The 57,671-nt window shown below is 59.6% G+C and carries 46 protein-coding genes and 1 pseudogene (1 of these 47 only partly in view); 42 read left to right on the top strand and 5 right to left on the bottom strand.

Annotated features, from left to right (window positions below; all coding sequences use genetic code 11):
* The 9 genes from argS to HMPREF2884_RS07645 form a co-directional block, all read left to right on the top strand.
* On the top strand, window positions 1-1,078 hold the 3' portion of the coding sequence (gene argS / locus HMPREF2884_RS07685; RefSeq protein WP_070616557.1) for an arginine--tRNA ligase. 587 nt of this gene lie to the left of the window's left edge; 1,078 of the gene's 1,665 nt are visible here — the last part of the coding sequence; the start codon falls outside the window, past its left edge; it ends in the stop codon at window positions 1,076-1,078.
* 83 nt (window positions 1,079-1,161) lie between these two features.
* Entirely contained in the window at window positions 1,162-2,682 is a 1,521-nt protein-coding gene (gene lysA, locus HMPREF2884_RS07680; protein WP_070616555.1) for a diaminopimelate decarboxylase, read from the top strand.
* A gap of 303 nt (window positions 2,683-2,985) precedes the next feature.
* Complete coding sequence (locus HMPREF2884_RS07675) at window positions 2,986-4,275, top strand: homoserine dehydrogenase (protein WP_070616553.1); 1,290 nt, start codon at window positions 2,986-2,988, stop codon at window positions 4,273-4,275.
* Between the two features lie 157 nt (window positions 4,276-4,432).
* Window positions 4,433-5,533, top strand: coding sequence for a threonine synthase (gene thrC, locus HMPREF2884_RS07670; RefSeq protein WP_070616551.1), 1,101 nt, complete (start codon window positions 4,433-4,435; stop codon window positions 5,531-5,533).
* A 122-nt stretch (window positions 5,534-5,655) separates the two neighbouring features.
* Window positions 5,656-6,624: a homoserine kinase gene (gene thrB, locus HMPREF2884_RS07665; protein WP_060823648.1), complete on the top strand. Its 969-nt coding sequence runs from the start codon at window positions 5,656-5,658 to the stop codon at window positions 6,622-6,624.
* A gap of 513 nt (window positions 6,625-7,137) precedes the next feature.
* Window positions 7,138-9,273 (top strand): transcription termination factor Rho, encoded by a 2,136-nt coding sequence (gene rho, locus HMPREF2884_RS07660; RefSeq protein WP_070616549.1) that lies wholly within the window; start codon window positions 7,138-7,140, stop codon window positions 9,271-9,273.
* Window positions 9,274-9,416: 143 nt separating this feature from the next.
* Window positions 9,417-10,499 carry a peptide chain release factor 1 gene (gene prfA, locus HMPREF2884_RS07655; protein WP_005507792.1) on the top strand — a complete coding sequence of 361 codons (1,083 nt, stop codon included), beginning with the start codon at window positions 9,417-9,419 and terminating at the stop codon, window positions 10,497-10,499.
* A 134-nt stretch (window positions 10,500-10,633) separates the two neighbouring features.
* On the top strand, window positions 10,634-11,542 hold the full coding sequence (gene prmC, locus HMPREF2884_RS07650) for a peptide chain release factor N(5)-glutamine methyltransferase (RefSeq protein ID WP_070616547.1): 909 nt from the start codon (window positions 10,634-10,636) through the stop codon (window positions 11,540-11,542).
* A 169-nt stretch (window positions 11,543-11,711) separates the two neighbouring features.
* A complete protein-coding gene (locus HMPREF2884_RS07645; RefSeq protein WP_070616545.1) occupies window positions 11,712-12,920 on the top strand; it encodes an L-threonylcarbamoyladenylate synthase in 1,209 nt (402 codons plus the stop codon).
* 155 nt (window positions 12,921-13,075) lie between these two features.
* On the opposite strand, the gene HMPREF2884_RS07640 is transcribed toward HMPREF2884_RS07645, so the two are convergent.
* On the bottom strand, window positions 13,076-14,077 hold the full coding sequence (locus tag HMPREF2884_RS07640) for an NAD-dependent epimerase/dehydratase family protein (protein WP_070616543.1): 1,002 nt from the start codon (window positions 14,075-14,077) through the stop codon (window positions 13,076-13,078).
* A gap of 429 nt (window positions 14,078-14,506) precedes the next feature.
* Here HMPREF2884_RS07640 and HMPREF2884_RS07635 point away from each other — a divergent pair, with 429 nt between their 5' ends.
* The 13 genes from HMPREF2884_RS07635 to HMPREF2884_RS07575 all read left to right on the top strand — a co-directional run bounded on the left by HMPREF2884_RS07635 (window position 14,507) and on the right by HMPREF2884_RS07575 (window position 28,115).
* Window positions 14,507-16,474: a glycosyltransferase family 2 protein gene (locus tag HMPREF2884_RS07635; RefSeq protein WP_070616541.1), complete on the top strand. Its 1,968-nt coding sequence runs from the start codon at window positions 14,507-14,509 to the stop codon at window positions 16,472-16,474.
* The gene (locus tag HMPREF2884_RS07630; protein ID WP_070616540.1) at window positions 16,474-18,432 is read left to right on the top strand and encodes a polysaccharide biosynthesis protein; all 1,959 of its coding nucleotides are present in this window, start codon (window positions 16,474-16,476) and stop codon (window positions 18,430-18,432) included. The genes HMPREF2884_RS07635 and HMPREF2884_RS07630 overlap by 1 nt, the downstream gene beginning before the upstream one ends.
* A 253-nt stretch (window positions 18,433-18,685) precedes the next feature.
* Window positions 18,686-19,972 carry an MraY family glycosyltransferase gene (locus tag HMPREF2884_RS07625; protein ID WP_070616537.1) on the top strand — a complete coding sequence of 429 codons (1,287 nt, stop codon included), beginning with the start codon at window positions 18,686-18,688 and terminating at the stop codon, window positions 19,970-19,972.
* Window positions 19,972-20,544: a hypothetical protein gene (locus tag HMPREF2884_RS07620; RefSeq protein WP_070616535.1), complete on the top strand. Its 573-nt coding sequence runs from the start codon at window positions 19,972-19,974 to the stop codon at window positions 20,542-20,544. Before HMPREF2884_RS07625 ends, HMPREF2884_RS07620 begins: the two co-directional genes overlap by 1 nt.
* Window positions 20,545-20,572: 28 nt before the next feature.
* Entirely contained in the window at window positions 20,573-20,833 is a 261-nt protein-coding gene (locus tag HMPREF2884_RS07615; RefSeq protein WP_005506464.1) for a hypothetical protein, read from the top strand.
* Between the two features lie 112 nt (window positions 20,834-20,945).
* A complete protein-coding gene (atpB, locus tag HMPREF2884_RS07610) occupies window positions 20,946-21,737 on the top strand; it encodes a F0F1 ATP synthase subunit A (protein WP_005507804.1) in 792 nt (263 codons plus the stop codon).
* Between the two features lie 143 nt (window positions 21,738-21,880).
* Entirely contained in the window at window positions 21,881-22,084 is a 204-nt protein-coding gene (gene atpE, locus HMPREF2884_RS07605) for an ATP synthase F0 subunit C (protein ID WP_005506461.1), read from the top strand.
* A 51-nt stretch (window positions 22,085-22,135) separates the two neighbouring features.
* Complete coding sequence (locus HMPREF2884_RS07600; RefSeq protein ID WP_005506460.1) at window positions 22,136-22,693, top strand: F0F1 ATP synthase subunit B; 558 nt, start codon at window positions 22,136-22,138, stop codon at window positions 22,691-22,693.
* Window positions 22,693-23,505 (top strand): F0F1 ATP synthase subunit delta, encoded by an 813-nt coding sequence (locus HMPREF2884_RS07595; protein ID WP_070616533.1) that lies wholly within the window; start codon window positions 22,693-22,695, stop codon window positions 23,503-23,505. The genes HMPREF2884_RS07600 and HMPREF2884_RS07595 overlap by 1 nt, the downstream gene beginning before the upstream one ends.
* Window positions 23,506-23,692: 187 nt before the next feature.
* On the top strand, window positions 23,693-25,318 hold the full coding sequence (gene atpA / locus HMPREF2884_RS07590; protein ID WP_070616531.1) for a F0F1 ATP synthase subunit alpha: 1,626 nt from the start codon (window positions 23,693-23,695) through the stop codon (window positions 25,316-25,318).
* Window positions 25,319-25,393: 75 nt separating this feature from the next.
* Window positions 25,394-26,335 carry a F0F1 ATP synthase subunit gamma gene (locus HMPREF2884_RS07585; RefSeq protein WP_070506648.1) on the top strand — a complete coding sequence of 314 codons (942 nt, stop codon included), beginning with the start codon at window positions 25,394-25,396 and terminating at the stop codon, window positions 26,333-26,335.
* A gap of 56 nt (window positions 26,336-26,391) precedes the next feature.
* Complete coding sequence (gene atpD / locus HMPREF2884_RS07580) at window positions 26,392-27,855, top strand: F0F1 ATP synthase subunit beta (protein ID WP_005507810.1); 1,464 nt, start codon at window positions 26,392-26,394, stop codon at window positions 27,853-27,855.
* Between the two features lie 2 nt (window positions 27,856-27,857).
* Complete coding sequence (locus HMPREF2884_RS07575) at window positions 27,858-28,115, top strand: F0F1 ATP synthase subunit epsilon (RefSeq protein ID WP_070616529.1); 258 nt, start codon at window positions 27,858-27,860, stop codon at window positions 28,113-28,115.
* A 245-nt stretch (window positions 28,116-28,360) separates the two neighbouring features.
* On the opposite strand, the gene nucS is transcribed toward HMPREF2884_RS07575, so the two are convergent.
* On the bottom strand, window positions 28,361-29,074 hold the full coding sequence (gene nucS / locus HMPREF2884_RS07570; RefSeq protein WP_005506450.1) for an endonuclease NucS: 714 nt from the start codon (window positions 29,072-29,074) through the stop codon (window positions 28,361-28,363).
* A gap of 228 nt (window positions 29,075-29,302) precedes the next feature.
* Between nucS and HMPREF2884_RS09035 the strand changes: the two genes are divergently transcribed.
* Entirely contained in the window at window positions 29,303-29,629 is a 327-nt protein-coding gene (locus tag HMPREF2884_RS09035) for an ATP/GTP-binding protein (protein WP_083303621.1), read from the top strand.
* Between the two features lie 66 nt (window positions 29,630-29,695).
* Complete coding sequence (locus tag HMPREF2884_RS07565) at window positions 29,696-30,514, top strand: alpha/beta hydrolase (protein WP_070616527.1); 819 nt, start codon at window positions 29,696-29,698, stop codon at window positions 30,512-30,514.
* A gap of 184 nt (window positions 30,515-30,698) precedes the next feature.
* Here the strand turns inward: HMPREF2884_RS07565 and HMPREF2884_RS07560 are convergent, their stop codons facing one another.
* Entirely contained in the window at window positions 30,699-31,985 is a 1,287-nt protein-coding gene (locus HMPREF2884_RS07560; protein WP_070616526.1) for an AI-2E family transporter, read from the bottom strand.
* Window positions 31,986-32,279: 294 nt separating this feature from the next.
* Between HMPREF2884_RS07560 and HMPREF2884_RS07555 the strand changes: the two genes are divergently transcribed.
* From HMPREF2884_RS07555 to HMPREF2884_RS07525, 7 genes are all read left to right on the top strand, one after another.
* A complete protein-coding gene (locus HMPREF2884_RS07555; RefSeq protein ID WP_070616524.1) occupies window positions 32,280-33,278 on the top strand; it encodes a co-chaperone YbbN in 999 nt (332 codons plus the stop codon).
* A 316-nt stretch (window positions 33,279-33,594) separates the two neighbouring features.
* Window positions 33,595-34,578 carry an ABC transporter ATP-binding protein gene (locus tag HMPREF2884_RS07550; protein WP_141753520.1) on the top strand — a complete coding sequence of 328 codons (984 nt, stop codon included), beginning with the start codon at window positions 33,595-33,597 and terminating at the stop codon, window positions 34,576-34,578.
* Window positions 34,554-36,230: a transporter gene (locus HMPREF2884_RS07545; RefSeq protein WP_070616522.1), complete on the top strand. Its 1,677-nt coding sequence runs from the start codon at window positions 34,554-34,556 to the stop codon at window positions 36,228-36,230. The genes HMPREF2884_RS07550 and HMPREF2884_RS07545 overlap by 25 nt, the downstream gene beginning before the upstream one ends.
* Before the next feature lie 295 nt (window positions 36,231-36,525).
* Entirely contained in the window at window positions 36,526-36,825 is a 300-nt protein-coding gene (locus HMPREF2884_RS07540) for a DUF3039 domain-containing protein (RefSeq protein WP_005506434.1), read from the top strand.
* Between the two features lie 278 nt (window positions 36,826-37,103).
* Window positions 37,104-38,891, top strand: a complete 1,788-nt coding sequence (locus HMPREF2884_RS07535; RefSeq protein ID WP_005507820.1) for a DEAD/DEAH box helicase — start codon at window positions 37,104-37,106, stop codon at window positions 38,889-38,891.
* Between the two features lie 316 nt (window positions 38,892-39,207).
* Window positions 39,208-40,653, top strand: a complete 1,446-nt coding sequence (locus tag HMPREF2884_RS07530; RefSeq protein WP_141753519.1) for a transcriptional initiation protein Tat — start codon at window positions 39,208-39,210, stop codon at window positions 40,651-40,653.
* Between the two features lie 450 nt (window positions 40,654-41,103).
* Window positions 41,104-42,498 (top strand): transcriptional initiation protein Tat, encoded by a 1,395-nt coding sequence (locus tag HMPREF2884_RS07525; RefSeq protein ID WP_070616518.1) that lies wholly within the window; start codon window positions 41,104-41,106, stop codon window positions 42,496-42,498.
* A 489-nt stretch (window positions 42,499-42,987) separates the two neighbouring features.
* Here the strand turns inward: HMPREF2884_RS07525 and HMPREF2884_RS07520 are convergent, their stop codons facing one another.
* Together HMPREF2884_RS07520 and HMPREF2884_RS07515 are read right to left on the bottom strand one after the other, a co-directional pair.
* A complete protein-coding gene (locus tag HMPREF2884_RS07520) occupies window positions 42,988-43,614 on the bottom strand; it encodes an isochorismatase family protein (protein ID WP_070616516.1) in 627 nt (208 codons plus the stop codon).
* A 73-nt stretch (window positions 43,615-43,687) separates the two neighbouring features.
* A complete protein-coding gene (locus HMPREF2884_RS07515) occupies window positions 43,688-44,986 on the bottom strand; it encodes a nicotinate phosphoribosyltransferase (RefSeq protein ID WP_049326937.1) in 1,299 nt (432 codons plus the stop codon).
* A 239-nt stretch (window positions 44,987-45,225) separates the two neighbouring features.
* Between HMPREF2884_RS07515 and clpS the strand changes: the two genes are divergently transcribed.
* The 11 genes and pseudogenes from clpS to HMPREF2884_RS07460 all read left to right on the top strand — a co-directional run.
* Window positions 45,226-45,546: an ATP-dependent Clp protease adapter ClpS gene (clpS, locus tag HMPREF2884_RS07510; RefSeq protein WP_005506424.1), complete on the top strand. Its 321-nt coding sequence runs from the start codon at window positions 45,226-45,228 to the stop codon at window positions 45,544-45,546.
* Entirely contained in the window at window positions 45,546-46,166 is a 621-nt protein-coding gene (locus HMPREF2884_RS07505) for a DUF2017 domain-containing protein (protein WP_070616514.1), read from the top strand. Before clpS ends, HMPREF2884_RS07505 begins: the two co-directional genes overlap by 1 nt.
* Before the next feature lie 153 nt (window positions 46,167-46,319).
* Complete coding sequence (gene murI / locus HMPREF2884_RS07500) at window positions 46,320-47,372, top strand: glutamate racemase (protein ID WP_005507827.1); 1,053 nt, start codon at window positions 46,320-46,322, stop codon at window positions 47,370-47,372.
* Entirely contained in the window at window positions 47,363-48,256 is an 894-nt protein-coding gene (locus tag HMPREF2884_RS07495; RefSeq protein ID WP_005507828.1) for an MBL fold metallo-hydrolase, read from the top strand. The genes murI and HMPREF2884_RS07495 overlap by 10 nt, the downstream gene beginning before the upstream one ends.
* A 121-nt stretch (window positions 48,257-48,377) precedes the next feature.
* Window positions 48,378-49,109 carry a ribonuclease PH gene (gene rph, locus HMPREF2884_RS07490; RefSeq protein WP_005506419.1) on the top strand — a complete coding sequence of 244 codons (732 nt, stop codon included), beginning with the start codon at window positions 48,378-48,380 and terminating at the stop codon, window positions 49,107-49,109.
* A gap of 38 nt (window positions 49,110-49,147) precedes the next feature.
* Window positions 49,148-49,804: a non-canonical purine NTP pyrophosphatase gene (locus HMPREF2884_RS07485; RefSeq protein ID WP_070616512.1), complete on the top strand. Its 657-nt coding sequence runs from the start codon at window positions 49,148-49,150 to the stop codon at window positions 49,802-49,804.
* A 306-nt stretch (window positions 49,805-50,110) separates the two neighbouring features.
* Window positions 50,111-51,340, top strand: coding sequence for an RDD family protein (locus tag HMPREF2884_RS07480; RefSeq protein ID WP_070616510.1), 1,230 nt, complete (start codon window positions 50,111-50,113; stop codon window positions 51,338-51,340).
* A gap of 223 nt (window positions 51,341-51,563) precedes the next feature.
* A complete protein-coding gene (locus HMPREF2884_RS07475; protein ID WP_070616507.1) occupies window positions 51,564-53,666 on the top strand; it encodes a DNA gyrase/topoisomerase IV subunit B in 2,103 nt (700 codons plus the stop codon).
* Between the two features lie 490 nt (window positions 53,667-54,156).
* Window positions 54,157-55,728, top strand: a complete 1,572-nt coding sequence (locus HMPREF2884_RS07470; RefSeq protein ID WP_005507833.1) for a cytochrome ubiquinol oxidase subunit I — start codon at window positions 54,157-54,159, stop codon at window positions 55,726-55,728.
* 21 nt (window positions 55,729-55,749) lie between these two features.
* Window positions 55,750-56,820 carry a cytochrome d ubiquinol oxidase subunit II gene (gene cydB / locus HMPREF2884_RS07465; RefSeq protein WP_070616505.1) on the top strand — a complete coding sequence of 357 codons (1,071 nt, stop codon included), beginning with the start codon at window positions 55,750-55,752 and terminating at the stop codon, window positions 56,818-56,820.
* A gap of 265 nt (window positions 56,821-57,085) precedes the next feature.
* A pseudogene (locus tag HMPREF2884_RS07460) lies at window positions 57,086-57,671 on the top strand (multidrug transporter); the annotation flags it as partial.

Genomic DNA, 57,671 nt, shown 5'->3' with positions numbered 1-57,671 from the left:
CTACGCTGGCGCGTACATTGTTGACATTAAGGACCAGATTCTGGCTCAGCGCCCCGACGCGCTTGAGGCTGAGAACCCCGAAGAGATTTTCCGCGAAATCGGTACTCACCTGATGTTCGATCAGATCAAGGAGTCCCTGGCGGCATTCGGTACTCACTTTGACGTGTTCTTCCACGAGAACTCCGTGTTCGAAGGCGGCAAGGTGGACGCCCTGCTTGAGACCATGCGCGAGAACGGCCAGCTCTTCGAGGCTGACGGTGCATGGTGGATGCGCACCACCGACTACGGCGACGACAAGGATCGCGTGGTCATTAAGTCTGACGGTAACCACGCCTACGTGGCGGGCGATATCGCCTACTACCAGGACAAGATGACCCGTGCAGTAAACCCCGCCGATGTGGCAATCTACATGCTCGGCGCTGACCACAACGGCTACGTGGGCCGTCTGAAGGCTATCGCCCAGATTCTTGGCTACCGCGCCGACCAGATTGAGGTCATGATTGGTCAGCTGGTGAACCTGGTCAAGGACGGCAAGCCCGTCCGCATGTCCAAGCGTGCCGGCACCGTGGTCACCCTCGAGGACCTGGTCGAGGCTGTTGGCGTTGACGCGGCTCGCTACGAGCTGACCCGCTACTCGGTGGACACCCCCATCGATATTGACCTGGGCCTGCTGACTTCCAAGAGCAACGAGAACCCGGTCTACTACGTGCAGTACGCTCACGCACGTACCGCCGCTGTGGCACGTAACGCTGCGGAGGCTGGCGTGAAGGTTGAGGACGGCGTGGACACCTCCCTGCTCGACTCGGCTGCTGACGGCGAGCTGCTGGCTGTACTCGGCCAGTTCCCCGCTGCTGTGCGTGATGCCGCGAAGTTCTACGAGCCGCACCGTGTGAACCGCTACCTGGAGCAGCTCGCTTCGGCGTACCACAGCTGGTACGGTGTCTCCCGCGTCACCCCCAAGGCGGATGAAGAGGTCACCGACCTGCACCGTACCCGCCTGCTGCTGAACAACGCGGCACAGCAGGTGCTGGCTAACGGCCTGAACCTGCTGGGTGTGAGCGCACCCGAGCGCATGTAATACTCTCGTTTCAACCCCCGACCCGGTGCTACCGGGGCGGGGGTTGAACGCATGCCCACAAAGATAGCTAAGAAAGAGACACGATGAGCGAAGCCCGCGCCCTCTACGCCCCCGAATGGCTCACCTACCCCGAGCACCCCGAAGCCCTGTCCCGCACCATCTGGACTGATTCCTTCACCCGCAATGAGCAGGGCGAGCTCTGCATTGACGGCGTGACCGTCAGCGACCTGGTTGCTGAGCACGAAACCCCGCAGTATGTCTTCTCCGAGACAACCTTCCGCGCCCGCGCCCGCGCCTACCGCACCGCTTTTGAGCAGGCTTTCGCCGCGCACGGTGCGAAGGTGAGCGTCTACTACGCCGGTAAGTCGTTCCTGTCCACCGCCGTGGCGCGCTGGGCTACCGAGGAGGGGCTGTGCCTGGATACCGCCTCCGGTGGTGAGCTGGCGTTGGCTCTGCGCGCACAGGTGCCCGGTGCGAACATCGCCCTGCACGGTAACAACAAGTCGGAGGCTGAGATTGCCCGCGCGATCCGCAACGGCCTGGGCCGCGTGGTGGCTGACTCGGTGGACGAGCTCAAGCTCATTGAGCGCGTGTACGCCGAGCTTGCCGCCGAGCGTGTGGCTGAGGGCGAGGAACCCTACGCCCCGGTTCCGGTGCTGATTCGCATCACCCCCGGTGTGCATGCCTCGACCCACGAGTCCATTGCGACCGCGCACGAGGATCAGAAGTTCGGCATGTCCCTGCAGCCCGGCACCGCCGCGCTCGCCGGTTTGGATGAGGAGGAGCTGGAGCACTGGGGTGTTGAATCTACCGATTCTTACGCGGCTCTGGCTGCCGCGATTTTGAACGCGACCGATTCTCTGGATTTCCGCGGTATTCACTGCCATATTGGTTCGCAGATTTTTGAGGCTGAGGGCTTCGAGCAAGCGGCTACTACCGCCCTGGAGTTCATGAACCGCCTCAACCGTGACCTGGGCGCGACCCTGCCGGAGCTGGACCTGGGTGGTGGCTACGGCATCGGCTACACCGAGGCGGATCACCCCCGCTCCATTACCGAGGTGACTGAGTCGATTGCCGCTTCCGTCGCGGCAACCTGCGAGCGCCTGGGCATGGCGATTCCGCACATGTCGTTCGAGCCGGGCCGTTCTATTTCCGGTCCTTCGGGTGCGACCCTGTACACGGTGGGCACCATTAAGAACGTGAGCATTGAGGATGAGAACGGCGAGATTCGCGTGCGCCGCTACGTTTCGGTGGACGGCGGTATGAGTGATAACGCCCGCCCGGTGCTGTACGAATCGGATTATTCGGTGACCCTGGCGAATCGTGCCCCGGCGGGGGAGCAGGTGCTCTCTCGCGTGGTGGGTAAGCACTGCGAGTCTGGCGATGTGGTGGTTCGTTACTGCTACCTGCCCGCTGACCTGCAGGCTGGCGATATTCTGGCGGTTCCGGCGACCGGCGCGTACTGCTATGTGCTGGGTTCGAACTATAACTTCTTGACTCGCCCGCCGGTGATTGCCACTGCTGAGGGTAAGCCTTCTCGCGTGATGATTCGTCGTCAGCGTGAGGAGGATATGTTGGCGCTGGATATGGGTTCGGATATCTAAGAACACTGTCTGAACATCATGAAAAACCGTGAAGTTCCCGTCTCTGCCATGGACGCCGTGAGGTGGCGGTTGCGGGTGGGGTCTTCACGGTTTTGTGCGTTCACAACATGACAGAAGATAAGGTTCACCTCATCACTGTGAGGGATACCTCATCTCAGAGAGTAAAAGTCGCAGCTTGAGGCTGCTGAGCCGTCCCCGGCTCTTGATAAAGTGGTTGTTGAGTGCGTGCTCTGCGCCGCATCCACACCGTAGCCCGAAGAGATACCGGGGCGAACCCGGAACAGACCGTAGAAAGAGACTATCGTGGCTGAAAAGATCAAAGTAGCACTGCTTGGTGCCGGTAATGTCGGTTCCCAGGCTGCTCGCATCCTGGTCGAGGATAACGCCGTCCTTGAAAAGCGCATTGGCGCCCCCGTGGAGTTGATCGGTATTGCTGTGCGCGATACTAATGCATCCCGCCACTGGAATGCGGATCCCTCGCTGTACACCACCGACGCTGAATCCCTGATTGATGCGGCGGATGTGGTCATCGAGCTGACCGGCGGTATTGAGCCGGCTCGCACCCGCATTCTGCGTGCCCTGAAGGCGGGCAAGTCCGTGGTCTCCGGCAACAAGGCGCTGCTGGCTAAGCACGGTGTGGAGCTGCAGGCTGCCGCTGATGAGTCCGGTGCTCAGCTCTCTTACGAGGCTGCTGTTGCGGGTGCTATCCCGATTCTGCGCCCCCTGCGTGACTCCCTGGCTGGTGACCGTGTGACCCGCGTTCTGGGCATCATGAACGGCACCACCAACTACATTCTTGATCAGATGGACACCACCGGCGCATCCTTCGCGGACGCACTGGCTGAGGCTCAGAAGCTCGGCTACGCGGAGGCTGACCCGACCGCTGACGTTGAGGGCCACGATGCCGCGTCGAAGGCTGCGATTGTTGCTTCGCTGGCGTTCCACTCTGACTTCACCATCGATGATGTGCACACTGAAGGCATTACCTCCATCACCGCTGATGATGTTGCGGCTGCGGATGCTGATGGTTACGTCATCAAGCTGCTGGCCATTTGTGAGCGCGAGGGTGCGGACGGCGCGAACATTCGCGTGAACCCGACCCTGATTCCGCGTCAGCACCCGCTGGCTGGTGTGCACGGTGCGTTCAACGCTGTGTTCGTTGAGGCGGAGAACGCTGGCGAGCTGATGTTCTACGGTCCCGGTGCGGGTGGCGCTCCGACTGCTTCGGCTGTTCTGGGTGACTTTGTGTCTTTGGCTCGTCGCCTGGTGCTGGGCGGTCCCGGTGTTCCGGAGACTTCTCACGCTCAGTTGCACGCAACTAGCCTGGACAACGTGATTTCTCGCTACTCGGTGGGTGTTCTGGTGGAGGACCGTCTGGGCGTTCTGGCGAATATTACCCGTATCCTTGCCGAGCATGGTATTTCTGTTGATTCTCTGCGTCAGTCCACCCCGAAGGAGGGCGCGGCTCAGATTCGTATGGTGACTCACTCGGCGAAGGATTCTGATCTGCGCCGTGCGATTGCTGTGATTGATGCTCTGGACACTGTGCGTGAGGTGAACTCGGTCATCCGCGTGGAGTCCGAGAAGCATTAAGGCTCAAAAGCATTATCTATGTGCGGCACGCGCCGCTCACTAAACGTGCGATGTTCGCTTGCGGGTGCATCGCTCACTAACTAACCCGCGTACCCGCTACCGCGCCCGACCTATGGGAGGTCCGGCGGGCGGGGCGCCAAGATTGAAGGAGAAGCCAATGGCACACGTGTGGCAGGGCGTTATCAATGAGTACCGTGACCGTCTGCCCTTCGCAGACGATGTGAAGGCTGTGACCCTGGGCGAGGGCGGTACCCCGCTGATTCACGCGCCGGCACTGTCTGCTGAGACCGGTAACACCGTTTACCTGAAGTTTGAGGGTATGAACCCGACCGGTTCGTTCAAGGACCGCGGTATGACCAGCGCGATGACCGCTGCTAAGCGTGACGGCGCGAAGGCTGTTGTGTGTGCTTCGACCGGCAACACTTCCGCTTCGGCTGCTGCGTACGCTCTGCAGGCTGGTATGCGCTGTGCAGTGCTGGTTCCGGACGGCAAGATTTCTATGGGTAAGCTGTCTCAGGCTATCGCTCACGGTGCTGACATCATTCAGATTGACGGCAACTTCGATAACTGCCTGGAGATTGCTCGCAAGCTCAGCGAGAATTACCCGGTGTTCCTGGTGAACTCGGTCAACCCTTACCGTATTGAGGGCCAGAAGACCGGTTCGTTTGAGGTTGTTGATACCCTGGGTGACGCTCCCGATTACCACCTGCTGCCGGTTGGCAACGCGGGTAACATCACCGCGTACTGGAAGGGCTACAAGGAGTACTCGGAGCCTTACACCAACCGTGACGGTAAGGTGCTGGAGCCGGTTGCGACCAAGCGTCCGATCATGTGGGGCTTCCAGGCTGCTGGTGCTGCACCGATCGTTGCTGGTCACCCGATTGAGGCTCCTGAGACCATTGCGACCGCGATCCGTATCGGTAACCCCGCGTCGTGGGAGAAGGCTGAAGCTGCTCGTGATGAGTCTGGCGGCGTGATTGAGGCTGTCACCGATGAGGAGATTCTGGAGGCGCACCGCTGGCTGTCTGCCCGCGAGGGTGTCTTCGTGGAGCCGGCTTCGGCTGCCGGTGTTGCGGGTCTGCTGAAGAAGCACCGCGCCGGTGAAGCTCCCGAGGGTAAGACCATTGTCATCACCGTGACCGGTCACGGTCTGAAGGACCCGCAGTGGGCTCTTGAGGCTGTGAACGGCGTGAAGGTTGAGCCGACTAAGGCTCCCTTCGACGTGGTTGCTGTGGCAGATATTCTCGATTTGCACTAGCCTATTCATACTACGTTGTGCACTCCGTCCCGATTTTTCGGGGCGGGGTGCACCTGCATGACAGCCCTTTTTGTATCTTTCACCTATTCACTCATTACGTCACCGATCGCGAGGTTCTTCTCATGTCTTCCCTGCATATTTCTGATATTCCGGTGGGCGCGTCCGTTAAGGTTCGCGTTCCCGCTACGAGCGCTAACCTGGGTCCCGGCTATGACAGCATGGGTTTGGGTCTTGGCTTCTATGATGAGCTGGTTGTTGAGCGTATTGAGTCCGGCCTGGAGTTTGAGCTCAGCGGTGAGGGTAGCGCGGATGTTCCTCGCGACGAGAGCCACCTGGTTTTGCAGGCGATGAAGGCTGGTTTCGCGGCGGCTGGTTTGGATGAGCTGCCCCCGGTGAAGCTGATTGCTGATAACAAGATTCCGCATTCTCGCGGTATGGGTTCTTCGGCGTCGGCTATTGTTGCGGGTGTGGCTGCGGCGAGCGGTCTGCTGCCGGAGGAGCACCGTCTGAGCCGTGAGCAGATGCTACAGGTCGCCTCCGATATGGAGGGCCATCCGGATAACGTGGCTCCGGCGATTTACGGCAACCTGTCGGTGTCCTGGGGTGAGATGGGCAACTGGAAGACCTTGATTATTCCGGTGCATCCTGATGTTCACCCTGTGGTGGCTGTGCCCGATTATGAGGTGTCGACGAAGCTTGCTCGTTCGCTGATTCCTGAGGAGATGCCCCACGTTGAGGCGGTGGCGAACTCCGCTCGTGCGGCGTTGCTGGTGCGCACTCTCTCTGATGCTCCCGAGTACCTGATGGATGCGACCGTGGATTACCTGCATCAGGGGTACCGCGTGACCGCGATGGAGCCGTCCGCTGTGCTGGTTGCGTACCTGCGCAGTCAGGGTTTTGCTGCGGTGATTTCTGGCGCTGGCCCTACTGTTTTGACCTTTGCGCACGGTGACGAGCAGGTGCGACAGGTTCAGGAGGCGATTGCCGAGTTTGAGGCGACTCACCCTTGTAGCGCTATTGTGGATTGCCGCTTGAACTGGCGGGTGCTTCCCCTTGAAATTGACACTGAAGGTGTTATAGTTACTCAGTAGGACGTTATTAGTTCGTCCTATGTTGAGGTTCGCCCGTCGTTCAATGTAGACCGTCGATACTATCCTTCGTAACGTACTTCCGTTTCCCCTGATGCCTCAGATGCTTTGTGTATCTGGGCGGGAGCCGGCAGAGTTCGGGGGAGTGCCTTTGGAGTTCACGTCTTTCTTTATTTCTGACGCATAGGGGAAGACTTTTCTGGAGGTTCGGTTTCGCGGCGGGTGCCCTTTCAAAGTGACCATTCCATCCTCTTCATCTCGTGTAGATGGTTCTTAGAGATGATGGTTTGGGCTTGCCCACATTTGTGATAGAGCGCCTTATCTTCCGTGTGTGCTCGCTGTGTCTGAATCAGCGGGTACGGTAAGAGACGCGAACCGCCTCCAGTGCGGTTCGAGGGAGTCGAAGGTGCGGACTGCTGTTTTCTTTCGGCAGTGTCTAAACCTTTGACCGCCCTATAGCGCCCGCCCGATCTTTATTCTGAAGATTTTCAGGGCTTATAACCAAAGGAATTGTAGTTGGCAAAGAATATTGTTGTCACCGATGAGTACGGTACGGCAGCTGCCGCACCGGAACTTGCAAACTTGAAGGTCGCGCAGCTGCGTGTCCTCGCCCAGCAGCTTGGTATCCGCGGCTATTTGAAGTTGAAGAAGGCTGAGCTGGTTCAGGCTCTTGAGGAGCATCAGCGTGGCGGCGCCGTAGCCGCTCCTGCTGAGCCCAAGGCTGAGACTCCCGCTGAGTCTGCCCAGACTCCCGATGCTGAGAAGGTTGAGGAGTCTAAGCCTCGCCGTACCCGCCGTACTCGCACCCAGAAGGATGCTGAGGCGAAGGTGGAGAAGGCTGAGAAGACCGAAAACGCTGAGGCTGCTGAGGCTCCCGCCGAGGGCGCTGAGAAGGCTGAAAAGTCTGAGAAGCGTACCCGTTCTTCCCGCCATGAGACTCCCGCTCAGAAGCGTGCGCGCGCTCGCCGCGCCGCTGAGGGCGAGGACGCATCGGCTGAGAAGTCCGAGAAGACTGAGAATAACGAGAAGCCGGAGAAGCGTACCCGCCGCACCCGCACCCGTAAGGAAGAGAAGCCCGCTGAGCTTCCTCCGCTGGACGTGCGTGCTGAGCTGGCTGCTGAGCGTATTGGCGAGCGTGCGGAGCAGGTTGACCTGCCCGGTAACTCTGCTGAGCTGAAGGCTACTACCGCTGACGGCACCGCGAGCCTGGACAGCCTGAACGCTGCCCTGGACATGACTTTTGGCACCCCTGACGGTGAGAAGAGCTCGAAGCGTACTCGTACCCGTGAGCGTCGCCGCGACCAGGATGGTGAGCGTACTGAGCGTCGTTCCAAGCGTGACCGCCAGGCGGAGCGTGCAGAGCGCAATGCTGAGCGTAAGGCTGCTGAGCGTGCAGAACGCGCAGAGCGTGCCGAGCGCACTGAGCGCCGTTCCAAGCGTGACCGTCAGGCTGAGCGTGCTGAGAAGCAGGCTCGCCGCCGCGAGGAGAACGAGCCTCGCCTGAGCGAAGACGATGTGCTGGCACCGATTTCCGGTGTTCTGGACATCCTCGATAACTACGCTTTCGTGCGTACCACCGGCTACCTGCCCGGCACCAACGACGTGTACGTCTCCCTGGCTCAGGTGAAGAAGTACAACCTGCGTAAGGGCGACCACGTGCTCGGCGCGATTCGCGTGCCGCGTGAGGGTGAGTCGAACAGCCGCCAGCGTTTCAACGCGCTGGTTCAGGTTGAGGCGATTAACGGTCAGAGCGTTGAGGAAGCAGCGAACCGCCGCGTGTTCTCGAAGCTGACCCCGCTGTACCCCAAGGAGCGTCTGCGCCTGGAGACCACCCCGAAGAAGCTGGGCACCCGCGTGGTTGACCTGGTGTCTCCGATTGGTAAGGGTCAGCGTGGTCTGATTGTGTCCCCGCCGAAGGCGGGTAAGACCCTCATGCTGCAGTCCATCGCGAACGCGATTACTGTGAACAACCCGGACGTGTACCTGATGATGGTCCTGGTGGATGAGCGTCCTGAAGAAGTGACCGATATGCAGCGCACCGTTAAGGGTGAGGTTATCGCCTCGACCTTCGACCGTCCCGCTGAGGATCACACCACTGTGGCTGAGCTGGCTATTGAGCGTGCGAAGCGTATGGTGGAGCTCGGCTACGATGTGGTCGTGCTGCTGGACTCCATGACCCGCCTGGGCCGCGCATACAACCTGGCTGCTCCCGCATCCGGTCGTATCCTGTCCGGTGGTGTGGATTCTGCCGCACTGTACCCGCCGAAGAAGTTCTTCGGCGCTGCCCGCAACATTGAAGAGGGCGGCTCGCTGACCATCCTGGCTACCGCGCTGGTTGAGACCGGCTCGAAGATGGACGAAGTGATCTTCGAAGAGTTCAAGGGCACCGGTAACATGGAGCTGCGCCTGTCCCGTCAGCTGGCGGATAAGCGTATCTTCCCGGCGGTTGATATTAATGCTTCTGGTACTCGCCGCGAGGAGAACCTGCTCTCCCCGGATGAGATCAAGATTATGTGGGGTCTGCGCCGTGCCCTGGCGGGTATGGAACCCGAGCAGGCTCTGGGTGTTCTGACCAACCAGCTGCGTAAGACTGAAAGCAACGTGGAGTTCCTTCTGACGGTTCAGAAGAACGGTCTGCGTCTGGTCGACTAAGGCTCGTATCTCACGCGCCCCACCTCCTCATTGTGGGTGGGGCGCGTGAGCCGTTCGTTTTGTGCATCCCCGTTGTGAGGGGTGTGAGATGTCTAGTGCCTGCCCGTGCGGCGTAAAGTGCGGGAGATGGAAGAGAGAACAGAATGTTTGAATCTATTCAGGTTCTGCTGGATGAGCACGCTGACCTGCAGAATCAGCTGGCTGACCCCGCCGTGCAGGCGAATCAGGGTAAGGCACGCCGTGTGGGCCGCCGCTACGCGGAGCTGACCGGTATTGTGACTGCGTACAACAAGTACACTTCGCTGAAGGATGACCTTGAGGCTGCTCGCGAGATGGCTGATGAGGATCCGGATTTCGCGGCGGAGATTCCCGGTCTGGAGGAGGAGCTGGAGGTTGCTCAGGAGAAGCTGCGCCGCCTGCTGATTCCGCGTGACCCGGATGATGGCCGTAACGTCATTCTTGAGGTGAAGGCTGGTGCCGGTGGTGACGAGGCGGCTCTGTTCGCTGGTGACCTGCTGCGCATGTACATGCGTTACGCCGAGCACAAGGGCTGGAAGACTGAGATTATTTCTTCGACCAGCACCGATGTTGGCGGTTACAAGGACGCCCAGATTGCTATTAAGGGCTCCTCGAATGAGCCGGCTGAGGGCGTGTGGGCGCACCTGAAGTATGAGGGTGGCGTGCACCGTGTGCAGCGTGTTCCGGCGACTGAGTCTCAGGGCCGTATCCACACTTCTGCTGCCGGTGTTCTGGTGTTCCCCGAAGTGGACGAGCCCGAGGAAATCGAGATTAACCAGAACGACCTAAAGATTGACGTGTACCGTTCTTCGGGCCCCGGTGGTCAGTCGGTGAACACCACTGACTCGGCGGTGCGTATTACTCACCTTCCGACCGGTATTGTGGTGGCGATGCAGAATGAGAAGTCTCAGCTGCAGAACCGTGAAGCTGCGATGCGCGTTCTGCGTGCGCGACTGCTGGCTCACCAGCAGGAGCAGATTGACGCTGAGAACGCGGCACACCGCGCTTCGCAGGTGCGTACCATGGACCGTTCGGAGCGTATCCGTACGTACAACTTCCCGGAGAACCGCATTGCGGATCACCGTACCGGCTACAAGGCGTACAACCTGGATGCTGTGCTGAATGGTGACTTGGAGCCTGTGGTTCAGTCCGCTATTGAGATGGATGAGGCGCACCGCCTCGCTCAGGTGGGCCAGGAACAGAAGTAATTCTGTATTTGCCCGTGCCGATTCTTTGAAACGGTATGAGATGTTGGTGAGGGGGCTCGCCGCTACGGCGGTGGAGCCCCTCACCTGTATGCCGCGATAGGCTTTGAGCCGTTGAGAGATGAAAAGGAGAGCTCATGAAGGTGAATGTGCACGACCCGCGCGGGGAAGAACTCGCGCAGGTACTCACGCGCGCCACCGCGGCACTGGCCCAGGTGCCCAGCCCCCGCGTGGACGCCGAGCTCCTCGCCGCGCACCTGCTCTACGACGGCTCACGCTCACGCCTACAGCACGCGGCGCTCATGGGGGAACGGCTCACCCCTGAACAAGTCGCAGAGTACGAGGCGCTGGTCGCCCGCCGCGTCCGCCGCGAACCGCTGCAGCACATTACTGGCTCCGCTCCCTTCTACCGCCTAGAACTGGCAGTCGGACCGGGCGTGTTCGTACCCCGCCCAGAGACCGAGCTCCTCGCCGAAGAAGCCCTCAAAGTGCTGGCCGCACGCACCGAGTCGGCAACCGGTCAGCTGCGCATCGTCGACCTGTGCACCGGCTCCGGGGCTATCGCCGCGGCAATCAAGAGCGAACTGCCGAACGCCCAGGTGTTCGCGGTGGAACTCTCCGAAGACGCCATCCCCTACACCCGCAAGAACCTGGAGCCGCTCGGCGTGCACCTGGTTCAGGGGGACGCCCTCACCGCCCTGCCCGAACTTGCCGGAACCTTCGACGCGGTGCTCTCGAACCCTCCGTACATTCCGCCGGCGAACGTACCCGCCGACCCGGAAGCCGCCCTGCACGACCCGGACATGGCACTGTACGGCGGGGGAGAGGACGGCATGCAGATGCCCTCCGCGATTGCCGCCCGCGCCTTCGAGCTTCTTACCCCCGGCGGCCTGTTCATCATGGAGCACGACGACACCCAGGAAGAAGCCGTCGCCGAGCTGTTGGCGCGTGTCGGCTTCGAGGGCTGCTACCCGGTGCGTGACCTGAATAATCGTCCGCGTCATAGCGTCGGTTATAAACCGCGCCCACTAGAGCCTTTAGACTAGTAGATGCACCACCTAGCCCGTGCCGGGCTGCGTGAAGGCAACGCGTCCGCCTCCTCAGCCAGCTCAGAGCTGGTGAAATATGGTGAACCCCCGGAAGAGTGCTTCCACATGGCGCGTTGTGGGTGCCGGTGTCTCGCCGCATCCAGAAAAACATGAGAGAATAAGACCCGTGACTGCAAAGCTGTACCCCGTAACGACTGAAACTGAGACCCGCGAGGCCATCGAAGCTGCCCGCGAGGCGCTGAAGGCGCACGACACGATTGTGATGCCCACCGATACCGTCTACGGTATTGCCGCCGATGCTTTCTCGCATCAGGGCGTTGCCAAGCTGCTGGCAGATAAGGGCCGCGACCGCACCATGCCGCCGCCCGTGCTGATCTTTGATCTTGCTGCGCTCGCTGGCGTGGTCGACGACGTTCCGGACGATATTTACGATCTGGGTGGTCGCTTCTGGCCCGGCGCGCTGACTATGATTCTTTACGCGTACCCGTCGCTGAGCTGGGATTTGGGTGAGACCCGCGGTACTGTTGCCGTGCGTGTTCCCGATGATGAGTTCGCCCTGAAGCTGCTGACTGAGCACGGTCCGCTGGCGGTGTCGAGCGCGAATAAGACCGGTCATGAAGCTGCACTGGACGCACAGACCGCCATGGAATCCCTGGGCGAGGACGTTGCCGTGGTGATTGACGGCGGCGCTCGTCCTAAGCCGCTTGAGTCTGAGCCGAATGAGGACGGCGTGGTTGTGGTGACTGAGCGTGACCCGGCACCGTCCACGATTCTGGATTGCACCTCCTTCCCCTACGTGGTGGTTCGTGAGGGCGCGATTTCGGTGGAGGAGCTGCGCGAGGTCGTTCCGACCATTCTGACTCGTGCCGAGGCTGACGAGCAGGCGGCTCGTAAGGTTGAGGAGGCCGAGGCTGCTTCTTCCGCGTCGTCTGAGTCGACTCCTTCTGAGCGTGCTCTGGATGAGCAGGCTGACCTGGATGAGGCGTACGAGCAGTGGGACAGCACCCACACTGTGAGCGGTGAGCCTGCTCGTCGCGCTTCGGCACCGGTTGCCGGTTCTGTCGCTGCGTCCCTTCTGGGCGCTACTTCGGCTCTGTCTTCTGCTTTCAGCACCGGCGTGGATCAGGAGCGTTCGCGCGGCTACCGTGACAACACTCCGAAGCCGGTTCGTGCGGATGAACCGCAGACCCTGCCTGTGCCTGCCGATACTGCTCGCGCGCTGGTCTTTGGCGAGTCGAAGATTGAGACTGCCGCTAAGAGCAAGCCTGCTCAGAGCGAGGCAAAGACTGCAGAAGCTAAGGCTGAAGATGCTGGATCCGCAGCAAATACTGAGGCAAAGACCGAGCAGAAGGATGCTCCGGAGGATCACCTCTAAACCTCTGCGGGCTGTAAGAACTCTCTGCTGAGTGTAAATACTCAGAGCATAAAACGTATAAGGGAACCCCCGATATATCGTTCAGATATATCGGGGGGTTCCCTTCTGCTATGAGTCCTCTAGGTTGTGCGCTGTTAGGGGCGCACGTACGCTACCTACTTCTTATCGAAGCGGCGGTCCTTCTTCTTACCCAGCGCGGTGTGGGCGTTGCGCAGTACTTCACGCACGCGCGGGGTGGGCAGAAGGTTGTTGTCACGTGCCCAGGAGTCGTCGATGCCCTGGCCGAACCACATGACCTCGACCTTACGCACGGAGCCTGCGAACTTGTCGTTCATCAGCTCGGAGACGGTGTAGCCCGCCTTGACGGCTGCGCGGCAGAGCCACTCGGGCAGGCGGCGCGGGTGGCGGCGACCAGCATCCACGGATGCGGAGGCGACGGTTGCGCCTTCCCAAGGCTGCAGCACGATGGTGGGTAGCTCGCCGGAGAAGGTGCCGAGCATGACCACGAATTCTGCGAGGGCGTGCACGCTGGAAACCGGGGACTTGCCGGTGCCTGCACCCGCAACGGATGCGAAGGGGGAGGAGGCCATCTTGGCGAAGAGTTCGGTGGTGCGTCGGCCGCGGCCCTGCACGCTGGTTGCGCGAAGGATGCACAGTTCGGGTGCGCAGTCGGGGTGCTCTTCGAGGAAGTAGTCCTGCAGGTCGAGCAGCGCTTCTTCGCCGAGTGCTTTGGAGAAGGAGTAGGCGCTGAACGGGTTGGTCTCTTCGGAATCATCCAGTACGAGGCGCGGGCCCTGTACCGCTGCGGAGGAGAGGTGGATGACGCGGCGTACGCCGGTTCGCTGTGCGGCGATGGCAATTACGGCGGGAAGCAGGGCGTTTGCACCGACGAGCGGAGGTAGATCCTGCATATTGGGCGCTGCGAGGCCCGCTGCGTTGACGACGACCTGCGCGCCGGCGAAGGCTTCTGCGAGGGAGTCGATGATGCCTTCAAGCTGGTCTGCCTCGTCGATGATGCTATCTACGTCGAGGGCGCGGGTTGCGAGTCGAGGTGCCTCGATGGGATCAACGCTGATACCTTCTGCGTTTAGACGCGCGACGATGGAGGAACCAACGAAGCCGCTGGCGCCAATGACTTTCCACTTGGATTCGGACATCTCTTTTACCTCTCACGAGCCCGCGTACATTGCGGGGAAAAATGGGGTCATTTCAACTTTCCCATATTTGAACAGTTTATGGGGAATTTGTGGGTTTTTATTCGGTCTCTGGTCGTTTTTTCGCACGGGGTGCACAGCACAAATACAGGCTGTAAAGCTGATAGCTTGATGGATACCCAAAACTGGGTGTGCCGGTACGTCCGCTATGCGGATAAATCAACTGAATTCGGTTGTTTATTTGTCATAAAGTGCGTCTTTTGGGGTGATGGTTCACTCTCTAGTGGAGACCGCAGGTAGAATATTTTCTTTGAGTGATATATCCACACGGTTGAATGCCGCGGGCGCGAGAAACACCATAAGCGCCCAGCTCGGTATGGGTGTATCGCGTACCGGCTGATTCAGGCGCATCGCGCCGCGGAGGGAGAACTTATGGCAGAAAAGTACAGCGACGTGACCGCTTTTGCCCAGCCTTCTTCCGAACAGTCTTCATCTTGCGATTCTTTGAACGAGTATCCCCGCACGGTCGCCGTGGTGGTGACTTATAACCGTGAGGACCTGCTGCCGAAGACCCTTGCTGGTATCGCTTCTGGTGAGCGTGTGCCTGCGGCGGTGGTGATTGTTGATAACGCCTCCACGGACGGTACTGCTGAGTATCTGCGTGCCCTGGACTACGAGCTACCGGTGGATTGCATCCGCCTGGAGAGCAATATGGGCGGCGCTGGCGGTTTCGCGGTGGGTATTGATCGCGCCCTGGAGCGCCATAACCCGGATCTGGTGTGGGTTATGGATGATGACACCGAGCCGACCGAGAACACTCTGTCGGAGGCGGCTGCCGCCTGGCTGAACTATTCGCCGGTACCTTCGCAGCGCCCCGCAGTGGTGGCCTCTCGCGTGGTGTGGACGAACGGCGAGGACCACCCGATGAACACTCCGCGCACGATGTTTGCGGCGGGTCAGCAGCGTTATGCTCGTGCGCAGGCGGTGGGTGCCCGTCCGATTCGTAGCGCCTCGTTCGTGTCGATTCTGATGGACGCGCAGGCTATTCGCCGTAATGGTGGTTTGCCGATTGCTGAGTTCTTCATTTGGAATGATGACTTCGAGTTTTCGACTCGTCTGATTCATCACCGTGACGGCATTGCGGTGCCTTCTTCGGTGGCTAAGCACCACACGAAGACTTTTGGTACGACGAACGCTGACCCGGGTCCGCGTTTCTATAACGATGTGCGCAATAAGCTGTGGGTCTTTACCCGTTCGCGTACTCTGAACCCGCTGGAGAAGCTGCTGTACGGTGGCTCGTCGGCGCGCCTGTGGATTTCTACTGTTCTGCGTACTGATGACCGCCGCACCTACCTGGGGTATTTCCTCGATGGTGTGCGTGATGGTTTGCGTGCGCCTCGCCCGAATGCTCAGGTGCTTGAGGGCATTTACCCGCTGACTTTCCCCGGCCGCTATGGCGTGCCTGCATCCGCTGAAAGCCGCGCTGATTCTGAGAAGGCGCGCGGTTGCGTGAGCTCTGTACCCGATTTCTCGGTGCTGATGAGCGTGTACGCGAAGGAGAACCCCGCCTATCTGGATCAGGCGTTGGAGTCGAATCTTCTGAACCAGACGGTGCGTCCTTCCGAGCTGGTTTTTGTGAAGGATGGTCCGCTGACCCCCGAGCTGGATGCCGTGGTGGACCGCTGGGTTCAGCGCGCCGAGAATCTGGATTGCCCGCCGATTCAGGTGGTGGAGCTGGCTCAGAATGTTGGTTTGGCGGAGGCGCTGAATGCCGGTCTGCAGGCGTGTTCGTATGAGCTGGTGGCTCGTGCTGATTCTGATGATCTGTCTGAGCCGACTCGTTTTGCGCGTCTGATTCCTGCCCTGGTGCAGGGCGGCTACACGGTGCTGGGCTCTGCCATGCTTGAGGTGAATGAGAGCAATACTGCGGTGGAGTCAACCCGCGAGGCGATTGTTGATTCTGCGCGTCTGCTCAGCGCGATGGATTCGCGCAACCCGATTTATCACCCGTCCGTGGCGTTCGTGAAGAGCGCCGTGCAGCAGCTGGGCGGTTACGAGTTCGTGCCCGGCGCTGAGGATTGGTGGCTGTGGATGCGTCTGCGCGATGCCGGCTACCGTCTCGGCAATATCCCAGAGGCGCTGGTGCGTTACCGCGTGGGTGCGGGCGCGTACACGAAGCGCGGGGGAGTGGACGCCTGGTTGCAGGATGTGGCGATTCAGCGTCGACTGTACACCGGTCACGGTATTTCTAAGCTTCAGTGGGCTCAGAACATGGCGGTGCGTAGCGTGTACCGTTTTGTTCCTGAGCAGGTGCGCCGTTCGGCGTTTCGTGCGTTGTCGTCTTTGACGGCTCGTGCTTCTTCTCGTTCTTCTGGTACCGCATCTGAAGGAGGCATGTAGTGGCTCAGTTGAAACCTCACGCTCATGTGGTGATGCGGAAGGCGGCTCAGCGCGGCACGATGGTGACGGAGGGTGACTCCGGCACGATGCTGGTGAACCGCCTGTATGAGCGTAAGCCGTGGTGGTTGATTGCGCAGGCGCTGCTTGATTCGAGTGCCTGGGTTCTGGCGGTTTTGTTCGCGTACATGCTCCGCTATAGTGTGCTGCTCAGCAACGGCTCGGTGTTCGATATTATTCACCCGGCGTCGTTGACGATGACCGCTACGTTGGCTGTGGTGTTGCATCTGGCTGTCGGTTTGGCGGGCGTGAAGATTTATAACGGCGTGTATTCGTACGGTTCGTTTGACGAGTCGTGGCGTGCCGGTGCGGCTGCTTTGAGCGCGGGTGCGGCGTTGACTGCTTTCTCCTTTGTGGATGAGCTGTTGGGTCTGCCGCATATTCCGCATAGTGTGCCTGCGATTGCGGCGGCGTTTAGCCTGATTATGATGGCGGGCGCTCGCATGGCGAAGCGTGTGTACACTGAGCGCGGTGCTGTGCGTGAGCTGACCGGTGAGCCGGTGATTGTGTACGGTGCTGGCTTTATCGGCGGCATGGTCATGGATTCGATGCTGCACGATGAGGAGGCGAAGCTTCGCCCGGTTGCGGTCTTCGATGATGACCAGCTGAAGGCTGGTACGAAGTTCCACGGCATTTCGGTGATTACGACTTACCCTGAGCTGGAGCAGGTGATTCGTGAGTCGGGTACCCGTAAGATTCTGGTGACGATTTCGGATATGTCGGAGGACTACTTCGAGTCCTTCTGCAACCGCATGCGTAAGCTTAAGGTTGAGGTTCAGCGTATTAGTAGCGCGAATGCTCGCCTGATGGGTGAGCGTCTGATTACCGCGAGCGATAACGACCTGATGCGCGTGATTCGTGGCGAGATTAACTACGATATTGACCGCGATATTCTGCGTTCGTACCTGCACGGTAAGCGCGTGCTGGTCACCGGTGCGGGGGGTTCGATTGGTTCTGAGCTGTGCCGTCAGATTAGCGAGTTTGAGCCGGAGACCCTCATGATGCTTGATCATGATGAGACTCTGCTAATGGAGACGAAGGTTTCGATTACTCACGAGTCGAGCCTGGATGATGATCGCATCATCCTGGCTGATATTCGTGAGGGCGATAATCTGCTGGAGATTTTCCGTGACCGTCGCCCCGAGGTGGTGTTCCACGCTGCGGCTTTGAAGCATGTGTCGGCGCTGGAGGCGTACCCGCAGGAGGCATGGAAGACGAACTCCTTGGGTACTCTGAACGTGCTGCGTGCCGCAGAGGCGGTGGGCGTGAAGACCTTCGTAAACGTTTCGACCGATAAGGCGGCGGATCCGAAGACTGCGCTGGGTCAGTCCAAGCGCGTGGCGGAGCGTCTGACCGCGTACTTTGGCGAGAAGACCGGCAACACCTACGTGTCGGTTCGTTTCGGTAACGTGTTTGGTTCGCGCGGTTCGATTAAGCCGCTCTTTACGAAGCAGATTCTTTCGGGTGGTCCGATTACCCTGACGGATAAGCGTGCGACCCGTTACTTCATGCTGATTACCGATGCCTGCCTGCTGGTGATGCTTGCCGGTGCAATTGGTCGCCCGGGCGAGGTCATGGTGCTGGATATGGGCCAGCCAGTCAAGATCCTGGATGTTGCGAAGGCGATGCGCCAGGCGTATGAGCGGTATGACGTGGAGATCAAGGAGATTGGTCTTCGCAAGGGTGAGAAGCTGGATGAGACTCTCTTCGGCGGTACCGAGAAGCTGGTGCCGAGCGAGGAGAACCGGTATATTTCCCGGTCGAGTGCCCCGGCACTTGACCCTGATGAGCTCGATTATAAGCTGTGGATTCAGAACTATCGGGAGCACAGCGGCTATGAGCGTCATGGCCTGGAGCGTGCCCCTGATCCGCGTACTTTGGCGGATGCACAGACGTTCTAATCTTTACGGAAATGACACCGGATGCTGCACTTGCGTGGCGGGTGCGGTATCCGGTGTTTTCTCTTTCTCGGGTGTAGAACATTTCAGGACGCAGAATATGCAGAACGTATGGAGAGAATCTGTAACGTTTAGTCCCGGGCTACTGAAGAGTTCTATAGAATACGAAGTAAACACACACTACGCACACATCGTCCCTCAGCCGCGATTCTGGAGTTTGCGTCCAGGGGAGCGGCGCCAATGCTTTGGAGCTGGTATGACCTCCTTTTCTGAGCTGTTGAGTATTTTTGCTCTTGCTTTTGTTTTGGGTGCCCTTTTGCCGTTTGCGGTGCGCCCAATTTTGCACCGCTACAACATGGTGGATGTTCCTAATGAGCGTTCTTCGCATACCGCTCCGACGTACCGCGGTATGGGTTTGGCGACTGCGGCTGCGACCTTTGTTGCGTTTGTGGTGGCTACCCTGTTCGGCTGGACGTACCGTTCTGCTGAGTCTTTGCAGCTGGCGGTGACGATTGCTGCGGCGATTCTGTGCGCTCTCGTCTTGGGGTGGCTGGAGGATATTCGCGGCGTGAGCATTGTGCGTCGTGCGGGCCTGCAGCTGGTCATTGGTCTTCTGGTAAGCGTGAGCTTCGCGACGGTACAGGGCACGAATATTCTGCTGCTGATCCTTGGCGCGATTTTTATTGCCGGCTACATTAACGTGGCGAATTTTATGGACGGCATTAACGGTATTTCTGGTGCTCACGGCCTGGTGGCTGGTTTGGCGTATGCGCTGACCGGTTGGATGGTGAACCTTCCGTGGCTGGCTTTGGCTGGTGTGGCTGTTGCCGGTGCTTTTGCGGCGTTCCTGCCGTGGAATGTGCGCCCTGGTAAGAACGTGTTTTTGGGCGATGCGGGTTCTTATGTTTTGGGTGCGGCGCTGGGTACGTTGGCTGTGGGTGCGTGGTTTGCGGATGTTCCGTTCCTGCTGGCTTTTGCTCCGCTGATGACTTACCTTGCGGATACGGGTACGACTCTGTTCCGTCGTTTTATGGCGGGGGAGCAGTGGGACAAGCCGCACCGTACTCACACTTATCAGCGTCTGACGGATGTCGGTTTCAGCCACCTTGGTTCGACCGCCGTGGTGACGGGTACGACCATTCTGGTGTGGGTGCTGTTGGCATTTGCATCTGATCTGTATGCTGCGGGATCTGTGGTGGCGACCGTGGGTGTGGTGCTTGTGGCTCTTGCCGTGCTGGTGGTGTACCTGCGTATGCCGCAGCTCTTTGGTGGAGATGCTCCTACTTCTACGATTGATCTGTCGAAGCGTTTTGCAGCGGATTTGAAGGGTTCGGCGTCGAAGGCGAAGTCGGCAACTGCGGAGCCTGCTACCGGCTCTTTGACCTCGGCAACTGGCGTTCCTGCGACTCCTGAGAATGTGGAGCCGACCTCGCTGCATCCGGAGCCGATTATGCCGGATTCTGTGAAGGATCGTGCGGGTCTGCACTCTTCTGTTTCCTCTTCTTCGACTCAGTCGAATCAGAACCGTGGGGAGAAACACTAATGGTTTCTGAACGCTCTAAACCTTCGGCTGAGGCTCATGTAGAGCCTCTCTGGAGGCGCGTGGTGGACGTTCTGTGGTATCCGCCGGCGGAGCGCAAGAAGCAGCAGAAACGCCGCCGAGAGCGTGCTCAAGCAGGTTTGAAGGCCTCTTTTTTCGAGAGTCAAGAGCTTTCCTGGAAATTTTTGTTCTACAGAGTATCGGCTTACTCTCTGCTGGCTTGGTTGGGCGGTATGATGAGTGCGTACCTGTTTGCGGGCCCCGTGGGCGCGCTAGGAATAACATTGGGCTTTCTGATAATCTATATATGCTTCACTCTGGGCGTATTAGTTATGTTGGTTGCTCCCATTTTCGACTGGGGTGTACCCAAATCGCTGGTGGTGAGCTACCTCGTGAAGATTGCTCTGCTCGGTCTGGTATTGATGTTTGTGCCGTTCCCCGAGAATCTGAGGCACGGTTGGACTCTCGCAGGCGCATGTACCGGCGTGATTCTGTGGATTGTTATTGAAACAGTCAGCATCGCACGACTGAGAATTTTGTACTTCGACACCGACTCGGAAGACCATGGTCGGTAACACGATTGGTGTTTGAAAGGAAAAACGTTTGGCCGAAGAGAAGAAGTGGTGGGACGGAGATAAAAAGCTCCGCACCACCGGAGAATTGGTATCTGACGGGGGTCTCTCCGGCGCCGTCATGTCGATTCTCTATCTGATCATCGGTGTAGCGGTGTGGGGAGGCATCGGTTACCTCGGTGACCTGGTCTTCTCCACCACCTGGCTGGTGTGGGTTGGCGTCTTGATTGGCGCTGTTGGAGGTTTGACCCTCGTCTTTACCCACATGACCAGGCAGAATAAAGACCGTTAGGTCATTGAACGCGGACCGCTAGGTCACACATTCATCCATGTAGTTAGCATGTCAGTCGTTTATAGGCAGACATGGGCTCTTGATAGCCACTAGTAGCAAGAAAGGACTTGCTTTGATCGAGAACGGGTTGATCCTCGCGGAAGCCTATGTGCCGCCGACCCCTGAAGACATGCATCTGCCCCCCTTCTTCACCATTGGTGATTTCGCTTTCGGTAAGCAGAACGTACTGATTCTGCTGTCCGTGGTGATTATTGCGGTCTTCTTCCTCACCGCAGCACGTAAGCGTGCCATGGTTCCCGGCAAGACTCAGTTCATTGCTGAATCCGGCTACATGTTTGCTCGTAACTCCCTCGGCAAGGAAACCCTGGGCGTTCAGCACTACAAGCCTTTCGTGCCGATTCTGTTCGCCTCCTTCTTCTTCGTTCTGGTGAACAACCTCTTCGGTTCGATTCCGTTTGTTCAGCTGCCCTCCTTCTCCCACCCCGGTAGCGCCTACGCACTGGCTGGCGTCGCATACCTGACCTGGGTTGGTGTTGGTATCAAGCGCAAGGGCTTGGGCGGCTTCTTCAAGGACATCACCATGCCTTCGGGTCTGCCGGTCTGGATTTACCCCATCCTGATTCCGATCGAGTTCTTCTCGAACCTGCTGATTCGTCCGGCAACTCACGCACTGCGTCTCTTCGCGACCATGTTCGGTGGTCACCTGGCGCTGATGGTTGCATCCAGCATGGTGACCTACATGGTAGAGACCCTGGGTGGCATCGGCTACCTGGCTGCTATTGCTCCCGGTGCTCTGGGCATGTTCCTGTACTTCCTGGAATTCATGATTCAGTGCATCCAGGCTTATGTGTTCGCTCTGCTGCTGGCTGTGTACTTGCAGGGCTCGGTTTCCGAGGGACACTAAACTCTCTAGTTTTTTAGGTTTTCACGTTCGTCATTGGGCGTGAATAAAGCAACCCACACGTTCACTGTGCGGGCTATTAACTCAAATCAAACTCTGTTCGGTCCGGGTATGTTCCCGGTCGAACACTGTTGAAAGGAAAAATAATGGTTGGTTCCATCACTGCGGTTGGCTACGGTCTGGCAGCTATTGGCGGCGGCATCGGCGTGGGTCTGATCTTCGCGGCATACATGACCAGCGTTGCTCGTCAGCCCGAGTCCCAGAAGACCCTGCAGCCCATGCTGTTCCTGGGCTTCGCACTGGTCGAGGCACTGGCAATTCTGGGCCTGGTTCTCGTCTTCATCAAGTAACCGGCTCTGCCACATCCTAAACGACCCATCCCATAGAACAGGATTCCCTCCATGATTTATCTGGCAAGCGACGGGGGAGCGGAGGCAACTTCGAACCCCCTGATTCCCGACGTCGGGGAAATTGTCATTACCCTCATCGGATTCCTGATCCTCTACTACATCGTTGCTAAGTACGTTGTCCCGGCGTTCGAGAAGATCTACCAGGACCGTAAGGAAGCAATCGAAGGTGGCCTTGCCAAGGCCGAGAAGGCACAGGCAGAGGCTGCAGCGGCTCGCGATGAGTACACCCAGCAGCTCGAAAGCGCTCGACTGGAGGCTCAGAAGATTCGTGAAGAGGCACGCGCAGAGGGCGAGGCAATCATTGCCGATGCTCGCGAGCGTGCAACCGCTGAGGCTCAGCGCATTAGCGATAATGCAGCAAAGGCTATCGAGGCAGAGCGTGCGGCAGCAGCAGTGTCCCTCCGTTCCGAGGTTGGCACTCTTGCTACGACCCTTGCCGGCAAGATTGTGGGCGAAGCCCTCAACGATGATGAGCGATCGGCCCGTGTGGTAGATCGTTTTCTTGCTGACCTTGAAACCGAGAAGCAGAACGCAGGTGCGGCTCGGTAATGGCAGGAGTATCTACTGAATCACTGAGCAAGGTGGAAGAGGTGCTGGAAGCTCACGCTTCCCTGCAGCCCCTGAACCTGGCGAGCGAGCTTTTCGCTGTGGTTGATGTTCTCGACCACAACGGCACCCTGCGCCGTGCTGTCACCGATTCTTCGCGTGATGCAGCAGCACGTCAGGGTATCGCTAACACCGTCTTCGACGGTAAGATCTCTTCGCAGGCTATGGCTGTGCTCACCAATGCGGTGACTCAGCGCTGGTCTGATGATGCAGATCTGGCGAACGCCCTGGAGCGTGCAGCAGTGCTCGCCGTGACCGCATCGGCTCAGTCTCGCGGTGGCGTGGATGCCCTGGACGAGGTGCTCAACGAACTACTCACCTTTGTGCGTACCGTTGATTCCAACGCTCAGGCGCAGGAAGCGCTGTCCGACCATCAGGCAAGCAAAGAAGCAAAGAAGAAGCTCGCCGTGGCGCTCGGTGGCCCCGCCACCACCGCCGAAGGTGTGCTTCTGCTCGAACGAGTTGGCTCCAACCCCCGCGGCCGTCACGCTGCACGGGTAGCCGATGAGTTCGCAGAAATCATCGTCACGCGACAGAACCGTTACATTGCGCGAGTAACTAGCGCGATTGCGCTGTCGCAGGCACAGCTTGAACGTCTCGGTCGCGCGCTCAACGCCGTGTACGGCCGTGAGCTGAAGCTCGACGTTTCGGTGGACCCCGCCGTTCTGGGCGGTCTGCGTGTTCAGGTGGGCGACGAGGTGATCGACGGTACCGTCGAGACCCGTATGTCCGATCTGGCTCGTTCCATCGGCTAGCGGCTCAAGCTAGCGACGCTGAACCGTTCGTCGCAACGGTGATTTAGAAGATACCTCGGGTAGCGGGTGCGTGGCAGATGCCTCCTTCGCAGAAGTGGCGGCATTGCCCGCCCGTTCAACCCGAATTGCAAGTTTCGGTTGGTTCCGTTGACGGAACGCAACCACAATGAGAGAGCAGGGACACAAGATGGCCGAACTGACCATCAATGCCGAAGATGTCCGTAATGCGCTGAACGAGTTTGCAGCGTCTTACGAACCCGGCAATGCAGAACGTGTTGAGGTGGGTCGAGTTGTATCGGCCTCCGACGGTATCGCTCGTGTCGAGGGCCTTCCCTCGGTTATGGCGAATGAGCTGCTTCGTTTCGAAGACGGCACCCTCGGCCTCGCACAGAACCTGGATACCCGCAATATTGGTGTGATTGTCCTGGGTGACTTCACCGGTATTGAAGAGGGCCAGGTCGTACACCGCACCGGTGAGGTCCTCTCGGTGCCCGTTGGCGACGCGTACCTCGGTCGCGTTGTTGACCCCCTCGGTAACCCGATCGATGACCTGGGCCCCATTGAGGCTGAGGGTCGCCGCGCACTGGAGCTGCAGGCTCCCGGCGTGACCCAGCGTAAGTCGGTTCACGAGCCGCTGCAGACCGGTCTGAAGGCAATCGACTCGATGATTCCGATTGGTCGCGGTCAGCGTCAGCTGATTATTGGTGACCGCCAGACCGGTAAGACCGCTATCGCGATCGACACCATTCTGAACCAGAAGGACAACTGGGCTTCCGGTGACCCGGACAAGCAGGTTCGATGCATCTACGTGGCTGTTGGCCAGAAGGCATCTACCATCGCAGCTGTCCGCCACACCCTTGAGACTCGCGGCGCGCTGGAGTACACCACCATCGTGGCATCTCCCGCATCTGACGCAGCAGGCTTCAAGTACCTGGCACCCTACACCGGTTCGGCTATCGGCCAGCACTGGATGTACGGTGGCAAGCACGTCCTCATCATCTTCGACGACCTGTCGAAGCAGGCAGAAGCATACCGCGCTGTGTCCCTGCTGCTGCGCCGCCCGCCGGGACGTGAAGCATACCCCGGTGACGTCTTCTACCTGCACTCCCGCCTGCTGGAGCGTTGCGCTAAGCTCTCTGACGACCTCGGCGCAGGCTCGATGACCGGCTTCCCGATCATTGAGACCAAGGCAAACGACGTTTCCGCCTTCATTCCGACCAACGTCATCTCCATTACTGACGGCCAGATCTTCCTGCAGTCCGACCTGTTCAACGCTAACCAGCGTCCGGCAGTCGACGTCGGTATCTCCGTCTCCCGTGTTGGTGGTGCCGCACAGACCAAGGCTATGAAGAAGGTCTCCGGTACCCTGAAGCTGGAGCTGGCACAGTACCGTGCAATGGAAGCGTTCGCAATGTTCGCATCCGACCTGGACGACGCTACCAAGGCACAGCTGACCCGCGGTTCTCGCCTGACCGAGCTGCTGCGTCAGCCGCAGTACACCCCGTACGCAGTTGAAGAGCAGGTTGTCTCCATTTGGGCTGGTACCTCCGGTCACCTCGACGACATCGAGATTTCCGACGTGCTGCGCTTCGAGGCAGGATTCATCGAGTACCTGCGTCACAAGACCTCGGTACTGACCGATATCGCTTCCTCCGGCAAGCTTGAGGATGACACCGTTGCAGCTCTGAAGTCCGCAGTTGCTGACTTCAAGCAGGGTTTCAAGTCTGAGGGCAGCAGCCACCTCGTCGACGCAGGTCACGAGGAGCACAAGGCAGCTCGCGATAGCGACATCACTCAGGAAACCATCGGTTAGCGATTAGTCCTCGCCTTCTCCCCGTCTCAGCTATGAGGCTGGGGCGGGGCAGAAAGCAAGGAGAAAGGAAGCTCTATGGGAGCCCAGATTAGGGTTTACCGACAGAAGATTGCTTCGACGTCGTCTATGAAGAAGATCTTCAAGGCGATGGAGATGATCGCGACCTCCCGCATTAACAAGGCTCGTAACGCTGCTCAGGCAGCCGGACCTTACGCGAACGCTCTGACCCGCGTGGTGACTGCGGTTGCGACTCAGCACGGTATTAAGCACCCGCTGATTCACAAGCCGAACGAGTCCGAAGCCTACGAACACCGCCGCTCCGCAATCCTGGTTGTTACCAGTGACCGCGGTCTGGCAGGTTCGTACTCCTCCGCTATCCTGCGTCGTACCGAATCTCTGATTGAGAGGCTGCGCTCTAACGGCCAGGAGGTACAGCTGTACCTGGTTGGTCGTAAGGCAAAGGCTTACTTCGAGTTCCGTGAGCGCCCCTACGCCCGTGCGTGGGAGGGCCACACCGATGCACCTCGCGTCGAAACCGCCGTCGAGATTCGTGACGCGCTGCTCGAAGCCTACGACCTGCCCTTCGAAGAGGGCGGCGTGGACGAACTGCACATCGTATACACCGAGTTCAAGTCGATGGTTGTTCAGGAACCCAAGATCCTGCGCCTGCTGCCCATCCACGTGGGTGACGCAAAGGCTATGGGCGAGGAAATCGTTCCCGACCAGGAACTGACCAAGGCTGAGTACGAGCAGGCGGCATCCTTCGAGTTCGAGCCCTCCGCTGAGGAAGTGCTCAACGCGCTGTTGCCGCGCTACATTGCATCGCGTATCTTCTCCTGCCTCCTGCAGGCAGCAGCAAGTGAGCTGGCATCCCGCCAGCGCGCAATGAAGACCGCAGGTGACAACGCTGAGACGCTGATTACCAAGTACACCCGTTTGATGAACAACGCACGTCAGGCGGAAATTACTCAGGAGCTCTCCGAAATCGTGGGCGGCGCAGACGCCCTCGGCTCCTAGTACTTGTACGCCAACGAAGCCATCAACTGTCCAAACTTTCTAAGTAAGTGAGAAATATGACTGCCACCTACAACGAATCGGTCTCCGCACCGACTCAGGGCGCAACGGGTCGTATTGCCCGCGTCATCGGCCCCGTGGTCGACGTCGAGTTCCCCGCCGGTCAGGTCCCCGAGATTTACAACGCTCTGACCACCGAGCTGACCCTCGACGGCCGCACCCGCACCATCACCTTCGAGACCGCACAGCACCTGGGCGACTCAATCGTTCGCGCTATCTCCCTGCAGCAGACTGACGGCCTGGTCCGCGGTCAGGCTGTAGTCGACACCGGCGCACCGATCTCCGTCCCCGTTGGTGACGGCGTGAAGGGCCACATTTTCAACGTTCTCGGTGACGCACTCGACGTGCCGAACTCCGAGATCAAGGCTGACACCTACTGGCCGATTCACCGTGCCGCTCCCGGCTTCGCAGAGCTGGAAGGCTCCACCGAAATGCTGGAGACCGGTATTAAGTCCATCGACCTTCTGACCCCCTACATCAAGGGCGGTAAGATCGGTCTGTTCGGTGGTGCAGGCGTGGGTAAGACCGTGCTGATCCAGGAAATGATTACCCGTGTGGCTCGTAACTTCGGTGGTACCTCCGTGTTCACCGGTGTTGGCGAGCGTACCCGTGAGGGTAACGACCTGTGGGTCGAAATGGAAGAAGCAGGCGTTCTGAAGGACACCGCTCTTGTGTTCGGCCAGATGGATGAGCCCCCGGGAACCCGTCTGCGCGTGGCACTGACCGGTCTGACCATGGCGGAGTACTTCCGCGATGTTCAGAACCAGGACGTGCTGCTGTTCATCGACAACATCTTCCGTTTCACTCAGGCAGGTTCTGAGGTTTCCACCCTGCTGGGCCGCATGCCCTCCGCAGTGGGTTACCAGCCGAACCTGGCGGACGAAATGGGTCTGCTGCAGGAGCGTATTACCTCCACCCGCGGTCACTCCATCACCTCCATGCAGGCAATTTACGTGCCTGCGGATGACTACACCGACCCGGCGCCGGCAACCACCTTCGCGCACCTGGATGCGACCACCGAGCTCTCTCGTGAAATCGCATCGCGCGGTCTGTACCCGGCAATTGACCCGCTGTCCTCCACCTCCCGAATTCTGGACGCACAGTACATCGGTCAGGAGCACTACGACACCGCAATTCGCGTGAAGGCTATTCTGCAGGAAAACAAGGAACTGCAGGACATCATCGCGATTCTGGGTGTGGACGAGCTCTCTGAGGAGCAGAAGATCGTCGTGGCACGTGCACGTCGTATCGAGCAGTTCCTCTCCCAGAACACCTACACTGCAAAGCAGTTCACCGGTGTCGAGGGTTCGACCGTTCCGCTGAAGGACACCATCGAGTCCTTCCAGATGATCTGCAACGGCGATGTCGACCACATCCCCGAGCAGGCGTTCTACAACATTGGTGGTATGGACGACGTTATGCGCCGCTACGAGGAAATCAAGGCACAGACTGGAGCTAAGTAATCATGGCTCTGAAAGTTGAAGTTGTTTCCCGCGAACGCGTCGTGTGGACTGGCGAAGCGAAGTACGTTCGTGCACGCTCCGTCAGCGGTGACCTCGGTATCCTGCCGGGTATGATCCCCACCTGCACGCTGCTGGCACAGGACGGCGAGCTGCTCATTGAACCTGTTGAGGGTGAGCCCATTAAGACCATCCTCAACGCAGGTTTCTTGACCGTCTCGAACGATCACGTGACCATCGCTGCAAAGCACGCACAGATTTAAAGTCGGTTCTCTACAGAGGGAATTGACCAGTGTGTACACCTCGCCGGTGTTCTTCCCTGAAAGGGGAGGGGTACCGGCGATTGGTGTATCTGGGGTAGAGCGTGTGCCCAGAAAGAGCGCGCGTGCAGAACGACAGCGTGCATAGAAAGATGATGCGCAGAAAGATCGGTATACGCAGAAAAGGGGCGCCTCCCATGGTTGGGAGGCGCCCCTCAAGCTATCTATAGCCGCCTAGCTAGAGCCGTTTAGAACAGGCGGTCAGCCGAATCGTCCACGCCGCGCATCGCGTCGTAGTCCAGGCTCACGCAGCGGATACCGCGGTCCTCAGCCAGGGTACGAGCCTGCGGCTTAATCGTCTGCGCCGCAAACACGCCGCGCACCGGTGCCAGCAGCGGGTCACGGTTGAGCAGCTCCAGGTAACGGGTCAGCTGCTCCACACCGTCAATATCGCCCACACGCTTGAGCTCGACCGCCACGGAGACGCCGTGCGCATCCTTCGCCATGATGTCTACCGGACCGATAGCGGTCGGGTACTCGCGGCGTACCAGCGAATAGCCCTCACCGAGAGTGTGGATCTGCTCGGCAAGCAGACGCTGCAGGTCAGCCTCCACACCGTCCTTGATGAGGCCAGGATCAACACCCAGGTCGGTGGCGTGCTCGTGCTCAATCTTGTAGATACGAATCATGAGGCGGTCATCGCTCTTAGCTGCCTGAACGGTCCACAGCTGCTGAACATCGGACTCCAGGTCCTCACGGATGCTCTGCGGAACGTCCTCACGCTCAGCTACCAGCAGGGAGCAGGGAGGGCTCATCCAGTTCAGAGGCTTGTAGGAACCGCCGTCGGAGTGAATGAGGACGGAGCCGTCATTCTTGACCATCAGCAGGCGGGTAGCGCGGGGCAGGTGGGCGCGGAGGCGGCCCTCATAATCTACGGAGCATTCAGCAATGACAATACGCATCCGTCCACTCTAGCAGGTACGAGTGTTTGGCTCTAGCAGGTGAGGGTATGAGCTAGGGAACCTGAGCTTGGTACAGGTCGCGGTACGGGGCACAGTAGGGAGGTGCGGCACAGAGCGGGGGAGTACCGCCTCAGCGTGAGTACCAGGCCAGTATGAGGAAGAGCGCAGAGCGAACAGGTGTGAGACGGGTAGGTAGAGATAGCTGAGCGGCGCGGTAGAATAGGGCTCATGGCACGTAAGAATCATCCCGGCAGGCGAGCATCCGGCACCACCAGCGATAAGTGGCACCGTCAAGCACCCGCAGGGCGTGATATCAGCAGGATCCTCGACCCTGCACCCCGATTGGAACGTGACCGATACGGTGACTGGCTGGTGCAATACATTCCCGCCGTCAACGCCCAAAAAACCTACACCTGCCCCGAATGCTACCGCCCGATTCCGCCCAGAACAGCGCATCTGGTGGTGTGGCAAGAAAGCCACACGATGGGCCGTAGCCGCGCCATTGATGAGCGCAGGCACTGGCATCAGCATTGCTGGCGCATCCGCCGCAAATAGGCTGAAAACTGCACTTGAGGTGCAACCCAAGACCATATTTTCGAATCCATTTCTTGAAGGAACGCAATGAGCAACACCGCCGACATCACCCGCGAGCAGGAATTCGATCCCGCCCGCTACGTCTTCAGCACCGCCGCTGAGCCCACCCCCATTAAGGCACGTACTGTGCTTCCGGCACGCCGCGAGAACTTCACCGTCACCACTACGGACGGCAAGCGCCTCGTCGGTGAACTCGCCCTGCCCGAAGGTGAAGTCAAGGCAACCCTGGTGACCTTCCACCCGCTACCCACCCACGGCGGCTACATGGACTCGCACGTGTACAAGAAGGCGTCCTTCCGCCTGCCGGCGCTGTCGAACATTGCGGTGCTGCGTTTCAACACTCGCGGCACCTCCTCGATTCGCGGCACCAGTGAAGGCGTCTTTGACGGCGGCTTTGCCGAGAAGAAGGACTTCGACGCAATCCTGAAGTTCGTACGCGAGCGCGCCCTGCCGAACCCCTGGCTGGTCGGCTGGTCCTTCGGCACCGAGCTGGTGCTCAAGTACGCGCCTGAATACGCGAACGAGTTCACCGGCGCTATTCTGCTCTCCCCGCCGCTGCACCGCGTGCACCCGGCTGAGCTGGATGAGTGGAACAAGATCTCGAACCCGCTGTACGCGCTGGTGCCCGAGCATGATGACTACCTGCAGCCTCCGGCGGCGCGTGAGCGTTTCGCGGCTGTACCGCGCACTCGGGTGATTCCCTTTGAGGGGTGCAAGCACCTGTGGGTGGGCGAGAAGTCCGTGCAGCAGGTCCTCAACACCGTGGTCAGCATCGTAACCGGTGCACCCACCGAACTGCCCACCGAATACAGCGGCCCGGTGGCAGAAGAAATCACTGAGCTCTAAAGGTTCTGCATAAAAACACGGCATAAAAACGCTGCATAAAAATATCAAGGCGGCGGCTTTGGATAAAACATCCAAAGCCGCCGCCTTCGTATCTATACGCGATGCGTACCCCGCGGGAAGAGTAGTGAGAGCGTAGAGAACCTACAGCTGTTTACAGCTGGAGGTGACTACAGTTGGGCGGTGACTACAGCTGGTCCTGGCGAGGAATGAACACCTCACGCACCAGAATCAGCATGGAAGCCGCCGCCGGAATAGCAATCAGTGCGCCCAGCACGCCCCAGAGCGCGCCACCGGCAGCCACCGAAATAATCGCAACACCGGCAGGGACCGATACAGCGCGAGCCATAATACGCGGAGAAATCAGGTACGCCTCCACCTGCAAGTACAGGAAGTACGCCACCGCAAACCACAACGCCAGGCTCCAGCCCTGGGTCAGCAGAATCAGCGAGGTCAAAATCAGCGCAATCACGCCACCAACCAGCGGAATGAACGCCAGAATCATGACGACCAAAGCCATCAACTGCGGGAAGCTGAAGCCCACAAACAGCATAATAAAGAACGCCACAAAAGCATTCAGAACAGCAACCAGAGCCTGACCCATCACGTAGTTACCCACCGACTCGGTAATCTTATCGGTAATGTACTTGACGCGCACACGCTTAGACGCCGGCGCCAGGCGCACACCCCACGCCTTGATAGTGTCCATCGAGGTGAGGAAGTACAGGGACAGGAACAGCACAATAATCACGCCGGTCACGCTCTGCGCCAGGGTGGAACCCGCAGAAACCAGGCTCGACATGAAGCTATTAACCTGCGAAGAGGAGAACGTTGTCTCCAAGAACTTCGGGATGTTCTCATTCACCCAGGTGCTGATATTAAAGCGTTGATCAAGCTCGTGGTACCAATCAGAATCAATCGTGTTCTGATAAATACCCGGCGCATACTGGATAAATTTAGAAGCCTGCTCGCTAATAACCGGGCCAATCGTCATGACCAGACCGGTCACGGCGCCAGCAAAACCAGCAAGCACAGCAATCACGCCGATACCGCGCTTAATGCCCCACGACTCCAGGCGGCGCACAATCGGATCCAGACCCAGAGCAATGAAAATAGCGCCGGTTACCCAACCCACCAGGGCACCCACATTATTGAAAATGTAGTAGGCGAAGAGTGCCAAACCCACGCCAACGGTCATGAGGAAACCAAACGCGACCGGGTTGTGCATCATGGAGGTCTTGCCGTTGCCGACCACCTTCGGTGCGGGAGGCGCATCCTCAGAAGCGGCGGGGACCACCGGAATAGTATCCGTAGGAGGCATGGAAGCGCGGCGGCGGTTAGAACGCACCTGGCTAATGCTTTCGGTCAGCTCGCTGAAGGTCTCCGTTAGCTGGTCGGTGAGAGATTCCTTCTTGCGCGTATCGGCGGACGATGTTGTCTCTGCGGGAGCTGCTGAGGCTTTCTTCTCGCTCATGCTCTTCCTTTCCGGATCATTCCGGGTATTTTTTCTCTACTGTGCCATTCTACCGGCTGGTTTACTGTGTTACGGCGTCCACGGTGAATCCGAAGGGCAAGGGGAACCCATGTCGGAGAGGTATCTGCAGAGTGGTTCGGGCATTAGCCCAAACACTATCCCGGCATGAGCTCAGAGCGTAGGCGACAGAGAACGGGCGCTCGCAACGGCGCGTTGCGGGGATAATAGAGGAAGGAACGCGTGAAGGATCTAGCCCGCACGCAACAATATACACAGAACGTAAAGGAGCCCAGGATGAGCATTATTTTTGATTCGGCAGACCGCGGCGCATCCCAGAACGCGGCACAGGGTAATGTCGCGCAGGGTGGTGCAGCACAGAACGGGGCAGCACAGGAGATTCCCGCCTCCGTACGCAACGCCATGGAACTGAACCCCAACGCGGCACAGTCTGCTGGCGAACAGGGCGGCGAGCAGACCCCCTCCGCTCCCACCTGGCGCTACGAGGTCAACACCCCCGAAGAGTTCCAGAAGTTCGTTCAGCTCTCCAGCCAGGGTGCCGTGATTTTTGCGCTCTACGCGCCGCACTCACCCTCCTCCCTGCAGATGCTCGAAGGCGTGCAGAAGCTTGTTGATTCCGCCGCAGGTAGCATGATTTGCGCCGCCGTGGACGTCACCAAGCTCCCCGAAGCAGCCCAGGCATTCGGCGTGAGCGGCGTGCCCGCGGGCGTTGCCGTTCTGGCGGGCCGCCCGGCACCGATTTACACCGGCCCGGTCAGCGCAGAAGACCTCGGCGATGTGCTCTCCCAGGTTCTGCAGCTCGCGGCACAGTACCAGCTGCCCGGCGGCTTCGACCCGGTCGTTCCCGACGACGAAAAGCCCCTGCCGCCCCTGCACGCAGAAGCCGTCGCCGCCCTCGACCGCGGCGACCTGGAGGGCGCCCGCGCCGCATACCGCAAGGCAATCACCGAGAACCCCGGCGATAAGGAAGCGAAGCTCGGCCTGGAACAGGTTGAACTGCTCGCCCGCGTGAAGGACCTGGACATGGCAACCGAACGTGCGGCGGCCGCGGCAGACCCCATGAACATTGACGCCGCGTTCAACGTAGCTGACCTGGACCTGGTCGGCGGCCACGTGGAGGACGCGTACAACCGTCTGCTGCGCCTGTTCAGCGCGGTAGGTCCCGACGATAAGGCGCGCGTGCGCGAGCGCCTCGTGCAGCTCTTCGACGTGGTGGGTGCATCTGACCCGCGCACCGTCAAGGCGCGTGCGGCACTGACCATGGCGCTGTTCTAAAAACAGCTGTCGCCCGGGAAACGTCATGAGCCGGTCTAGCTAGCTCTGGCTAATCTAGGCGGCTGAAACGTTGAATACGGACGAGCTATCGTCTACCCCTGCACTCGTGATGTGGGGTGGGCGGTAGCCCGTTCTGCATTTGCGGTTTTTGCGATTTTCAGGCGGGGGAGAGCAGACATCCCAACCTGACCGATAGCGCGCTAGGACGCTACGTATAGCACTCCGAAATGTCCATATACTGCATGACAGATGCGTAATATGCGGGTTTTATAGCCAAAGCCTGTAGACCTTTCTACAAGGGTGATAGGGTGAAAATATGAACACTAGTCACTTTTCTCAGAACCCCGATTCGCATGAGCCAGGTTCACCGCAGAACCCGGTACAAGAGACCGCAATAGAGGCAGTACCCGCCGCGGCAGCACCCCAGGCTGTAACCCCGGAAGCCGCAAACCGTGAGCCTGCTGCTCCTGAAGCTGTAGTTCCCGCATCGGTAGCGCCTCAGCTACCCGTCACCCCGCAGGCCGCACCGACCGCTGGCGCTCGCCCCGCCATCGAAATCCGCGGCCTCACCAAGGCATTTGGTCAGAAGGTCGCCGTCGACCGCATCAACCTGGATATCCCCTCCGGATCCTTCTACGGGCTGGTCGGCCGCAACGGCGCCGGTAAGACCACCACCATCTCTATGGTCACCGGCATGCTCATGCCCAACGAAGGCACCGCATACGTGCGCGGCATCGACATGTGGGCCGACCCACTCAAAGCCAAAGCACACCTGGGTGTGCTGCCCGACGGCGTGCACCTCTTCGACAAGCTCACCGGCGAGCAGCTCATCACCTACTCCGGCTACCTGCACGGGATCGATAAGGAAACCGTTGCCTCCCGCGTCAAGGACCTGCTCGCCGCAATGGACCTGACCGACGCTGCGGGCCGTGCCGTCGCCGACTACTCCGCCGGTATGACCAAGAAGATTGCGCTCGCCGCCGCTCTCGTCCACGCGCCCTCCGTGCTGATCCTGGACGAGCCCTTTGAGGCGGTCGACCCGGTTTCCGCCGCTAATATTCAGGACATTCTGCGTGGCTTCGTTGCCTCCGGCGGAACTGTCATTATCTCCTCGCACGTGATGGACCTTGTCCAGCGCCTGTGCGACCACGTAGCCGTCATGGACTCCGGCCGTATTCTCGCCGCCGGAACGGTCGATGAAGTACGCGCCGGCATGAGCCTTGAAGAACGATTCGTGCAGCTGGTCGGCGGCCGCACCTCCTCGGAAGGATTGTCATGGTTGGGCACCTCGTCTCACTAAAGTGGCAGTATGTGCTCGCTTCCTTCCGCCGCAGCATCTGGGCACTGATCGGCCTGATTTTTGCGGCGCTCTACGCGGGCGGTATGCTCTTCGGCCTCGGCTCCGCATACTTTATCGCTAACTCGGAGGTACCCGAATACGGTCAGCTCGGAACCCTCCTGGTAGGCGCGGTTATTGCGCTCGCCTGGGCTATTGTCCCCATTTTCTTTAGCGGACTGGACGGCACCCTGGACGAGAGCCGATTCGTGCTCTTCCCCATCAAGCCCTCCACCCTGCAGAAGGGCCAGTTCCTCGGCGGGTTCGTGGGTATCCCCGGCATTGCCAGCATCATTGCCGTGCTACTGGGTGCGATCGCGTTTATATCGCAACCGCTCGCGCTGGTCGTGTACCTCATCTGCTGCGTGCTCGGCCTTGCGAACCTCATGGTGTGGGCTCGTCTCGCCAACCGCCTGGGCATGGCGCTGAATGATAACCCGCGCATCGCCAACACCCTGATGATCGTTGCCATGCTACTGATGATGAGCGCCGGCTTTATCTTCGGTGGAACGATAACCTATCTGACCAAGCACTGGGAAGAGGTGCTGCCCTACCTGCCGTGGCTGGGCGTGACGCCCTTCGGTTCCGCGTTTGCTGTGCCCTACTTTATGGCGACCGGCAATATGGGTGCCGCCCTTGGCTGCCTGGCTCTGACCCTCGTCTACCTGGCTGGCGGTTGGTGGCTGTGGGGTAAGAACCTTGCACGCTCCATGGCGAATGTGGGCGGTAGCGCCCACCACGCCAGCGCAACCGAAGTCGCCGCAGGTGATTTGGGCCTGTTTGCACGGTTCCCCGCAACCCCGCGTGGCGCCGTAGCGGCACGAACCCTGCACTCATTCCTGAAAGACAACCGTCTGCAGCTGCTGACCGCAAGCACCGCCATGCTTTACCTGATACTAACGGTGGGTATGCCGCTGTTCCTGAGCTCTGTAGGGTCCGTTAAAACTCATGTTGATTTTAATGGCATCAACGCGGCTGAAGCCAACCAGATTATTAATAGCGGCGTCATGCAGCTCTTCGGATTCTGGATGTACTTCTGCACCGTTTTCACCGGCTACTACATGTGCTACCTCGTCTCCTACGACAACACCGCATTCAGCCTGCACGTGCTCTCCCCGCTACGCGGTATTGACGACCGCATCGGCCGTCTTTGGGGTTACAGTATCCTGATGGTTCCGATCGTAGTGGTGATGGTGTTCGTCGCCTCAGCGGCAAATGGACACCTGGAGCTTTTCCCCATTGTGCTGATGCACCAGCTGGGCGTGTTCGCTGCGGCTGCAGGTATTGGATGCGTACTGGATACCTTCATTAGTCCGCCCGTGGCACCTCCCGGGGCTAACCCGTTCAAGAACCCGAAGAACACTGACGGCTTTGCTAAGCAACTGCTGCTGATGCTCTCTATAGTTTTGGTGATGCTCAGCGCGCTGCCCGGCGGTATCTCTGTTGTCGTGTACATTTTCCGTACGCAGGATATGCTGACCCTCGTCTACGGTGGCTTGATTCAGCTGCTGATTGGTGCTGCACTGCTCGTGGGCGGCGTGGCGTGGGGCGGCCACCGCTACGACAAAGTCAGCTCCAAGATGCTGGAGCGTGTGGCGCGCTTCCAGGCGAACTAGCAAGAGTCGAAGCTCCAGCACATCAGGAATAAAAGAGAAGGGTTCCGTGTTAGGTACTAAGCCTGGCGCGGAACCCCTTTTCTGTGCCGCACGAATTTCTAGCCCCGAACTTCTAGCGGAAAGAAGCTCACCGCAATACCTAAGAGTCTATGGTGGAGCTGTGGCCTGCCTCCATATTGACCGCCCGGGGGCTCAGCACCTCCCAACTGCTACTAAAATAGAGAAGGCGCCGATCACCCAACCGTGCAGCGGCACCCCTCACCCTATGTATCCCACCTCATCATCAAGGAGAAACATGAGCTCGATCGAAGGCATCGAAGACCCCTTTGGCCCCGGAACCGCAGGCGGCACCGCCCTGCTCGAACGCGAAGAAACCCAGCTTTCTGAGCCCGGCGACCACGAGCGCTTCTCCCACTACGTACGCAAGGAAAAGATCCTCGAATCGGCGCTGACCGGTGAACCCGTGCGCGCCCTCTGCGGCAAAATGTGGGTACCCGGCCGTGACCCGCAGAAGTTCCCCGTCTGCCCCCAGTGCAAGGAAATCTACGAAGGCCTCGCACCCGGCAACGACGGCGACAACGGCTCTGGCGAATAATACGCGCCAGACGACACGCTTCAGACAACACAACCGGGGCGATACAACCTGGGCGATACGCCTGAATAAATACGAATAAATAACACGCCGCAACAGCAAGACTCAACGGCCCAACACCGCTCGTGAGACTTTGCTGACGAGCACCAAATTCTTGCACCACAGCCCGGCCCAACCCGCGGATGTGGTGCTAGAATTTAACCTCGCTGTGCCCGGCGGGCATCAGCCGTCCCGAGCCTAACCCGCCGCAACAGCAGATGCAGACGAGGAAGAAGGAGAGAATGAGCGCACCCGCAGAGGAACCCACACTATTCGACAGTATGGTGAAGCCGAAGCTCTCCCCGGCATACCCCGACCGCGCCCCCTGGGGTACTTCCGTCAGCCTGCGCGCCTGGCAGGCAGAAGCCATGCAGAAGTACTTCGAAACCAACCCCCGCGACTTTATGGCAGTCGCAACCCCCGGCGCGGGTAAAACCACGTTTGCGCTGACCCTCGCCAAGGAACTATTCAACCGCGGCACGGTCCGCCAGCTCATCGTTGTGGCGCCCACCGATCACCTGAAAAAGCAGTGGGCAGACGCCGCCGCGAAGGTCGGTATTCCCATTGACCCGAACTTCAAGAACGCGGATGTGACCATCAGCCGCCACTACAAGGGTGTGGCGCTGACCTACGCGCAGGTGGCGAATAAGCCGCAGCTACACGCCCGCAACACCGAGGAAACGAAAACCCTCGTGATTTTTGACGAGATTCACCACGCTGGTGATTCGCTGTCCTGGGGTGACGGTCTGCGTGAAGCGTTCGACGATGCGACCCGCCGCGTGGCGCTCACCGGTACCCCGTTCCGTTCGGACACCTCCCCGATTCCGTTCGTCACCTACGAAGTCGATAATGACGGTATCCGCCGCTCCAAGGCGGATTACTCTTACGGTTACGGCCCCGCGCTGAAGGACCACGTGGTGCGCCCGGTCATCTTCATGGCGTACTCGGGCCAGATGCGTTGGCGTACCTCCGCCGGTGAGGAAATGGCGGCAAACCTCGGCGAAGGTTTCACCAAGGACATTACCTCCCAGGCGTGGCGAACCGCCCTCGACCCCAACGGCGAATGGATCCCGACCGTACTCGCGGCGGCCGATAAGCGCCTGACCGAGGTGCGCCGCACCGTGCCCGACGCCGGTGCGCTTGTCATCGCAACCGACCACGCGGACGCCAAAGCCTACGCCGAACAGATTCAGAAAATCACCGGCGAATACCCCGCCGTGATCCTCTCTGACGACCGTGAAGCCTCCGCAAAAATCGACGAATTCCGTGAAGGCATGCAGCGCTGGATGGTCGCCGTGCGCATGGTGTCCGAAGGCGTGGACGTGCCCCGCCTCGCCGTGGGCGTGTACGCCACCAGCACCAGCACTCCGCTGTTCTTCGCGCAGGCGATCGGCCGTTTCGTGCGTGCCCGCAAGCGCGGCGAAACCGCCTCCGTGTTCCTGCCGTCGGTGCCGCAGCTGATGATGCTTGCCAACGACATGGAAGTAGAGCGCGACCACGCCCTCGACCGCGGCGCACCCCAGGAAATCGACCCCATGGTTGAGGGGCTGGATGACCACCTGCTCGAAGAAGCAAACCGCGAGGAACGCGCCTCCGAGCAGTTGGCCCGCGGCAAGTTCGAGGCGCTCGGCTCCGAGGCGTCCTTCCACGGTGTGCTGTTCGACGGCGCCGAGTTCGCCTCCGGCAACCTTGCCGTGGGTAGTGAGGAGGAGCAGGACTTCCTGGGTATTCCGGGCCTGCTGGATGCCGAACAGGTCGGTACGCTGTTGCGAGCGCATCAGCGTGAGCATGCGGCGCGCCGCCCGGCGACTGCGGCGCCTTCGGTGGTGGATCACCGCCAGTTGAAGGAGCTACGCAATAAGCTGGCGAAGAACGTGGCGGCGTGGTCGATTCGTTCGGGTCAGCCGCACGGTGTGATTCACAATGAGCTGCGTAAGATTTGTGGCGGCCCGGCGGTTGCGCAGGCTTCTGCTGAGCAGATTCAGGCGCGTATCGATAAGCTGTCGGACTGGTTCGTAGGCCGACGCTAGAACGTGGATAGAACGTAAAGAAAAGCCCCGCGGGTGTGTGCGCTCGCGGGGCTTTTGTGTGCATAAAATGCAGAAATATTGGGTCTTAGGTGCGATAATCATGGCAACGCGGAGACGGAACGTGTAGCCTAGTGGGGGTAAGTTCTTTAGAGAACACGGCATGGTCGCCGGGCTCAGGGAACTTTCCATTGATGCGCAGCATGTAGGTCTATGCTGGATCATCAAAACTTTAAGAAACACCATGCAACCAACCCAGGATGGCGCGCCCCGGGATAGTGCGCACTGGGACGGTTGCACCAACCATTGAAGGACAGTGATGTCTCATATTTCTCGCCGTAAGGTCGTGAAGGGCGCCGCCTGGGCAACCCCCGTGATTGCCGCTTCATCGGTCGTTCCGGCTTACGCTGCATCTCCTGAATGTACTACTTTTTCAGACACGCCTTTTATCTCTATCAACGGCGATAACACCCGCCGTGTGGAAGAGCAAGAATACGTTCACCGCCGCTACTCAGGTGTAAAGCTGCGATTTGAGTTGATTGGCGGCGCTGGAGCCACACTTCACGGAAAGAGCACTCGAGGGGGATCGGGCGCGAAAGTTACCGGAATCATAGACCTTGAGACTCCAGCCATTGTCGAAGTTGTCGCAGGCGGCGGTGGTATGTTTGGGCTTCGTGGTTATGGACACGGCAAAGAGGAGGATTACAGCGAATATCGACTTGATGGTAGTCAAGGTGGGGTAGGTTTCGGAGACGGAGGTAGCGTTCCCAGTGTAAGAATTCCTCAAGATATTATGCGTGAGGTCGAATCCCGCTGGGCAGAGGCTGGGCAGTGGGATAACAGTTACAATCCTCAGCTCCCCATGGACGAACTTCACGGTTGCCCTGGCGGCGGTTCGTCTGCTCTTCTCGTCAATGGGGAGGTCATCGCGGTTGCAGGTGGGGGTGGAGGCGGAGCTTTCATTGCGAGAACGTATACCACTCCTCCTAACGCCCATCATTTCCCGGGTACTGTAAATGTTCGTATGATTGGTCCGGAAGACCTCACGAGTGGTCCTTCATATAGCGCGGGTGGATCAGCTGAACGAGCACGTGGGGATGATGCCACGGCCGGTCGTATGTACTACGCTCAGGACTCGCGTATTCACCTAAATGTTGAAGGCGGTAAGGGCGGAGGGAACGGCATCGGTGGTGCCGGTGGCATCAAGCCCACGGTGTTGAAGGGCACCCCTAACAGGGTCTTTAGCTTTAGCAGTCAGAATAACCAGGTCATTCATAGTTCTTCGACAGCAGGCAATCCTGGCACCGGCGGCCTACAAGGCAAAGGTGGAGATGGTGTGGTTTCTATAAGCTACCAGCTTGATAACAACGAGCCAGAAGGCGGGTACCAGAAGAGTAACTTGGAAGTTATTGAAACCCCGGATGGTGACCGATATGAGATTGGGTACGAGGACGTAGCCCCCTACTTCAACGGTGCCCAGATTATTGTGTCTGGTGGTGGCGGTGGCGGCTACGGCGGTGGCGGCTCCGGTGCTACCCTCTCACAGTCATTCATTACGATTGCCCAGAAATGGAATAACAACCCGAAGGGTATTCGACAGAGTGTGGGATATACGTTGATAGCTGGTGCTGGAGGCGCAGGTGGGTCCTACCTTGCCCCAAACGTTATAGAAGGGGAAATTTCCAGCGCTAACAACGACCATGATGGACATCAGTTCGCATCTGACGGTAGCGCGGCAGTGTACCTCTGTGATCTTGGCTGGTAGTAATTTAGACGTCTATAACGGGTAGTCTTTGTTTGATGCGAAGCCCCGCGGGTGCGTATGCGCTCGCGGGGCTTTTGCATGCCCGTAATATTTGGTCGCATAAGCAGAGATGACCCTCAACTAGAGCCTTATACCTGTAGGGTAGGAGAGGAGGTAACATCCGGCGCCGAACACACGGTTCGGTGTAGACTCCTCCCCGCTCTTAGACACCGGCCAGAATGAATAAAAGGGCAGTGCTGAGTGCATGAGCGGTGCACATATAGAGAAACACCAGGTCACCGTTTCCCAACCACGCACACCTTGAAGCACCACATTTTCCGCTTCACAGCTGAGGCGGCAGTGTAGCACCTGATGAGCCCCGCTTCCGGGGAAGCATCAGCCCGGCACAGTCTGCCGCCCCGCGCGCGGTAGGGGAGCGAGTACCTGAACTAACCACACCGAAGGACATTGATGTCTACTTATATTTCTCGCCGCAGGGTCGTTGCGGGTGCCGCGTGGGCAGCCCCCGTCATTGCCACCTCGGCTGCTGTTCCCGCGTTCGCTGCATCCCTGGACTGCGTCTTTGCCGAAAGCCCCCACAAGTTCTTGAGGGGATATAGTGACTATCGTGTAGAAGAGGAATTCACCGTCCCCGCTAACGTGCATAGGATCCGCTTCGATATTTTTGGTGGTGGCGGAGTCAGCGACACCGGCCACGAAAGCGGCTCGGGTGCCCGCGCGATTGGAATCGTTGAGGTGAAGCCGGGCCAGACGGTTCGTGTCATTGCTGGTGGCGGCTCCGGTGACGCCCGCACTCCCCATCCGGATGGTCTTAAGACTGGCGGCCCGGCACGAGGCGGGCGTGGCTACGGCGACGGCGGCGACGCACCCCGATTCACCGTGCCTGCCGAAGTGGTGGCTGAAGTGACCAAACGTTACCCGGGCGCCCTCAACTGGAGGGAACTTAAAAAGGGACCCAAGGGCACCGTTGAGGTTTATGGACACCCCGGCGGCGGTGCCTCGGCACTGCTGATTGACGGCGAAGTCATCGCTGTCGCAGGCGGTGGCGGTGGCGGCGGCATCACGTACTCCTACACCTCAGCGCCTCATGCTAAGCATTTCCCCGCTGTTCTTGACGCGAGCGTGACGAAGAATTACCACCCGACCGATCCGCCCATCCGCAGCTTTGCGGGTAGCGGTTTGAGCACTCGCGGCGAGGATGCCACCACGGGAACCCAGTTCTACACCCACAGCCTGAACACTAAGGTATCTGTTGACGGCGGTAAGGGCGGAAACAACGGCGCAGGTGGCGCGGGCGCAGCTAAGCCCGAGGTGCCGACCGGTAGCCCCAACCACATCTTTAGCTACGACAGCCAGAATAACCAGGTGCTGTACAGCTCTTCGACCGCAGGTAACGCGGGCGGCTCCGGTTTTGAGGCCAAGGGTGGTAACGGCGCTGTTGCATATAGCTACCAGCTCGACAATAATGACCCGAAGAACCTTGAAGTGCTGACTCTGCCCGGCGGCGAGCGTATCGAATTCTCTGCTGAGGAGACTGCCGCTGAGTTCAACGGTTACCAGTTCGCAATGTCCGGAGGCGGTGGCGGCGGCTACGGCGGTGGTGGTTCGGGTGCTGCACTGGCGCTGTCTGCTATTACGACTATCCAGAAGTGGAATAACAACCCTGATGGTATTCGTCAGAGTGTGAGCTACCTGCAGTTCTCCGGTGCCGGTGGTGCGGGCGGTTCGTACCTGTCGCCGCGCGTTATTCAGGGCGAACTCTCTAACTCTATGAACTCGATGAGGGCTGGCATTAACGTCTATGACGGCGAGGCCAAGGTGTACCTCTGCGAGACTAAGGGTTAGTCTAACGCCCTCTGAAGGTTGAGGGGTAGAAGCCCGTGAGTGTGTATGCGCTCGCGGGCTTTTGCGTGCCCGGAAATGCTGGGTTGAGCGAGGCCATAGCGTGGTGAGTTGAGAATGTTTTTCGGTGTCTATACTCCAGAAAATGAATATTGCACTCAATGTACAAAGGTATAAATTATTTACCCCCTCAACCCTCATACAAGAAAACCTCATACCACACAGCGCACACCCCACCCGCCGCACCATCCTCACCGGCTGCGCAGGTGGCACCGTCATGGTGGAGGTCCGCTTTAAGTAAGCGGCTCAATCTGCTACATAACCGCAGAGGTTTCATGACCTCGGCTGGTTGCAGGCACGATAAGTTATGGGCATGCTAGAGGCGGGGAGCCTGGGATAGTACATCCCAGGCTCCCCGCCTCTGTGTATTCAACGTCTCTGTATCTTTAGTACCCGCCTGAAATGGCGAGTCATCGGCAGAGCTAGTGGAGGTTAGAGAACCTCAACCACCTCGACGCCCTCATCTTCAAGCTCGGCAACCACGTCGTCGAGCTTGTCCTCGTGCACGGGCGCGGTCAGGTCAACCAGAACGCGAGTCTCGTAGCCTGCATCGACCGCATCGCGAGCGGTTGCCGACACACAATAATCGGTGGCGATACCGACAACATCGACGAACTCGATACCGCGCTCATCCAGCCACTCCGACAGGGGAGTCTGCGGGCCGTCCTCGGACGCATCCGCACCGGGCTCGTGCTCGCCGGTTGCGACCTCATCCTCAGGGGCGAGAAGACCCTCAAAACCCGAGTAGGCTGCCTCGAAGCGGCCCTTACGGAAGTACGCCTCAATGTAGTCGGTGTCCAGGTTCTCGTGAATCTGCGAGCCTTCGCTCTTGGCGACGCAGTGCACCGGCCAGGAGTCAACGTAGTCGGGGGTGTCAGAGAAGTGCGAGCCCGGATCGATATGCCAGTCCTGGGTGGCAATAATCGCGTCGTAGCGGTGGTGGTTGTTCTCCACGTATTCGCTAATCAGCGCGGCAACGTCCGCACCGCGCTCGGTGGCGAGGGCGCCGCCGGCGCAGAAATCGTTCTGCACGTCAACAATAATCAGTGCCTTAGACATGTCTGTCCTTTACAAGTAGGAATGAGTTTTCACTCTGATTCGCCAGGTGAAAACAGTATCTCAGAAGGGTGGTTTAGATGAATTCGGTCGGAATGATCGGCTCACCCTCCGAGAGGCGGTGGGCAGCTTCAGGAAGCTCAGCCAGGGATGCTACGTGGCGGGCGGTTGCGCGGCGCACGCCTTCCTCGCCGGTGAAGCCGGGGAGCAGCTCGCCGTTGCGGACGAAGTCTACCATGAGCGGGCGGGTGCCCTCGAGCAGGCTCGGGTCCTCGTGGGTGCCCAGAACCTCGGCGGTCGCAATGCCCATGCCGTTGAGGCGGCGGGCCGCACGCTTGGCGCCACCGATGGACGCCTTGCCAGCCGACGCCTTAGCGACCGGCTGCATTTCACCGGCGGAGTTCTCACGCTCAACAACCTTGTACACCATGGAGGAGGTCGGCGCGCCGGAACCGGTGACCAGCTTGGTACCCACACCGTAGGAGTCCACGGGCGCTGCCGCCAGGGATGCGATGGCGTACTCGTCCAGGTCGCTAGTGACGGTGATCTTGGTGTGGGTGTTGCCGAGCGAGTCGAGCAGTTCACGCACACGTGCCGCGGTGGCGACCAGGTCGCCGGAGTCCAGGCGCACGCCGCCGAGCTCTTCGCCAGCGAGTTCCACGCCGAGGCGGACCGCCTCGTCCACGTTGTAGGTGTCGACGAGCAAGGTGGTGCGGGCGCCGAGGGAACGCAGCTGCGCCTCGAATGCTTCACGTTCGCTGTCGTGCAGCAGGGTGAAGGCGTGGGCGCTGGTGCCGATGGTGTGCAGGCCGTAGCGCAGGCCAGCCTCCAGGTTGGAGGTGCCCGCGAAGCCGGCAATCACGGCGGCGCGTGCGGCGGAGACGGCGGCGCGTTCGTGGGCGCGGCGCGAACCCATTTCGAGGCAGGGGCGGTTGCCAGCGGCTGCGCTCATGCGGGAGGCGGCGCTCGCCACGGCGGAGTCAAAGTTCAGGATGGACAGCAGGTAGGTTTCGAGGACGCATGCTTCGGCGAAGGTGCCTTCGACCTGCATGACGGGGGAGTGGGGGAAGAACGCTTCGCCTTCTGCGTAGCCGCGGATGTTGCCACTGAAGGTGAAGGATTCGAGGTAGGAGAGGGTTTCTTTGTTGACGATGTTGCGGGAGGAGAGGAAGGAGAGTTCTTCGTCGTTGAAGCGGAAGTTAGCGAGGCCTTCGAGGAATCGGCCGGTGCCTGCGAGGACGCCGTAGCGGCGGCCTGCGGGCAGGCGGCGGGTGAAGACTTCGAAGGTGCACTTACGGTTGGCTGCGCCGGAGGCGAGTGCCGCCTGGAGCATGGTCAGTTCGTAGTGGTCGGTGAGAAGGGAAGTAGTAGCCATGTGTTTATTGTAGTGGGGGATTAGGGTATTTTTCCTCTTGAGTCGGCGTGTCAATCACAACATAAAGTATTCTTGACTCTAAGTGCTGTAGTATGACAAATTACCAGCACTCTGTGCGGGAGCAACGCAGGACGAACACCGGGGTAGTGCAGGACGAACACCGCAGTAGCGCAGGACGAACACAGGGGCAACACATACCCGCCCGTATAATCAAAGGGAACCGGCCGCAAAGGAAACCAATGAACACTACCGCCGTGACCCTCTCCACCGGAACCCTCGAGGACACCGACCTCGACACCACCCTGGAGAACATCCTCGCCACAGACACCCCCTGGAAAGTCATCGTCTGGAACGACCCCGTCAACCTCATGACCTACGTGTCCTACGTCTTCCGCAGCCACTTTGGCTACTCCCGCGCCCGCGCAGAAGAGCTCATGCTACAGGTGCACAACAACGGCAAGGCAATCGTCTTCACCGGCTCGCGCGAAGACGCCGAAAAACACACCCAGGCAATGCACGCCTGGGGCCTGTTGGCAACCTTCGAGAAAGTAGAAAACTAATGGCGCGACCCTTCCGCCGCACCCCCGGAGGCTACACCGCCTCCTTCGAACCCGCCGAACGCGACCTGATCCGCGAACTCGCCGAAGACGTGCGCGCGCTACTACGCCCGGCAGATACCACCGCCGACGGCGGCACCGTCGACCCGTTGGAGGCGCTGGTCGGCATCACCGAAAACCCCCCCATCCCCGCCGACAGTGCCGTAGCACGCCTGCTACCCGCCGCAAGCAGCGACGACGAGGCCGCCACCGAATACCGCCGCTACACCGAACGCGACCTGCGCGAAACCAAACGCGCGAACCTCGCCATGCTCGTCTTCGACATTGAATCCAGCGACCTGCGCCTGAACGAAGAACACGCCCGCGCCTGGGCTGCCGCGCTCGGTGATATTCGCCTGGTGCTCGCCGACCGCCTCTACATCGTGGACGAAGACACCGCAGAAGATATTGCGGCGTTCACCGATCCTTCCGAGATTGAGACCCAAGAAGAGTACATGGCTGTGGTGTACAACTTTGTCTCCTGGGTTCAGGACTCGCTCATGCTCGCCATGCTCGACGGGCTGGACGACGAAGAAGAGGAAAAGTCCGGCGGGGCAGATGGCGGGGAAAAAGAGCAAGAATAGAACGAATTTTTCAAATTCCCTTCAAACTATCGTCATATACAACCACATAATGGTGGTTCTCGACTCATATAACCGCTCAACGGACTAAAAGGGTAACCTTAGCGAGTTAGCATAGAACGTGGTACCCGACCGATAACGAAGTGTAGGTGACACATGAGTGACAGCATCGACGCAACAAATCCCTACCGTGCCCGCACCCCCTGGGGAAGCCCCGCGCCCGTAGGCCCCACCGCCGCGGCACCCATCGGCGTCTTCGACTCCGGCGTTGGCGGACTCACCGTGGCACGCGCCATCATGGACCAGCTGCCTCACGAACGCATCATCTACGTCGGCGACACCGCCCACGGCCCCTACGGTCCCCTCAAAATCGCAGAAGTACGCGCCAACGCGCTGCGCATCATGGATGAACTCGTCGACTCCGGCGTGAAAATGCTCGTCATCGCCTGCAACACCGCCTCCGCAGCGGTGCTCCGCGACGCCCGCGAACGCTACACCCGCCAGTACGGCATCCCCGTCATCGAGGTGATTCAGCCCGCCGCCCGCCGTGCGCTCGCCGCAACCCGTAACCGCAAGATCGGCGTGATTGCGACGGAGGCGACCGTCACCTCCCGCGCCTACGAGGACACTTTCGCGATTACCCCGAACCTTGAAGTGCACTCGGTGGCGTGCCCGCGCTTCGTGGAGTTCGTGGAGAAGGGCATTACCTCCGGCCCCGAGCTGCTGGAGACCGCCCGCGAGTACCTGCAGCCGCTCAAGGACGCCGGCGTGGACACCCTCGTGCTCGGCTGTACCCACTACCCGCTGCTGGCCGGCGTGATTTCCTACATTATGGGTGAGGACGTCACCCTGGTTTCCTCCGCGGATGAGACCGCGAAGGACGTGTACCGCGAACTGCTCAACCACGCCATTGAAAGCCCGGTCCCCGCGGAAAACCCGCACCACGAATTCCTCGCCACCGGCGAATCTGAGACGTTCTCGCAGCTGGCACGCCGCTTCCTCGGCCCCGAGGTCACCAACGTGCGCCACACCAGCTCCGTGGCGGAACGCTACCCGACCGGCTCGCTGGCGGCACTCACCCCCGAAATGCTTGCGGCACACCGCAGCATCACCCTCGACGAATCGGCAGATCCTGCAGAGGCAGCACACACTGTCGCGGGCACCGAATTTTCTGGCACCACCCCTAAGGACGACACCTCATGCGTCTAACCGTTATCGGTTGCACGGGCTCCTTTCCCGGCCCCGTCTCACCGGCTAGTTGCTACATGCTCACCGCCACGGACTTCGCGGGTCGAACCTGGCGCATCATCATGGACATGGGCAACGGCTCCCTCGGCATGCTCCAGCGCCATATCGACCTGAGCGATATCGACGCGATTCTGATTTCGCACCTGCACCCGGACCACTGCATCGATCTGTCCGGTCTGCACGTGGCGGTCAAGTGGGATCCGCGCGGCTGGCCTAAGGGTCGCATTCCGCTGTACGGTCCCGCCGCGATTAACGAGTACCTTTCGGCGACTCACGGCCTGGACCCGGATCCGGGCATGAGCACCGAGTTCGAGTACCACACCTGGACTGAGGGTGAGCCCGTCCAGATTGGTCCCTTCCGCGTGGAGCCGTTCCGTGTGGTTCACCCCTCGAAGGATCCGTACGCCTTGCGCATCACCTGCAACGACCGCGAGGGCCACACCGTGTTCTCGTACTCGGGCGATACCGACCTGTGCGAGGGGCTGGTCAAGGCTGCGCGCGGCGCTGACCTGTTCCTCTGCGAGGCAGCCTACCAGGAGGGTCGCGACGACGCCCTGCGCGGTATTCACCTGACCGGCAAGCGCGCCGGCGAAGCCGCCACGGAGGCGGGCGTGCGTAACCTGCTGCTAACCCACTTGCCCGTGTGGAACGACCCGGACATCGCCCGCGCGGAGGCGCGCAGTGCTTTCTCCGGCCCGGTCGGCATTGCCGAAATGGCGGCAAGCTACCGCATCTACCCGCGCCCGACGGAGGCTCACCCGGTCACGTCCACCCTGAACGTGGTGGAGGTGCTCGATCCGCCGCTGAACACCGCGATTGCGCTGCCCAAGCCCGAGCTGGACTAGGCCAAACCCGAGCTAAGCTAAAACGAGCTGGACTAGTGCAAACTGCGCTCAGCTCCGCCTGCCTTTCGACATAGAGTCAACAGACAGACACAGATTCCGCAGACAGATTCAAGGAGAACCCATGACTGCAACCCGCGAAGACGGCCGCGCCCTCAACGAGCTGCGCCCCATCACCATTACCCGCGGCTGGTCCCGCAACGCTGAGGGCTCCGCCCTCATCGAGTTCGGCAACACCCGCGTGCTGTGCACCGCATCCTTCACTGAGGGCGTGCCGCGCTGGCTCAAGGGCGAAGGTAAGGGCTGGGTGACCGCCGAGTACGCGATGCTGCCGCGCGCCACCAACACCCGTTCTTCTCGCGAGTCGCTCAAGGGCCGCGTGGGTGGCCGCACCCACGAGATTTCTCGCCTGATTGGTCGCTCCCTGCGTGCGGTCATCAACATGGATGAGCTGGGCGAGAACACCATCGTGCTCGACTGTGACGTTCTGCAGGCTGACGGCGGCACCCGCACCGCTTCTATTACCGGCGCGTACGTGGCGCTGGCTGATGCTATTTCTTGGGCGAAGGAGCAGAAGATTCTGCCCGCTAAGGCGAACCCGCTGATCGATTCGGTGTCCGCAATTTCGGTGGGCATTATTGACGGCACCCCCATGCTGGATCTGCCCTACACCGAGGACGTTCGCGCCGAGACCGACATGAACGTGGTCGTCACCGGCAGCGGCAAGTTCGTTGAGGTTCAGGGCACCGCCGAGGGCGCGCCTTTCGACCGCGACGAGCTCAACAGCCTGCTCGACCTGGCTCTGGAAGGCACCGCCGAGCTGGCTCAGATTCAGCGTGAAGCACTGGCACACTAACCCGTCCCAGTAACTAGTTCCGTCGACAAGGAGAAACTATGGCAGATGCAAAGATTGTTCTGGCAAGCCACAATAAGGGCAAGCTCAAGGAACTGCGCGAAATTCTGCGCGGACGCATTGACGGCCTGGACGTTGACACCCAGGTGGTTGACGCCTCCAGCGTGAACGCACCCGATGTTCCCGAGACCGGCGTGACCTTCGCTGAGAACTCCCTGCTGAAGGCTCGTGCTGTTGCCGAGGCAACCGGCCTGGTCGCTATTGCTGACGATTCCGGTCTGTCGGTGGATGTGCTCAACGGCGCTCCCGGTATTTTCTCGGCGCGCTGGGCGGGTAGCCACGGCGATGACACCGCGAACCTGAACCTGCTGCTGGCTCAGCTGAGCGATATTTCTGCCGAGCACCGCGGCGCGAAGTTCTGTTGCGCGGCCTCGGTTGCCTCCCCGAGCGGTTTTGAGGCGGTCGAGTACGGCGAGCTGCCCGGTGAGCTGCTGACCGCACCGGCGGGGGAGGGCGGCTTCGGTTACGACCCGATTCTGCGCCCCGTGGAGCTGAACGGTGAGAACGCCCTGTATGAGGGGCAGTACGCTGGCAAGTCTTGCGCTGAGATTCCCGCCGAGATTAAGAACTCGATTAGCCACCGTGCGCGTGCTTTTGAGGCGCTGATTCCTCAGATTGCGGCGGCGCTGGCCTCTTAAAATCGCTGTCTAAAACCGTCGCTGAGGCGCCAGAGCGTACTCGCTGTGCCGCTCTGCTGGGTGGAAACGCGGGGTTGGGTACGATTTTTTCGTGCATCCCCCTAAAATCCCCCACAGGGATACCAATTAAAGGCACAATAGGTAAAGAAGTTTTACCTCAAGGTTAGTGACACCAAAGAAACTCGTCTGCTGAAGGTACCTTCGGCAGGCGAGTTTTGCTATTGAAGAGCCTTTCAGCGGGGCATCTGCTCGACGCTTGCTGTCACCGACCGCGGTAGAAAAACCTGCAGCGAAAGAGACACACCGATGCTCATCCTTCTTCTGCTGATGGCACTCGCCCTTGCCGCCGGATGCTGGGCGTACTCCTACGTGTGGCGCGGACTGAACCGCCGCGTCATTGCCGCCGTGAAGGTGGTCGATCCGATGATTACGCTCGGCCCGTACGTCATGGCGGCGTGGGTGGCGTTTATGGCTCTGATCGCCACGAATATCTGGGCGACCGGAACCCTGCACACTGTGCTGACTATTATTTTCTGCGTGGTTGCCGCAGGGTGTCTCGGCTGGGCTGGATTCTGGCTGCTCATGCACTGCCTGGGTGGGCAGACCCCGGGCAAACGCCCGATGTGGTGGCGCGAGGCGGTTGCCGCGAAGTTCGCCTGGCGTAACCTCTCGCGCATGCCCGCCTACCTGGGTGCTCGCACCAGCATCCTGCCGGTGGAGAACCCGCATCTGACCAAGCCGTATTCGGGGTCGTGGACTCGCCCGCTCGGTGCGACCATGCCCGGGTACAGCTCCAACGGCGAGTTTATTGAGGGCTTTGACGAGTTCGGTCGCAAGATGCCGCATATCTACCCTGTAGGCCCTGAACCGACCATTTTTGAGATGGCGCGCTGGGGTAAATCGGTCAGCTCCAATCAGCTGCTGACGACCTTCCTGCCGACCGCTCCGTTTGAGCGTCTGCGTCTGCCCGGCACCATGACGGGCCCCTTCACCTTTGCGGGGGAGGTGCCGCACGGTGCGGTGACGAAGTGGCCTCGCCGCAGCGGCGCCAACCGCGCCTTCGGCTCCTACGCTCGTCTGGGCGAAATCACCGAACGCAAGGTGGAGCTGCTGATCGACCACCGCATCATTGCGGCGCTGCAGACCACCCGCGAAAGCTACGAACGCCGACACAGCTGGATGCTCGCCTTCACCGATATCGCAGACGGCGACTTCACGATGGACGCCGACGAGAACGGCAACCTGCGCATCACCTTCGGCATGATTACTGAGGGTTACGAGACTCCGTGGGTCTTCACCAGCACCCTGAAAGACAGCCCGCGCCTGCGCCGCAAGGTACGCCACGCCATGAGGGAACGCCGCGTCCTCAAGCAGAGCAGTGGCGAGCTGATGGACTGGTACTTCGTGCCAAAGCTCAGCGAGTTCCCGCACGGCCCGGTCACGAATGAGCTTCCCGAAGAGTTCTACTTCAAGTCCAATATCATGGTCACGAACCGTCACGAGAGCTCCTCGCGCGCCTCGGGTGAGGCTCACTAGGGGAAGGAACGTGGGAGCAGAGCAGCGCATTAGCGGTGACTGTCTTAATCACTCTTTTCCCCAAGCCACGCTAGAATAGAGTTCCGAACGTTGAACGCTCTGCGGGGCACGACACGCGTCGTGCCCCGCTGTCGTTCTGCCCCCGTAGCACTTGAGCCGGACTCGCACTCCGCCCGGTGGCACGCGTTCACCACTGCAGACATATTCACCCGAAAGGATTCCCGTGGCGTCTTCGAACTACACCGCCCGTCACCTCTCCGTGCTGGAAGGTCTGGAAGCTGTACGCAAACGCCCGGGCATGTACATTGGCTCCACGGACTCTCGCGGCCTGATGCACTGCCTCTGGGAGATTATCGACAACTCGGTGGATGAGGCGCTCGCCGGTTTCGGCCAGTCCATTCAGGTCATTCTGTACCGTGACGGTTCGGTTGAGGTGCGCGATGATGGCCGCGGTATCCCCACCGACATTGAGCCGCGTACCGGCCTGTCCGGTGTGGAGGTCGTGTTCACTAAGCTACACGCCGGCGGTAAGTTTGGCGGCGGCTCCTATAACGCGTCCGGTGGTTTGCACGGCGTGGGCGCTTCCGTGGTGAACGCGCTGTCTTCCCGCCTGGACGTGCAGGTGGATCGTGGCTCGAAGACCTACCAGATGTCCTTCCGCCACGGCATTCCCGGCCACTTTGAGTCCGGCCGCACCCCCAAGCCCGAAGATCCGTTCACTCCCGCAACCGAGGGCACTGACGCCCTGCAGATTGTGGGTCGCGCTAAGCGCGGCGTGACCGGCACCCGTGTGCGCTATTGGGCTGACCCGCAGATTTTCACCCCCGACGCTAAGTTCAGCTATGAGGACTTAGCTGCTCGTGCGCGCCAGACCGCGTTCCTCATTCCGGGTCTGCGTATTTGTATCCGCGATGAGCGCCGACTGCCCGGCACCCCCGGCGAGTTGGAGCCCCACGAGGAAGTTTTCCAGTACGACGGCGGCATTAGCGAGTTCGTCGAGTTTCTGGCGCACGATGAGCGTATTACCGACACCTGGCGTTTTAGCGGCAGCGGCTCTTTCACCGAGACCGTGCCGGTGCTGGGTGAGGACGGCCGCTCGCAGCTGACCGATGTGGAGCGCGATTGTGAAGTGGACGTTGCGCTGCGCTGGGGCATTGGCTATGAGACGACGGTCCGCAGCTTCGTGAATATTATTGCCACCCCCAAGGGCGGTACTCACACGACCGGTTTTGAGCAGGGCCTGCTGCGCGTGATGCGCAAGCACCTTGCCGATAACGCCCGCAAGTACAAGGTGGGTAACGACAAGATTGAGAAGGACGACGTGCTCGCCGGCTTGACCGCCGTGCTGACCGTGCGTCTTGCCGAGCCGCAGTTTGAGGGGCAGACCAAGGAGATTCTGGGTACCCCGGCGGTTCGCCAGATTGTGTCGAAGGTCGTGGGTGATGCGCTGAAGGCTCGCCTGGAGTCGACTGCCCGTGCGGAGAAGGCTCAGGCGGCCGCTCTGTGCGAGAAGGTCGTCTCTGAGATGAAGACCCGCGTCTCGGCGCGCATCCATAAGGAAACTCAGCGCCGTAAGACCGCGCTGGAGTCTTCGTCCATGCCCACTAAGCTGGTGGACTGCCGTTCGACCAATGTTGAGCATTCTGAGCTGTTCATTGTGGAGGGTGACTCGGCGCTGGGTACTGCGCGTCTGGCGCGTTCTTCTTCGTATCAGGCTCTGCTGCCGATTCGCGGTAAGATCCTGAACACTCAGCGTGCTTCGGTGACTGATGTGCTTGCGAATGCTGAGTGTGCGGCGCTGATTCAGGTGATTGGTGCCGGTTCGGGCCGCACCTTTGACCTGGACTCTGCCCGCTACGGCAAGGTCATTATGATGACCGATGCGGACGTGGATGGCGCCCACATTCGTACCCTGCTGCTGACTCTGTTCTACCGTTACATGCGTCCGCTGATTGAGTCGGGTCGCGTGTACGCTGCGGTTCCGCCGCTGCATCGCGTGGAGGTGGTGCGCCGCGGCAAGCCGAACGAGATGGTGTACACCTACTCGGAGAAGCAGCTGCATGAGCTTCTGGATTCTTTGCAGGAGCAGGGTGTGTCCTATAAGGAACCCATTCAGCGGTATAAGGGTCTGGGTGAGATGGACGCTGACCAGCTGGCTGAGACCACGATGGATCCGCGTCATCGTATGTTGCGCCGTATTCGCATTGAGGATGCGGAGGCTGCCGAGCGTGCGTTCTCCCTGTTGATGGGTTCTGAGGTGGCTCCGCGTAAGGAGTTCATCATTGCGGGTGCTCATCAGCTGGATACTGAGAGCATCGATATGTAGCTTGCGGTACCTTGCGGGGGAGCGGTGCCTGGCGTGTCACATTCCATGATTTTTCTGTGATAATAGTCACACTATTTCTTGGAAATCTCAGTAAAATCGGTATAATTTAGGCAAATTTAAGCTTTGAGTGCTACTTGAACCACCTGTCATATTCCGGGAATCTGTCACCAAAATTTTGCAGAAATAATATAAAAATGCAAAGTTTTACCGCGGTTCCGAAACTACTTCGCAACCCCGCACAGCACCACAGCGTTTCGCCCCTCAATCCACCCGCACGCCGGGGGATAACGTTCAACGTACCTTTAGCGAAACGTCAAACAATAAACGTCCATACTATGCACAGCCTACTCACAGCTCCTCAGGAAAACCCTGTACCTTAGAAGCATGAGAGACAGTGTGTCAGTAACTCTCGTATGCCCTCCATCGATGGCGGGCTACCCGAAATCTGGCACAAACACACATTAAGTACACACATAGTAAGGACCTATCAATGGATCCCCTTGATTTTGGTAGGTGGCAGTTCGGTATTACCACCGTCTACCACTTCTTCATGGTTCCGCTGACTCTGGGTCTGGGCCTTGTTGTGACCTACCTGTACATTCGCTACGTTCGTACCAAGAAGGACGAATACAAGCGCATGACGAAGTTCTGGGGCAAGCTATACCTCATTAACTTCGCAATGGGTGTGGCCACCGGTCTGGTTCAGGAATTCCAGTTCGGCATGGCGTGGAGTGAATACTCCCGCTTCGTCGGCGACGTCTTCGGCGCTCCGCTGGCAATGGAAGGCCTCTTCGCCTTCTTCGTTGAGTCGACCTTCCTGGGTCTGTGGATCTTCGGTTGGGATCGCCTCAAGCCTGCTGTACACGCATTCTCGCTGTTCATGGCAGTCCTCGGCTCCTGGATTTCTGCATTCTTCATTCTGGTTGCAAACTCCTGGATGCAGCACCCCGTTGGTGCAGAAATGATTGACGGTCGTCCCCGTATGACCGACATCGGCGCTGTGCTGCTGAACCCCCTCGCATGGGTGACCTTCACTCACGTCATCACCTCCGCTATCCAGGTTGCCGGTGGCTTCCTGGTTGGTATCGCATGGTACAAGCTGTGGCGCCGCCGCAAGGACGGCATCGACAAGGTCGTTGACGGCAAGGTCGTTGTTGGTGAGTCCGACAAGGGCGCACGCGACAAGGCAGACTTCCAGGTCTGGTTCAAGTCCCTGCGCCTGGGCGCTGTTGTGGGCCTCCTCGCCTTCGCAGGTATCGGCGCGTCCGGTCACATTCAGGCGCAGATGATGATTCACGAGCAGCCCATGAAGATGGCTGCTGCAGAAGCTGCGTGCCACGACGGCACCTCCTTCTCCGTTCTGACCGTCGGTGAGCTCGGCGCTCAGAGCTGTGACAAGATCACCCCCGTCATCGAGGTTCCCGGCGTGCTGTCCTTCCTGGCACACGACAACTTCGACACCCCGGTGAAGGGCATCCAGACCCTGCTGCCCGAGTATGAAGCTAAGTTCGGCACCAACCTGCCCAACAACCCGCTCTACGGTGAGCGCGCAGGTCAGAAGATTGACTACCTGCCCTCCCTCGAGGTCTCCTACTGGGGCTTCCGCGGCATGATGGGCCTCGGCGGAATCGTTCTGCCCTTCTACCTCTACGCACTGTGGGTAACCCGTAAGAAGGGCGTAGGCACCGTCCCTGAGTCCAAGCTGCTCAAGAACGTTGCTGTCTGGTCTATCCTGGCTCCCTTCTTTGGCATCGCACTGGGCTGGATCTTCACCGAAATGGGCCGCCAGCCCTTCGTTGTGGCTCCGAACCTTCAGGGTGATCCCTCGATCCACCTGTTCACCGCAGCAGCTATCTCCCCGGGTGTTTCCGGTGAAGAAATCCTCTTCTCCCTGCTCACCCTGGGCCTGCTCTACGGTGTGCTGATGGTGGTTGAGGTTTACCTGCTCATTAAGTACGTCAAGGCCGGTGTTGTGGCAGCAATGCCCGAGCTGGTTCAATCGCACCACGAGGACGAGTCCAACGACAAGTCCAAGCGCGATGTGCTGGAGTTCGCCTACTAGGCGGGTAAGGATTGATTCACCATGAACTTTGATTTCAATATCTTTGCCGGTCAGCCTGGCCTGCCCACCCTCTGGTTTGTCGCCATTGGCGTCTTCCTCATCATGTACCTGATCCTCGACGGCTTCGACCTGGGCGTCGGTATGCTGATGGGTTCCAAGTTCACCAAGAACGAGAAGGAACGTCGTCTGCTGCTGAACATCATCGGCCCCGTCTGGGACGGTAACGAGGTGTGGATTGTGTCCGGCGGTGCTGCTATCTTCGCAGCATTCCCCATCTGGTACGCAGCCCTCTTCTCGGCTCTGTACATTCCTCTGACCCTCGCGCTGGTCTTCCTGATTCTGCGCGTGGTCGCAATTGAATACCGCGGTAAGAAGAACGACGAGAAGTGGATTCGTAACTGGAACATCGCTCTGTCTGTTTCTTCCTTCTTCATCGCGTTGCTCGTCGGTGCTCTGCTGGGCCTGACCTCCATGGGTCTGCCCATCAACGACAATGGTGACCGCGTCGGCGGCGCCTTCGCTTGGGTCTCCCTGCCGGTTCTGCTCGGCGGCCTGGGCTTCGTGGGCTTCGCTCTGGTTCAGGGTCTTGCCTTCATCGCTCTGAAGACCGATGGTGACATCCGTGACCGTGCCCGCAACACCCTGGTACGCTGGTCTCCCGTCCTGCTGCTGCCGATCGTTGCATGGGTTCTGACCCTGGACTTCACCACCGGTAACGGCGTCTCCTGGCTGTGCACCATCCTGGCTGTGGTTGCTGTTCTGATTGCTTGGATCTCCGCAAAGGGTGGCCGTGAGGGTCGCGCTTTCGCTGGTCTGTCCGTGTTTCTCGCATTCGGCGCGTTGGCAATCTTCACCGCAATGTACCCGAACGTTCTGCCCTCCACCCTGGACCCGGCATACTCGCTCACCATTGCGAACGCATCCAGCTCCGAGTACACCCTGGGCGTTATGACCTTCGTGACCTGCCTTGGTCTGCCGGTCGTCTTCGTCTACCAGGCTTGGACCTACTGGGTCTTCCGTAAGCGTCTGCACGTGGATCACATCCCCGACGCTCACGACGCTACCGAACTGGCTGAACTGCCGACCAAGTAGCATGTAGCTGATTGAAGGATCCCCCGAATTTCTCTTTTGAGAAGTTCGGGGGATTTTTCTATGCCCGCTGAGGACCAGGTACACAGAGGAGTAGGCGCACAGAGGACTATTCCTGCAGGGGACTATGACCGTAGCGGATGCAACTCTCGGCAGATGAGTAGGCGCGCAAAAATTTTTGGTGCACACCCCCCCCGAAATTCGAGCGCGACAGGGAGTAGAACGTGTAATGTGGTGTACAACTCACTCTTATGAAAGGTGTTCAACGATGAAGTCCCTCACCCGCCGCACCACCGCCCCTCGTACCGGCACGCGCCGCCGCCTGCTCGCCACGGGCGCCCTGCTCTGCATCGGCATCATGCCCCTGAGCGCCTGCTCGCTCTTCAACCCGCCGTTGGAACGCGACGAAAGCGTCCACGCCATCTTCGACGCGGAACAGGACATCGTAAAGATGCCCCTGGACGATTACGTCTACTACGAGGTGGGCACTCATTACGAATACACGGCCTATCAGATTGCCAAGAAGCAGTGCTACGCCGAACACGGGCAGAGCTACACCGACCCCGACCAAGCTCCCCAATCTGAAAGCGCGCCGCGTGGCGATTTGGGCCGAAAGTACGGTCCCTGGAACGTCGAGTACGCCCAGAAGTACGGTTTTCAGAAGCGAGACCCCAACGCCAAAGCTCCCATCTCCGTCACCCCAGGGGCAAGCCTCAGCCCCGAGGAGAGGCTCATCATCGAATGTGATGACAAGGTCCGCGAGACCCTGGACGCCGCGGTGCCCGAAGGTAAGAGGCCCGAGAATGATGTGCAGTCCACATCCAGTCGTATCTCCACCGAGGCGGGCAATGCCG

This window comes from Rothia sp. HMSC073B08 (assembly GCF_001812975.1).
GTDB classification, from domain to species: domain Bacteria; phylum Actinomycetota; class Actinomycetes; order Actinomycetales; family Micrococcaceae; genus Rothia; species Rothia mucilaginosa.
The sequence above is the reverse complement of the archived record's forward strand: the minus strand, read 5'-3'. Positions and strand labels throughout refer to the sequence as shown.

Bases quoted from the DNA above. Each gene is read 5' to 3' on its own strand.
- lysA (WP_070616555.1), top strand. From the start codon at position 1,162: ATGAGCGAAGCCCGCGCCCTCTACGCCCCCGAATGGCTCACCTACCCC.
- thrC (WP_070616551.1), top strand. From the start codon at position 4,433: ATGGCACACGTGTGGCAGGGCGTTATCAATGAGTACCGTGACCGTCTG.
- thrB (WP_060823648.1), top strand. From the start codon at position 5,656: ATGTCTTCCCTGCATATTTCTGATATTCCGGTGGGCGCGTCCGTTAAG.
- prfA (WP_005507792.1), top strand. From the start codon at position 9,417: ATGTTTGAATCTATTCAGGTTCTGCTGGATGAGCACGCTGACCTGCAG.
- prmC (WP_070616547.1), top strand. From the start codon at position 10,634: ATGAAGGTGAATGTGCACGACCCGCGCGGGGAAGAACTCGCGCAGGTA.
- HMPREF2884_RS07640 (WP_070616543.1), bottom strand. From the start codon at position 14,077: ATGTCCGAATCCAAGTGGAAAGTCATTGGCGCCAGCGGCTTCGTTGGT.
- HMPREF2884_RS07635 (WP_070616541.1), top strand. From the start codon at position 14,507: ATGGCAGAAAAGTACAGCGACGTGACCGCTTTTGCCCAGCCTTCTTCC.
- HMPREF2884_RS07625 (WP_070616537.1), top strand. From the start codon at position 18,686: ATGACCTCCTTTTCTGAGCTGTTGAGTATTTTTGCTCTTGCTTTTGTT.
- HMPREF2884_RS07620 (WP_070616535.1), top strand. From the start codon at position 19,972: ATGGTTTCTGAACGCTCTAAACCTTCGGCTGAGGCTCATGTAGAGCCT.
- atpE (WP_005506461.1), top strand. From the start codon at position 21,881: ATGGTTGGTTCCATCACTGCGGTTGGCTACGGTCTGGCAGCTATTGGC.
- HMPREF2884_RS07600 (WP_005506460.1), top strand. From the start codon at position 22,136: ATGATTTATCTGGCAAGCGACGGGGGAGCGGAGGCAACTTCGAACCCC.
- HMPREF2884_RS07595 (WP_070616533.1), top strand. From the start codon at position 22,693: ATGGCAGGAGTATCTACTGAATCACTGAGCAAGGTGGAAGAGGTGCTG.
- atpA (WP_070616531.1), top strand. From the start codon at position 23,693: ATGGCCGAACTGACCATCAATGCCGAAGATGTCCGTAATGCGCTGAAC.
- HMPREF2884_RS07585 (WP_070506648.1), top strand. From the start codon at position 25,394: ATGGGAGCCCAGATTAGGGTTTACCGACAGAAGATTGCTTCGACGTCG.
- atpD (WP_005507810.1), top strand. From the start codon at position 26,392: ATGACTGCCACCTACAACGAATCGGTCTCCGCACCGACTCAGGGCGCA.
- HMPREF2884_RS07575 (WP_070616529.1), top strand. From the start codon at position 27,858: ATGGCTCTGAAAGTTGAAGTTGTTTCCCGCGAACGCGTCGTGTGGACT.
- nucS (WP_005506450.1), bottom strand. From the start codon at position 29,074: ATGCGTATTGTCATTGCTGAATGCTCCGTAGATTATGAGGGCCGCCTC.
- HMPREF2884_RS09035 (WP_083303621.1), top strand. From the start codon at position 29,303: ATGGCACGTAAGAATCATCCCGGCAGGCGAGCATCCGGCACCACCAGC.
- HMPREF2884_RS07565 (WP_070616527.1), top strand. From the start codon at position 29,696: ATGAGCAACACCGCCGACATCACCCGCGAGCAGGAATTCGATCCCGCC.
- HMPREF2884_RS07560 (WP_070616526.1), bottom strand. From the start codon at position 31,985: ATGAGCGAGAAGAAAGCCTCAGCAGCTCCCGCAGAGACAACATCGTCC.
- HMPREF2884_RS07555 (WP_070616524.1), top strand. From the start codon at position 32,280: ATGAGCATTATTTTTGATTCGGCAGACCGCGGCGCATCCCAGAACGCG.
- HMPREF2884_RS07550 (WP_141753520.1), top strand. From the start codon at position 33,595: ATGAACACTAGTCACTTTTCTCAGAACCCCGATTCGCATGAGCCAGGT.
- HMPREF2884_RS07545 (WP_070616522.1), top strand. From the start codon at position 34,554: ATGGTTGGGCACCTCGTCTCACTAAAGTGGCAGTATGTGCTCGCTTCC.
- HMPREF2884_RS07540 (WP_005506434.1), top strand. From the start codon at position 36,526: ATGAGCTCGATCGAAGGCATCGAAGACCCCTTTGGCCCCGGAACCGCA.
- HMPREF2884_RS07535 (WP_005507820.1), top strand. From the start codon at position 37,104: ATGAGCGCACCCGCAGAGGAACCCACACTATTCGACAGTATGGTGAAG.
- HMPREF2884_RS07530 (WP_141753519.1), top strand. From the start codon at position 39,208: ATGTCTCATATTTCTCGCCGTAAGGTCGTGAAGGGCGCCGCCTGGGCA.
- HMPREF2884_RS07525 (WP_070616518.1), top strand. From the start codon at position 41,104: ATGTCTACTTATATTTCTCGCCGCAGGGTCGTTGCGGGTGCCGCGTGG.
- HMPREF2884_RS07520 (WP_070616516.1), bottom strand. From the start codon at position 43,614: ATGTCTAAGGCACTGATTATTGTTGACGTGCAGAACGATTTCTGCGCC.
- HMPREF2884_RS07515 (WP_049326937.1), bottom strand. From the start codon at position 44,986: ATGGCTACTACTTCCCTTCTCACCGACCACTACGAACTGACCATGCTC.
- clpS (WP_005506424.1), top strand. From the start codon at position 45,226: ATGAACACTACCGCCGTGACCCTCTCCACCGGAACCCTCGAGGACACC.
- HMPREF2884_RS07505 (WP_070616514.1), top strand. From the start codon at position 45,546: ATGGCGCGACCCTTCCGCCGCACCCCCGGAGGCTACACCGCCTCCTTC.
- murI (WP_005507827.1), top strand. From the start codon at position 46,320: ATGAGTGACAGCATCGACGCAACAAATCCCTACCGTGCCCGCACCCCC.
- HMPREF2884_RS07495 (WP_005507828.1), top strand. From the start codon at position 47,363: ATGCGTCTAACCGTTATCGGTTGCACGGGCTCCTTTCCCGGCCCCGTC.
- rph (WP_005506419.1), top strand. From the start codon at position 48,378: ATGACTGCAACCCGCGAAGACGGCCGCGCCCTCAACGAGCTGCGCCCC.
- HMPREF2884_RS07485 (WP_070616512.1), top strand. From the start codon at position 49,148: ATGGCAGATGCAAAGATTGTTCTGGCAAGCCACAATAAGGGCAAGCTC.
- HMPREF2884_RS07480 (WP_070616510.1), top strand. From the start codon at position 50,111: ATGCTCATCCTTCTTCTGCTGATGGCACTCGCCCTTGCCGCCGGATGC.
- HMPREF2884_RS07470 (WP_005507833.1), top strand. From the start codon at position 54,157: ATGGATCCCCTTGATTTTGGTAGGTGGCAGTTCGGTATTACCACCGTC.
- cydB (WP_070616505.1), top strand. From the start codon at position 55,750: ATGAACTTTGATTTCAATATCTTTGCCGGTCAGCCTGGCCTGCCCACC.